This is a genomic window from Mesorhizobium sp. M1182 (genome assembly GCF_040318335.1).
Lineage (GTDB): Bacteria > Pseudomonadota > Alphaproteobacteria > Rhizobiales > Rhizobiaceae > Mesorhizobium.
Window position 1 is genome coordinate 1 of record NZ_JAMYMD010000023.1, and the last position, 55,081, is coordinate 55,081.

The following is a 55,081-nucleotide window of genomic DNA, read 5'->3' on the forward strand; positions in this document are numbered from 1 at the left end:
TGGCGCTGACCTCGGCAAATTGCCTGCCTTTCGGCGCCAAAAGGGGAAGTAAGGGCGCGCGGCAGCATTCCCTCCCCCTTGTGGGCAGGGTTAGGGTGGGGGTCCATCTTCGTAAGAATCCAAATGCGATTGCCCTGCGCTTGGGGGATGTCTGGTGATTGGCAAGGAGGGCAGGACAGAGCGGGCCGCTGTCCCGCCAACTCCACGTCCGGAACCTTCATAGCCAGAAACAAAAAAACCGCCTCGGTGGGCGGGTCGTTGGAGCCAATTAGCACCATACCGAAATTAGTAGCATAGCTGCCGGCACAAAGCAAGAACAAAATACGCCGTGACCGACAAATTCGCGAAGGATCGCAGCTGACTTGGTTTGAGCCCGGTCGTCACCCCCGGCCGTTCACCAGATCTCCGACAATATCGTACTTGCCGGAGATACGCATCTTGTAGACCTCATAATTCTCCATCACGCGCTGAACGTAACTTCTTGTTTCCGTATAAGGAATCCGCTCGATCCAGTCGACGACTGCATCGACGTCCTCGCCGCGCGGGTCGCCGTATTTCGCCACCCACTGGGCGGCGCGGGCGGGGCCGGCATTGTAGCCGGCGAAGGTCAGCACGTAGGAACCATCGAAACGGCCGAGCTGCTCGCCGAGAAAGGCAGCGCCCAGTGTTGCATTGTAGCCGGCATCGGTGGTCAGCCGGGCCTGCGAGAAAGTCATGCCGGCCTTCTTCGCCAATTGCTTGGCCGTGCCTGGCATCAGCTGCAGCAGTCCTCGCGCGCCGGCGCTGGAGACGGCGCCGATGTTGAACTCGCTTTCCTGGCGGGCAATCGCATAGGCCAGCGCCTTGCCCGAGCCGGAAATGTTGGCGGTGTCGGGAATGACGCCGAGCGGATGCGACAGCGCGCCGACGTCGATGCCACCTGCGCCGGCGATCTTGCCGACCTTCAGCGCCATGAAATGGTTGCCTTGTCTTTCCGCCAACACCGCAAGCAGCGCCAGTTCGCCGGGGCTGTTCAGCTGCCCGGCAAGGTCGCGGTAGAGGGTTTCGGCATAGCGGTCGTAGCCTGCCTGCTGCAGCCGCTCGATGGCGCTGACCGCCTCGCGGGTGGCAAAATTCCGGCGGTCGGCGGCACTTGGCTGGGGGTAGACGATGTTGAGGGTCTGCCGGCCGACGCGCTCGCCGGCGAGCTGGCCGTAAAAGGTCGTGCCGTAGCTGGCGGCGCGGCTGAAAAAATCCTTGGCATTGCCGGGCCCGCCGACTTCGGCGGCACGGCCGAGCCAGTAATAGGCGCGCGACAGCGACATCGGCCCTTGGGCGAGCTCCGCGATTTGCGCAAAATGCTTGGCGGCGGTGCTCGGGTCGTTGAGGCCGCGCAACGCGTACCAGCCTGCATGGAATTCCGCCTCGGCGGCATTGGCGGGACTTTCGGCGGCATGCGCGGCGACTATTCTGTAGGCGGTCTTCATGTCGCCCTGGTCGACCAGCTCGCGCGACAGCACCCGGCGTTCGACCCACCAGGCGTCCGCATCGACCAGAGCGTCACGATCGCCCGCCGCCTTCATCACCAGCGCGGCCGCGTCGGAAAATTTCTGTTGCTTGCGCAGATATTCGGCTTCGGCAAAGAGATAGCCGACCGCCCGCTGCGCTGCCGGCACCGCCTTCAGCAGCTTGGCCGCGTTCTTGTCGCCCTTGCTGACCGCCGCCCAGGCGTCGGCCAATTGCTGGGCGCCGGCGAGACCGGCGACGCGTAGCGCCGAAGCGACCCGGTCGGCATAAAACATGCGCTCCATGCGGAAGCGATGGTCGGCGGCCGGGATCAGCGCGCCGAACTCGCGGATGACCGCCGCCTCGTCCCCGGCTTCAAGCTTTTCGGTGCGCCAGAATGGCGACAGCACCGAGCGCGCCGCCTTGGTATTGCCTAGCGCTACATAGGAGCGCGCAAGGATCACCACGCCCTCGAAGGTCAGCGGCTGGCTGCCGTCGAACGCCCGCACCACGACCCGTGGCGCGGGGTTCTCGCGATAGAGCGCGCGCTCGCTGTTCTTGCGCAAGGCGATCGTGCCCGGCCAGTTCGGCAGCATCTTCGCGGCATCGGCGATGTCGCCGCTCGGCACCTGGTCGCCGCCATAGAGCGCAATCGCCCAGGCAAGGATGTGCCGATCGAGCGATTTGGCCGGCAGCGCTTCGCGCACCTGGCGCGCGCGCTGAATATCGTTTGCCGCCAGCGCATCGAGACCGCTCTTCAGCACCGCGACGCTGGCGGATGGCGAAGGGGACTGCTGCGATGCATCGTTCTGCGGCTCCGTGATCGGGATCGCCGACGTGACCTGCCCATCGACGCTGCCGCCGATCGCCGCGCCGGGGACCAGCACAACGATCGCGCCGAGAAGCGCGAAAAGACGAGGCCGCCTGGTCGGCATGGATTTGGTCATTTCCTATTCTTCGAGCTACCACTGGCACAGATGAACTGCAGCCTATTCGTCTGTGATGAAGGGCCCGTAAAGAAAACCTTATCGAGGTCGTTCGAATTGCAATTGCTCGCGCAATGCTTGCCGCCCAACAATGTCGAGACTATGGTGCGCCGCTTCGCTTTCGGCTAGAAGGCGCGCACGACAAACACCTACAGCGCCGCGGGTCTTCTCAGACGCGCAAAGGACGCTGTAGCAATTTAAATTTGGCGCATAACCCTTTCCGAAATCGACTGCGATTTTCGGGGTCATGCGCTAGTCCCAAGGAGTTGGACGACATGCTAAGAGGCTCGCTGACCGCGCTCGTCACACCGTTCGAAAAGAGCGGCCGTTTCGACGAGAAAGCCTTTCGCGCGTTCATCGCCTGGCAGATCGCGGAAGGCACGACGGGCGTGGTCCCGGTCGGCACCACCGGCGAGTCGCCGACGCTGTCGCATGACGAGCACCGCCAAGTCGTCAAGGTTTGCATCGAGGTCGCCAAGGGCCGGGTTCCGGTCGTCGCCGGCGCCGGCTCCAACAACACCGAAGAGGCGGTCGGCCTAGTCCAGGATGCCGAGAAGGCGGGCGCCGACGCTGCCCTTGTCGTCACGCCCTATTACAACAGACCGACACAGCGCGGCCTCTATGCGCATTTCGCCGCCGTCGCCAAGGCAACCAGCCTGCCGATCATCATCTACAACATTCCGCCGCGCTCGGTGGTCGACATGAGCCCCGAGACGATGGGCCAGTTGGTGCATGACTTCAAGAACATCGTCGGCGTCAAGGATGCCACCGGAAAGGTCGAGCGGGTTTCGGAGCAGCGCGCCACCTGTGGCAAGGATTTCATCCAGCTCTCCGGCGAAGACGCCTCGGCGCTCGGCTTCAACGCGCATGGCGGCGTCGGCTGTATTTCGGTGACGGCAAATGTCGCACCCAGGCTTTGCGCTGAATTCCAGGAGGCAACGCTTTCCGGCGACAGCGCCAAGGCGCTCGACCTGCAGGACCGTCTGTTGCCGCTGCACAAGGCGATTTTCATGGAGCCCGGCGTTTCCGGCGCGAAATATGCGCTGTCGAAGCTGGGCAAGGTCGAGAACGTGCTGCGCTCGCCGCTAATGACGGTCGAGCCGTCGACCGCCGAGAAGATCGACGCGGCGATGAAGCACGCCGGCTTGATAAACTAGGGATGAGGCGCCACCTCTCCGCATCATGAATCAAGTCAGAAAAGCCGATCCCAACAACAAGACCGTTGCGGAAAACCGCAAGGCGCGGTTTTCCTATGAGGTGCTCGACACGATCGAGGCCGGCCTGGTGCTGACCGGTACGGAAGTGAAATCGCTGCGCCAGGGCCAGGCCAATATCCAGGACAGCTACGCCTCGGTCGAGGGCGGCGAGATCTGGTTGATCAACTCCTATTTGCCGGAGTATCTGCAGGCCAACCGCTTCAACCATGAGCCGCGCCGCCGCCGCAAACTGCTGCTCAACAAGCGTGAGATGGCCAAGCTGGCGCAAAGCGTCGACCGCGAAGGCATGACGCTGGTGCCGCTGAAGATCTACTTCAACGACCAAGGCCGTGCCAAGCTGCTGCTCGCCGTTGGCCGCGGCAAGAAGCTGCACGACAAGCGCGAGACCGAAAAGCAGCGCGACTGGTCGCGCGAGAAGGGCCGGCTGCTGAAGGAGCGAGGGTGAGGCGCGGTCCGCGAGGCGGACGAAAAGCCAGCGATTTGGCTTTTCGAGCGACGAACGCCGGGAGCCATAGCGGCGGGCAGGGCGGACAAAAAGGGGTAGGTCTCGTTTGAAAAACCGGATCGTCTTATGGGGCGCGGCCGGTCTGCTCGTGGCGGGCCTCGTTTTGGCCGGCGGCTATACCTACTTCCAGACGTTTTCTCCGGACCGCCGCAAATATCCGGTCAGGGGCATCGACGTCTCCCATCATCAGCGGCAGATCGACTGGCGGCGTGTTGCCGCCGACGATGTCGCCTTCACCGTGATCAAGGCGACGGAAGGCGGCGATCATGTCGACGATGCCTTCGCCGCCAATTTGCGCGCGGCCCGCGCCGCCGGTCTTGCCGTCGGTGCCTATCATTTCTTCACCTTCTGCAGACCGGGTGCGGATCAGGCACGCAACTTCATCTCGGTGGTGCCGCACGATCAGCCTTTGCTGCCGCCGGTGGTAGACATAGAGTTCGGCGGCAATTGCCCGCAGCGGCCAACTCCCGAACAACTGAGCGCCGAACTCTCCGCCTTCCTCGGCCCGGTCGAGGCGGCGTTCGGCAAGACGGCGATCCTCTACGTGACCGACGAGGCGGCGCAAGCCTATGCCGGGCAGCTAGCCAGCCGCCCGCGCTGGCTGCGTTCGCTGGCGCTGCGGCCGGGCCATGACAACTGGATCTACTGGCAGTATCACAACCGGGGCCGCGTCGACGGCATCAGCGGCGACGTCGACCTGAATGTTCTCCAGGGCGGACCTGCGACGCTGGCCGCATTGTTTGCCGCAGCGCCTGAAGCGACAGCGTCGGATTGATGCTATTCCTGTCCACCAAAACACCCTCGATGGCACGAAGACAGAGCGACGAAGCGCGTTCCCCATCTGGCTATTCATATCGCAGGCGGCGCCGTGCTAAGTACATTTGATGCCGGAGCGCCCTTCATCAACCAATGACAGCAACGCCCCGCCTGCTGCGACGGACGGCGGCGACCCCCGCCTGGCATTTGTCTATGCGGAGGCGGTGCGTGGCCTCCAGCACCAGCAGGGCGTGGTTGAAAGTCTCAATACGCGCGCCGGCAATCTGATCTTTGCAACCGCGTTCGCGAGTTCTCTCCTCGGAGGCAGGGCGCTCCTGGATGGCGTGGGGCCTTGGGACTGGCTGGCGCTGATATTGCTTTTTCTTATCGGGCTGCTGGTCGCGATTATGTGGCCGTATTATAACTATACGTTCCGTTTCGATCCAGAGAAGCTGCTCCAGGACTTCGTCGATCAGCACCCTCCCGCAACCCTGGACGGGATGCACCGAGCGCTTGCGCTGCGCATCAAATCCGACATGGCCAGCAATTGGCGGATCATCCAACGCCTGCGCGTCGCGCTGCAGCTTGCACTCTTTCTGTGGTTGCTGGATCTCCTGGCCTGGTTGTTCGCGATCGCCCGAATCTAGGGCTCGTGCCCTGGCGGGCGTCGTCCGACTCTATGTCTTCAGAAAAGCTTCTATCTGACTGAAGACGTTGACGAACATCGCTTCTGTCAACACGCCGGTATTGGTGTTGTAGCGCGAGCAATGATAGCTGGAAAACAGCGTGATGCCATTGGCCTGCTGCTGCCCACCATGCCGGAACGGATAGGCGGCAACGCGTTGGCCGAGCGCCCGCACGGTCGACTGGTGCGCGATCGAGCCAAGCGCCAGCACAGCGCGCAGATTTGGAAATCGCGCGATCGTCGGCACCAGGAACGTCCGGCAGGTCGCTATCTCGGCGCCAACCGGCTTGTTGTCCGGCGGCACGCAGCGCACCGCATTGGTAATCGCCGTACCGACAAGCTCCAGCCCGTCATCCGGTCGCGCTTTGAATTCGCCGCGCGCAAAGCCGTGCGCGATCAGCGTGTTGTAGAGCAGGTCGCCGGCAAAATCGCCGGTGAAGGGGCGCCCCGTCCGGTTTGCCCCGCGCAGGCCCGGCGCCAGCCCGACGATCAGCAGACGCACCGCATCCTCGCCTTCCGGCGGCAAAAAGGTCGGCACCGGCGCGTTGAACCAGGACGGCTCGCGCCGCCGCCACTCGGCGATGAAGTCGTGCAACCGCGGGCAGAGCGGGCAATCGCGATCGGGTTCGGGAGAGACGACCAGGGGCGCGGTCAAGGCAACGACCGTCAATAGTCTTCCTCGTCGACTTCGGCCGGTTCGGGCCGGCGCACCGGCCGCTCCGACGGATCGCGGCCGACTTCATTCTTAAGCGTCATCAAGTCGATGAAATGGTCGGCCTGGCGGCGCAGATCGTCGGAGATCATCGGCGGCTGCGAAGCCATGGTCGAGACGATCGACACCTTGCGCCCGCGCCGCTGCAGCGCCTCGACCAGCGTGCGGAAATCGCCGTCGCCCGAAAAGATGACATAATGGTCGACGACATCGGCAAGCTCGAGCGCATCGACGGTCAGCTCGATATCCATATTGCCCTTAATCTTGCGCCGGCCGGTCGAGTCGGTGAATTCCTTGGCCGGTTTGGTCACCACCTTGAAGCCGTTATAGTCGAGCCAGTCGATCAGCGGCCGTATCGAGGAGTATTCCTGATCCTCGACCAGCGCGGTGTAGTAATAAGCGCGCAGCAGATAGCCGCGTTTCTGGAAGCTCGCCAGAAGTTTGCGGTAATCGATGTCAAAGCCCAGCGCGCGCGAGGTGGCGTAGAGATTGGCACCGTCGATAAAGAGAGCGATTTTTTCACGAGGATCGAACATGGAAAATGTCCTTTTTCGAAATAAGCGGTCGTCTAAATGCGTGGCGACTATCGGCCGGTCTGATAATAGACCTGTTGGCCTTCATCGTTCGAGATAACGCCAGTTTTACGGCAATCCAAGGCACCATGCCGCACCGCAAGCAATTGTGATCGGCGCTGTGTCGCCGCAGGCGGCCCGCGTCAGAGCTGCGCACCGCCATAAAAGCTTGTATTTTGGCGGCGTTCGGGTTATGGACCGCGCCTGTTTTCCATCAAATCCAGGCATGAAAGGGGCAACTCATGGCCCGCGTAACCGTTGAAGATTGCATCGACAAGGTCGACAACCGCTTCGAGCTGGTGCTCTTGGCCGGCCACCGCGCCCGTCAGATCAGCCAGGGCGCGCAGATCACCGTACCGCGCGACAACGACAAGAACCCGGTCGTTGCGCTCCGCGAAATCGCCGAAGAGACGCTGTCGCCGGACGATCTCAAGGAAGATCTCATCCATTCGCTGCAGAAGCATGTCGAGGTCGATGAGCCGGAAGCCGACGGCGAGGCGATTGCCGACCAGACTGGCAGCGCCGTTGCAGCCACCGATGCCGACGACGCCGAGGATAACGTCACCTTCGATCGCATGACCGAAGAAGACCTGTTGGCCGGCATCGAAGGCCTGGTGCCGCCGGAAAAAAGCGACGATTATTGATATTAGCGACAACTGCCGACACTTTCGCGTCGGCAGTTTCGTGGCTATCTATGACATGCGCCGTACGCCAGTGCGGCGCATGATTCATTTCAGCATTGCGAGATCCCGCCCATGATGCGTCAGTATGAGCTTGTCGAGCGCGTGCAGCGCTACAAGCCTGACGTCAACGAGGCGCTGCTCAACAAGGCCTATGTTTACGCCATGCAGAAGCATGGCCACCAGAAACGCGCCTCCGGCGACCCGTATTTCTCGCATCCGCTCGAAGTCGCCGCCATCCTCACCGAAATGCACATGGACGAGGCGACGATCGCCGTTGCCTTGCTGCACGACACGATCGAGGACACCACGGCGACCAGGGCCGAGATCGACGAATTGTTCGGCCCGGAAATGGGCAAGCTGGTCGAGGGCCTGACCAAGCTGAAGAAGCTCGACCTCGTCTCGAAGAAGGCCGAGCAGGCGGAGAACCTGCGCAAGCTGTTGCTGGCGATCTCGGAAGACGTGCGGGTGCTTCTGGTCAAGCTCGCCGACCGCCTGCACAATATGCGCACGCTCGACCATGTGCCGGAAGCCAAGCGCCTGCGCATCGCCGAAGAGACGATGGACATCTATGCGCCGCTGGCCGGCCGCATGGGCATGCAAGGCATGCGCGAGGAGCTGGAAGAGATTGCCTTCCGCTTCATCAATCCGGAAGCCTACCGCGCCGTCACCGCACGGCTGGCCGAAATCTTCGAGCGCAACAAGGGCGTGCTGTCGGAGATCGAGAAGGCGCTCTCCGCGCTGTTCGACAAATATTCGATCAAGGCCGAGGTCAAGAGCCGGCAGAAGAAGCCGTGGTCGGTGTTCCGCAAGATGGAAGCCAAGGCGTTGTCCTTCGAGCAGCTGTCCGACATCTTCGGCTTTCGCGTCGTCGTCGATACCGTCGAGGACTGCTACCGGGCGCTCGGCGCCATCCACACCACCTGGTCGATGGTGCCCGGCCGTTTCAAGGACTACATCTCCACGCCGAAGCAGAACGACTACCGCTCGATCCACACTACCATCGTCGGCCCGTCGCGCCAGCGCGTCGAATTGCAGATCCGCACCTATCAAATGAACAAGATCGCCGAATACGGCGTCGCTGCTCATTCGATCTATAAGGATACCGGTGGCAAGATGAATGGTGCCGCCCATGCGATCTCGAAGGAAACCAATGCCTATGCCTGGCTGCGGCGCACCATCGAGCAGCTTGCCGAAGGCGACAATCCCGAGGACTTCCTCGAAAACACCAAGCTGGAACTGTTTCAGGACCAGGTATTCTGCTTCACGCCGAAGGGCATGCTGATCGCGCTGCCGCGCGGCGCCACGCCGATCGACTTTGCCTATGCCGTCCACACCGATGTCGGCGACACTTGCGTCGGTGCCAAGGTCAATGGCCGCATCATGCCGCTGATGACGGAGCTGAAGAACGGCGACGAGGTCGAGATCATCCGCTCGAAGGCGCAGGTCCCGCCGGCGGCGTGGGAATCGGTGGTCGTTACCGGCAAGGCACGCTCGGCCATCCGCCGCGCCACCAAGAACGCCATTCGCAAGCAATATTCAGGTCTCGGTATCCGCATTCTGGAGCGCGCCTTCGAACGGTCCGGCAAGACCTTCACCAAGGAAAGCCTGAAGCCGGTGCTGCACCGGCTGGCGCGCAAGGACATCGAGGATGTGTTGGCCGCGGTCGGCCGAGGCGAAGTTGCCTCCACCGATGTCATGAAGGCGGTGTTTCCCGACTACAAGGACGAGCGTGTCACGCTGGTAGCGCCCAAGCAGCGCGAGGAGGGCTGGTCGAAGATCCGCAACGCCGCCGGCATGCTGTTCCAGATTCCGGGCCGCGCCGCACGCAAGGACAAGAACCAGCCGCGCGACGACGCGGTGCCGATCCGCGGTGTGCGCGGCGATCTGCCGGTGCGCTTCGCGCCGGAAGGGGCGGTGCCAGGCGATCGCATCGTCGGTATCGTGCAGCCGGGAACCGGTATCACCATCTATCCGATCCAGTCGCCGGCGCTGCAGGCCTTTGACGACCAGCCCGAGCGCTGGATCGACGTGCGCTGGGACATTGACGAGCGCACCAAGGAGCGGTTCCCGGCGCGCGTCTCGGTCACCGCCATCAACGCGCCGGGTTCGCTGGCCGATATTGCACAGGTCGTCGCATCCAACGACGCCAACATCCACACTTTGTCGATGGTGCGCACCGCGCCCGATTTCACCGAAATGCTGATCGATCTCGAAGTGTGGGACCTCAAGCACTTGAACCGGCTGCTGTCGCAGCTAAAGGACAATTCGAGCGTCAGTGACGCAAGGCGCGTGAATGGGTGAATAGTGAATAGTGAATAGTGAATAGTGAATAGTGAATAGTGAAAGAGGGTGCTCACTACCCTACTACCCTACCACCATTCACCATTCACCATGGACATGGAGTGAACGATGAACACCGATGAAGTGCTGGGTATTTTTCGCGAGGCCGGCGCCGTGCTCGAAGGGCATTTCATCCTGACGTCGGGCCTGCGCAGCCCGGTCTTTCTGCAGAAAGCGCGTGTTTTCATGCATGCCGACAAGACCGAGCGCTTGTGCAAGGCGCTCGCCGAAAAGATCCGCACTGACGTGCCCGGCAGGATCGACTACGTCGTCGGCCCGGCGATCGGCGGGCTGATCCCGGCCTATGAGACCTCGCGCCATCTTGGTGCGCCGGCGATCTGGGTCGAGCGGGAAGGGGGTGAATTCAGGCTGCGCCGCTTCGAGATCGCCAAGGGATCGCGCGTCGTCATTGTCGAGGACATCGTCACCACCGGCCTGTCGATCCGCGAGACCATCGACTGTCTGCGCGCACTTGGCGCCGATGTCGTTGCCGCTGCGTGCATCATCGACCGCTCGGCCGGCAAGACCGATGTCGGCGTGCCGCTGATCGCGCTCGCCGAATATGAAGTTCCGGCCTATCCGGCCGACAGGCTGCCGCCCGAGCTCGCCGCCATACCGGCGATCAAGCCGGGCAGCCGCAATATCTAATGCATGTCGCCCAAAAGTGTGCGGCGGTTTTGGGACAACGACATGCATAAAAACAAGTCAAGAGGCGCTGCCGTGATTGCCGGCATGGATCATTTCGTGCTGACGGTTCGTTCGGTGGACGATACCTGCGCCTTCTATCAGCGCGTGCTTGGCTTCAAGCGCCTCGACGAGCCGGACCGACCAACGGCGCTGCTGTTTGGAATGCAGAAGATCAATGTGCATCAGGTCGGGCGTACCTTCGAGCCGAAGGCCAAGGCGCCGACGCCGGGCTCCGGAGATTTCTGCTTGATTGCTGCCCGGCCGCTCGCCGAGATATGTGCCAACCTCGCCGCCAATGGTGTGGTGATAGAGATCGGCCCGGTCGAGCGTGTCGGCGCTCGGGGCGCGATGATGTCGGTCTATTTCCGCGATCCGGACGGCAACCTCGTCGAGGTCAGCGAATATCGATCCTAAGTGACGCTCCTTAAATTCGCCGCGATCATGCCCTGTTCAGAACGGCGATACCCAAGGCTGGCGCGACCGGCCACCGAGCGGATGCCCTCGGCCTCGTTGTTCTTCGGCCAGCGCATCGCTATATCAAAGTCGTAGTTGCTTTTCGGCGACCGCAGAGCGCAGCATAGGCTGTCGCGCCTGGCTGGAAAGGCCGGCGTGAAGCCATCGACGGAACTAGGAACAGGAACAGAGTGCTTTTTCGACGGCGCAAGCCTGATGGTTTTTTCGAGCGGGTGCGTACTTATTTGTGGCCGCGCCGCTCGTTCTCGCGCTCGCTGCGGTATTTCTCCAAACGCATCCTGCGGCTTAGGGCCACGCCGCATGCCGTGGCCGCCGGTGTTGCGGCGGGCGTATTCGCGTCGTTTTTCCCGCTTGGCTTTCACTTCATCATTGCTGCCATCCTGTGCTGGCTGATCGCCGGCAATCTGGTCGCGGCAGCACTCGGCACGGTCTTCGGCAACCCCCTGACCTTTCCACTGCTATGGGCCGCCTCCTGGGAGGTCGGCAAGCTGATCCTGCATGAACACCTGCCGGCGCATGGCCCGCCCGCGCATCTCGGCGACATGCTGCATAATCTTTCCTTTGCGCAATTGTGGGGACCGGTGCTGAAGCCGATGACGATCGGCGCAATACCGCTCGGCCTGGTTTTCGGCCTGCTGTTTTACGGCATCACCCGCTGGGGCATGGTCACTTTCCACGAGCAGCGCCGCAAGCGGCTGGCCGAAAGAGCGGCAAAGGCTGGAAAAACCGGGCCAGAAGTTCCTGCCGAATGATTATCGGTATTGGCAGCGACCTCATCGACATCAGACGCATCGAGAAGTCGCTGGAACGCCATGGCCAACGCTTCATCCAGCGCATCTACACCGAGATCGAACAGGCGCGGTCCGAAAACCGCGCGGCGCGTGCGGCCTCCTACGCCAAGCGTTTCGCTGCCAAGGAAGCTTGCGCCAAGGCATTGGGCACCGGTATGGCGCAGGGTGTGTTCTGGCGCGACATGGGGGTCGTCAACCTGGCCAGCGGCAAGCCGACCATGGCGCTGACCAATGGGGCGGCAGCGCGGCTGGACGAAATTCTGCCTGAAGGGCACCGCGCGGTGATCCACCTCACCATCACCGATGATTTTCCGCTCGCTCAAGCCTTTGTGATCATTGAAGCGTTGCCGGTCGAAGAAGCGCCACATTGATTGCATCTGACCACCGGCATGACGTTGCCCAGCGCGCGCCGAGACTCTATACCATCCAACGCACAATCGAGGACGACATGAGCGTGGCTGAAAAAACCCAGAAGAAATCCGGCGGACTTGGCGAAACCGTCAGCGTCATCGTCCAGGCCCTGCTGCTTGCGCTGGTCATCCGCACGCTCCTGTTCCAGCCGTTCTCGATCCCGTCCGGGTCGATGCGGCCGACTTTGCTCGAAGGCGACTATCTCTTCGTCACCAAGTGGTCCTACGGCTTCTCCCGCTATTCACTGCCGTTCGGGCCGAACATCTTTTCGGGCCGCATCTGGGGCTCAGAGCCGAAGCGCGGCGACGTGGTGGTGTTCAAGTTTCCGCCGGATCCTTCTGTCGATTATATCAAGCGCGTCGTCGGCCTGCCGGGCGACAAGATCCAGGTCAAGGATGGCCAGCTCTTCATCAATGACGTGGGCGTGCCACGCGTCAAGGTCGGGCAGATCGACAACCGAGACATCACCGAGGAGAACGGGCCGGTCGATGTCTATCGCGAGACGCTGCCGAACGGCGTCAGCTACGACACGCTCGACCTGACGCAGGCCTCGATCGGCGACAATACCAAAGAGTTCAAGGTGCCGCCCGGTCACTATTTCATGATGGGCGACAATCGCGACAACTCGTCGGACAGCCGCTTCACCGTCGGCTTCGTGCCGGACGAGAATTTGGTCGGCCGCGCCAACCTCATTTTCTTCTCGATCGGCGGCAGCGCCAGCCCGCTCGAAATCTGGAAATGGCCGTCGCTGATGCGCGCCTCGCGCCTGTTCCATTTCGTCAATTAGGGCCATGGCGGCGACGAAACGGCTGACCGCCGATGCGCTCGCCGAGGCGCTCAGGGAGCGCACCGGCCACAGTTTTGGCGACCATCAGCGCCTGCAGCGGGCGCTGACCCATGCCAGCGCTCGCGGCAGTCACGCCGGCATCGACTACGAACGTTTCGAATTCCTGGGCGACCGCGTTCTCGGCCTTGTCGTTGCCGATATGCTGCTGGCGGCATTTCCCGACGCCGCCGAGGGTGAGCTGTCGCTGAGATTGAACGCTCTGGTCAACGCTGAAGCCTTGGCGGAAATTGCCGAGGAGATCGGCCTGCCGGAACTTGTTCGCGCCGGTTCGGACGTACGCGGCCTCGACGGGCGCAAGCGCGTCAATCTGCGCGCCGATGCATTGGAATCGCTGATCGCCGTGCTCTATCTCGACGGAGGGTTGGAAGCGGCCCGTGCCTTCATCCACAAATACTGGCAGCCGCGCTCGCAAGCCATTGACGCCGCCCGTCGCGATGCGAAAACCGAACTCCAGGAATGGGCGCATCAGGCGGCAGGCGCAGTGCCGGTTTACATAATCGACAGCCGCGAGGGACCGGACCACGATCCGCTGTTCACCGTCAGTGTCAAGGTCGGCGCCTATCCGTCGGCGACCGGCAGCGGGCGCTCCAAGCGCGAGGCGGAGCAGGCTGCAGCCGCGGCACTTCTGCAGCGGGAAGGCGTCTGGCTCGATCAAGGGAGTGCCGCATGACCGCCACCGAAGCTCCGGCAACAGAAGCTCCCGCTACCCGCTCCGGCTTCGTCGCGCTGATCGGCGCGCCCAATGCGGGGAAATCGACGCTGGTCAACCAATTGGTCGGCGCCAAGGTGTCGATCGTGACGCACAAGGTGCAGACCACGCGCGCTATCGTGCGCGGCATTGCCACCCACAACAACGCGCAGATCGTCTTCGTCGACACGCCGGGCATATTCAAGCCGAAGCGCCGGCTGGACACGGCGATGGTGACGACCGCGTGGGGCGGTGCCAAGGACGCCGATATCGTGCTGCTCTTGATCGATGCCGAGCGCGGCATCCGGGGCGATGCCGACGCCATCCTCGAGCGGCTGAAGGATGTCCGGCAGCCGATGGTGTTGATCCTCAACAAGGTCGATCGGGTCAAGCACGAGACGTTGCTGGCATTGTCGGCGGCAGCCAACGAAAGGGTGCCGTTCAAGCGCACCTTCATGGTTTCGGCGCTGACCGGGTCCGGCTGCAAGGACCTGCTCGACTATCTAGCCGAGACCTTGCCGGCCGGCCCCTGGTACTATCCGGAGGACCAGATCTCCGACCTGCCGATGCGCCAGCTCGCGGCCGAGATCACCCGCGAAAAGCTCTATCTCAGGCTGCATCAGGAACTGCCTTATTCCTCCCACATCGAGACCGAGAAATGGGAAGAGAAGAAGGACGGCTCGGTGCGCATCGACCAGACAATCTATGTCGAGCGTGACAGCCAGAAGAAGATCGTGCTCGGCCATAAGGGCGAGACGATCCGCGCCATCGGCCAGGCCGCGCGCATGGAAATCGCAGGCATACTCGAGCAGAAGGTGCACCTCTTCCTGTTCGTCAAGGTGCGCGAGAACTGGGGCGACGATCCCGAGCGCTACCGTGAAATGGGGCTCGAATTTCCGCACTGAGCCTGTTTGGGCGATCCGCAGAGCGGCCTGTTGGCCGCCTCAGGATTTTGAGAGGTCGCCGGGGTGCCCGATCGGTCGACTTGCATCTTGAACAGCCGCCGAATCATTCCGGAAGCCATGCGTCGACCACGTCGGTCGAGCCGTTTCTTATTGGCACCGGCGCGGCCCGAAATCCTGAGCGGGTTCTGAGAAATTTCCGATATTTCATGCAGAACCGGCCAGTTAGACCGGTTGGAGCACCTGCCGACACTGCGATCGTGCATGGTTCCCGTTCGTCGTCTCTCCGTCACACACTCTGCCTATAGGCTGTGCGAAAGACCCGCTTCCGAGCAAACCGGAACCGGCGGGCAAGCAGCCAGATCAGGACATGACAGGGACTTGGAATCGCATCGACCGCATCCGTCAGACCGAGTTTGCAAACGCCGTCGCTGTTGAGATCGAGCGCGTGCTGGCGCGGCAAGGCAAGGTGACGAAAAGCGATGCGGTCGTTGCAGCGGGCAGGGTCGCCGGCGCCGTTGCCGCCGCCGTCGCTTTGCTTGCGCCGACCGACATCAGTGCGATCGACACCATGCAGGAAAGATTACCCGGCATGGCGTCGCGTTTCGTGCGGATATTGGCAGCCGAAGCTGCGGAACGCCGTGCCCGGACGCATCTGTCGACGGCGCACGAAGGTCAAGGGGCAGACATCCAACGCCTGGCCGGAACGGGCGACCTCGACGCGATGCGGGTCGAGGACTGGGCCGGTCGGGTCGCCGGGTCGACGTTCCTGCAGCAAAATCTCGGCATATCGCGCTCGACCCTGCATCGCTGGCAGCGGAGCGGCACGGTCGTTGCGTTGCGCACCGGTGGCCGCAAACATGTATTTCCCCTGGCCCAGTTCATCGACGGCAGGCCGGCGCCGGGTGTCAAGGAAGTGTTATCCGCGATGCCCGATCCACGGCATGCCTGGTCGTGGCTGATCGGCCCCGCGCCCGGCCTCGCCGGACGTATTCCCATTGAAATGCTCAAACGGGATCTGGTGGCGGAAGTCGTTCTTGCCGCACAGAACGCAGCGATGGCGAAGTCGGCTTGATCTCGCTGCCAACGTTAGAAGTCTATTCCAAAAAAAGAACACGTAGAAGGAATGTATGTCGGGTGCCGATCGGTTTGCCGGCTAATGGCATAAGTATATTTTTGTACAATTGTGACAGTGTTTCGTTTGTGCCACGGGAAAATGTGAAGCAAATATGAAGTGATATTTGTGCAACATGGATTTATTCTGTTATGCAAACGTTGATTATTTTTGCAATCGTCATTGAGACTGGAATGCGGATGAGTATGTTCGCCGCCTGAAGAGGGGGTGCGGTGCGCGCCTTTTTCGACGTGGGTGAGGCGTTCAGCCGTTCAACCCATGATTCCAAAGCCATTTTTAACTTTGACTGGAGAGGTCAGAAAATGAATATCAAGAGCCTTCTTCTCGGCTCAGCGGCGGCATTCGTCGCGGTCTCCGGTGCGCGCGCCGCCGACGCTGTTGTGGTCGCCGAGCCGGAACCCGCCGAATACGTCAAGATTTGCGACGTCTACGGCGCCGGCTACTTCTACATTCCCGGCACCGAGACCTGCCTGCGCATCGGCGGCTATGTCCGCTATGACGCCAGCTTCGGCGACGCCGGCCGCGTTTTCGATGGCGCGACGACACACGACCTTATGGACGGTGACGAGCAGCAGACCTGGAACAAGAATGCCCGCTTCAATCTGAAGACGTGGACCGGCCAGGAAACCGAGCTCGGCACGTTGAAGACCTATACCGAGACCCGTTTCAACTTCGGCAATACCAAACGCACCGTGAGCGGTGTTGATTTCAGCGTGCAGGACAACAAGGCGGTTACCCTGAACTTCGCCTGGATCCAGCTTGGAGGTTTCCGCGTCGGTAAGGATGAAACTGTCTATGATTCGTTCATCGGTTACGCCGGCAACGTCGTCCAGGACACTATCATTCCTTACGGCACCAAGGACACCAACCTGATCAGTTACTATTTCGACGGCGGTAATGGCTTTACGGCAGTCGCCTCGGTCGAAACGGGCTCCGGCGCTGACCAGTCGATCGACAGCTACGTTCCGTTTGTCGTCGGCGGCGTGAAATACAAGGGCGACTGGGGTGCGATCACCGCGGTCGGCGCCTATAACAGCACGTCGGAAGAATGGGCCGGCAAAGCTCGCCTCGACGTCAAGCCGATTACTGACCTGACCCTGTTCGTGATGGCGGGCTACGGCAGCGACGACAACGTCGCGAAGAACTTCTACAAGCCGTGGACTGGCAACTTTGCCGTCTGGGGCGGCGGCAGCTATGCCGTCAACAAGAAGACCTCTTTGAACGCCCAGGTCTCCTATACCGACGACCAAGACTTCGCCGTTGCGGCCAACGTCGCCTACACCATCGTTCCTGGTTACACGATCACCGCCGAAGTCGATTATTACGACAATTTCGATGCCGACGATGCCGACGCAATCGGCGGCATCTTCCGCTTCCAGCGCTCGTTCTGATCAAACGACGATCTCGTAAAAAACGGCCCGTAGCGATACGCTACGGGCCGTTTTGGGTTGGCGGCGGATTCGTCGCTCATCTTGATTTCGCCATCCAACCGGTGACAAGCTCTCGTCATGGAATGGCGCGACGAGGGAATCATTCTCGGCACCCGCAAGCATGGCGAAACCAGCGCCATTCTTGAGGTGATGACACGCGCGCATGGCCGCCATCTCGGTCTCGTGCGCGGCGGCCGTTCGCGCAAACAGCAGCCTGTCTTGCAGCCCGGCAATCGCGTCGACCTGTTGTGGCGGGCGCGGCTCGACGAGCATCTCGGCACCTTCCAGATCGAGGCTATCGAGATGAACGCCGCCCGGCTGATGGACAGCGCCGTTGCCGTCTACGGCCTGCAGACGATGGCCGCGCATTTGCGTCTTCTGCCTGAGCGTGACGCCCATGGCGGCCTTTACGAGACGCTTGCGGTGATGATCGCTCATCTCGACGATGCCGATGCCGCCGGCGAGCTGGTGGCCCGCTTCGAGCTGCTGGTACTCGACGAACTCGGTTTCGGCCTCGATCTCAGCCAGTGTGCGGCGACCGGCACCAGGCAGGACCTTGCCTATGTCTCGCCGAAATCCGGCCGCGCCGTGTCGCTGGCGGCGGGCGCGCCGTGGCGCGACAAGATGCTGGCGCTGCCTGCCTTCCTGCAGCGCGGCTCCGGGCTGCGCGCCGATCCGGCGGCGATCGAGGACGCCTTCCGGCTGACCGGCTTCTTTTTGACCCGCCGTGTCTACGAACCGCGCGGCATCGAGCCTCCCGGCGCCCGCGCCGGGTTTCTCGCCGCCTTGCGCAGGCATCATTCACCCGGCCGTGAATCCGGCAAGGCAAGCGCCGGGGAAGCCGCCACCGGGGAAACCACCAGATGAGCGAAGTTGAACCTGATCCCGAAAACGTTTCGCCGCTCGGCCTTGGCACCATTTCGCAGGTGGGCGAGGCCTATGCGACGGCCGAGTTCAAAGTGAATTTGACGCGGCCGATCACGCCAAGGACGGGCGAGGTGGTGTGCGAGGGCAAAGTGGTGCACAAGGGCCGCACGCTGACGGTTTCGGAAGCGGCGCTGAAGGACGCCAACGGCAAAGCTGCTGGCTTTCGGCACCGAAACATGCTCGATCTTTCCGGCCAATCCGGCGGCACGTTGAATGGACCGGCCGTTTGGCCGCCGCATTTGAATATCACTGAACATTGAATGTCAGTGACAACTGGCTTGGTTTGGGGGAACCGCCATGTTTGAAAGCCTGATTGGCCTCGTCGCCATCATCGCGCTGTTCGTCATCATTTCACGCCAGCAGAGCCGCATCGGCCTGATCGAGCGCGAGCTTGGCGCCTTGCGCAGCCTTGTGCTTTCGGGCACGCCCGCGCTGCCGCCGCAAGCCAAGGAACCGGCTGCAAACGACAGCAAACCGGCGGATGCCGCAATCCCGCTTGCGGTCACAGCCGACATGGCCGTATCGCCACGGCCCGCAGCGGTCGTGTCAGCTACAGAGGCCGATGCCGATACAACGGCGCCGTCCGCGCCGGAGTCGGCGCAACCGGCGGCAGCGGCGAAGGCAGCTCGCCAGTCCGACGTCGAAACGGCGCTCGGTACCCGCTGGGCGGTCTGGGTCGGCGGCATCGCGCTGGCGCTGGGTGGCTTGTTTCTGATCCGCTACACCATCGAGGCCGGCATTTTCGGGCCACGCGTGCGGCTTGTCATGGCGGCGGCACTCGGGCTGGTGCTGGTCGCCGGCGGCGAGTTCATCCGGCGCACCGGCTTCAGGGTGCCGGTGCAAGGTGCCGCCGGTGCCTATATCCCGGCGATCCTGACGGCGGCCGGCGCTTTCATCCTGTTCGGTACCGTCTACGCCGCGTACAGCGTTTACGGCTTCATCGGCCCGACGCTCGCTTTCACGCTGCTCGGCGCCATCGGGGTGGCGACGATCGCGGCAAGCCTGGTCCACGGTCAGGCGCTGGCCGGCGTCGGCCTACTCGGTGCCATGGTGACGCCGCTGCTGGTCGCCTCGCAGGCGCCCAATCCGTGGGCGCTGTTCGGCTATCTGGCGATCGTGCTCGCCGCCACCTGCGTCATTGCCCGCATCCGCGACTGGAGGCTTTTGATGGCCGCAGCCTTCGTCGCCACGGGCGTCTGGACCATCTTCTATATGACCGACGCGCCGGGGGCGAACCTTGCCGTCATCCTCTTTATCGACGGAGTGACACTGGCCGTGCTCGCCTTCGTCTGGCTTGGCCGCCGCGACGATGCGGGCGCCGGCAGCGGCTTCGACTGGCCGTCGATCGCGCCGGGCTTCTTCGTCGGCCTTTCGGCGCTGGCCCTGTTTGTCGATCCGGCCTTCGTCGCCATCCGCGGTGCATTGCCGGGGGCCGCCCTTGTCGCAGCCCTGGTGGCGGTGGCGCTCTACCGGCCGCGGGCGCTTGCACTGCTGCACGCCGCCGGGCTGGCGACGGTACTGGTCTATCTCGGCATCATTCCGCCGACCACGATCGCTTCAGATTTTTCGGGTGGCGCTCTCGGCGTCGACGGCATGCCGGTCGTGGCGTCCGATGCCTTGATGTTCAGGGTCGGCATCGCTCTCGGCCTGGTCTTCATCGGCGCCGGCTTTTGGGCGGCGCGCCGTTTTGCGGCCTCTGGCTGGCTGCGCGCCGCCGCATGGGCGGCCTGGAGCGCTGTCGCGCCACTGGTCATCCTGCTGGCGCTCTGGTCTACCTTCGGCAATCTCGACCGAGACCTTGCTTATGCGGCGGTCGCAGCCGTTTTGGTCGGAGTCTTCGTCGCCGGCGGCGAGTGGATAGCGCGCGGCGAAGCGCCGCCGCTAACCGGCGGCGCTGCTGTCTCCTTTGCGCTCGGCGGGGCGGCGATTGCCGGCCTGCTGATGCTGCACATGGCCTTTGGTTCCGGCTGGACAACCATCCTGCTCGGAGCAGCCGCCGCCGTGCCGGCGCTGGCGACGCGCTGGCGTAGCTATCCGGTGCTTGGCTGGATTTCCGTTGGTGCGGTGATTGCAGTGCTTGGTCGCGCTGCCTTCGACCCGACCATCGTCGGTGCCGAGTTCCTGTCGAAGACGCCGGTGTTCAACTGGCTGCTGCTTGGATATGGCGTGCCGGCGCTCGCTTTCGGTTTTGCCGCCTGGCAGCTTGCCCGAACCACCAACGGCCGACCGCGCCTCGCAATGGAGGCCGGCGCCGCGCTGTTTGCCCTGCTCACCGTCGCCATGCTGGTGCGCCATGCCATGCATGGCGGCGTCATCGATACGGCTGCTGCGACGCTTGCCGAACAGGCGATCTACACGCTGATCGCCATCGGTGCCGGTGCCATCCTGGTCGCCATCGACATGCGCTCGCCAAGTTCGGTGCTGCGCTACGGCTCGATTGCAGCGGGCGTGGTCTCGGTCGCGTTCATCGTCCTCCAGCATTTTCTGGCGCTGAACCCGCTGCTGACGGATGAATCGACCGGCAGCATTCCGGTGTTCAATCTTCTGTTCCTCGCCTACCTCTTGCCGGCGGTTGCGGCCGGCGCACTGGCGCTCTATGCCCGCGACAAACGACCGAAATGGTATGCAGCGATGCTGGCGATGGTGGCGGCGGTGCTCGGCTTCGCCTATGCCACGCTGTCGGTCAGGCGCCTGTTCAAGGGCGAGTTCATCGGGCTGTGGAGCGGTCTCGGCCAGCTCGAGACCTATACTTATTCGGCACTGTGGCTGGTCATCGGCGTGGTGCTGCTCACCGCAGGTGTATGGCTGAAGTCGCAGGTGCTGCGCATAGCGTCGGCGGCGCTGATCTCGATCGCCGTGCTCAAAGTCTTCATCTTCGACATGTCGGAACTGGAAGGCGTGTTGCGGGCGCTGTCCTTCATCGGCCTCGGCGCGGTGCTCATCGGCATCGGCCTGTTCTATCAGCGGCTGCTGACAAGGGCGGCGAAAGCAAAGCTCGAGACGAGCAATAGCTGACGATTTCAATTTGGCCGGGAATAAACCTGCCACTGGCAGCGTTATTCATTTGCTTGGGTGACCGGGGCGGCGGACCGCTTCGCGCTGGCCGCTTGCGCCGCGCTGCAAAGGCGCGTTCAATCATCACGGACAGGGGCCCTCCAGAACCAGCGGTCATGGACGAAAAGAAGGCAGCAATCCTTGGTGAAATACCGCGTCTGCGCCGCTATGCACGCTCGCTGTTGCGCGACCGCGATTCCGCTGACGATCTCGTCCAGGATTGTCTCGAGCGGGCACTTGTGCGGCTCGACAATTGGCAGACAGGAGAAAGCCCCAGGAGGTGGCTGTTTACGATCATGCATCATTTGTTCATCGACCAGATGCGCAAGGTGAACCGGCGCGGCGAGGCAGCGATGCTGCCGCTCGAGGCGAGCGAGGCGCAGGCAGCACCCGCCGAGCAGGTCGAGAGCATCGCCTCGCGCGAGATCGTCGACGCGCTGCAGGCGATCAGCCCTGACCGGCGCGCGGCACTTATGATGGTCGCCATCGAAGGGTTTTCCTACGCCGAAGCCGCCAACATCCTTGGGGTTCCCGCCGGCACCTTGATGTCGCGCATCGCGCGCGGGCGCGAGGAACTGCGCGCGCTGCTTGATGATACCGCGCGCCGCCGGTCGATAAGGATCGTCGAGAAATGAGCCGACGCGATTTCTCCGAACGCGACATCCACATGGCTCTCGATGGCGAGTTGCCGGGCGATGAGCGGACGGCCTATGAGGCATGGCTCGAGGCCAATGCCGAGATGAAGGCCAGGAGCGCACGCTACGCCGCCGACCGGGCAGCGTTGCGCGCAGCCTTTAACGGCGTGCTGGACGAGCCCGTCCCGGTGCGGCTGACCAAGGTGGTGCTTGGCGAGGCGCCGGTGGTCAGAGTGTCGCCATCGCGCTCGCGTTGGTGGCTTGCGGCCGCCGCTGCCGCCATCCTGGTGATTGGCGGCGCTGGCGGCTACCTTGCCGGCATCGGCCGCCTCGGCCTGGAAAACACGGCCGAAGACCAGCTTGCCGAAGAGGCGATCGCCGCCCATGTCATCTATGCCGCCGAAAAGCGGCATGCGGTGGAAGTGCCGGCAAGCGACAAGGATCATTTGCAGAGCTGGTTGTCGAACCAGGTGGGTTTGAAGCTCGTCGCACCGGATCTGGCGGCGCAAGGTTTCCAACTGGTCGGTGGCCGGCTGCTGCCTGCCGGCCAGGGCAAGGCCGCGATGCTGCTTTACGAGGACGACAAGGGCGAGCGCATTTCGCTCTTCGTCATCGCCGAATCGGCAGCCAAGGCCAAGGGCACTTATGGGGAAGAAGATGGTCCTGAGGCCGTCTACTGGCTGGACAAGGGTTATGGCTGCGCCGTCGTCGGATCGCTGCCGCGCGAGCAGCTGGCCGCAGTGGCCAAGAGCGCCTATGGCCAGCTTCTGGCGGGCTTGAAAAGCTGAGCAGGATCTCGTTTTTCCGGAGCCGCGCCGATGCCGAAACACGAAGGTCGTTTCAAAGCCTTTGCGCGACCTGCCTGCCTTGAAAACTGTCACAATTCGGCCCTAATCGAGGTGCGATAGCGCTTGCTGAATGCTGGCACTTCGGCTGGTGTGACCGATGTTTAGACTAGGGCAGTTTCCACAACCCAATCGAGGTTTTCTGAGCCCGCATGCCTGCCGAGATTCGCAAGGCCCGCGCGTCCGACGTCGATGACCTCGCCGCCATCGAAAAAGCTGTTTTCTCGAGCGACCGCATTTCTCGCCGCTCTTTTCGCCAACTGATCGAACGCGACACCGCCGAACTGCTGGTTGGCGAGAACGATGGCCACGTCGCCGGCTATGCGGTCGTGCTGTTTCGCAAGGGCAGCGGCGTCGCGCGGCTTTATTCGATCGCCGTCGGTCCATTTTTCGGCGGCCGTGGCGTTGGCCGCCTGCTGCTGGAACAGGCTGAAGCCGCCGCTTTCGAGCATGGCCGCATGATGCTTCGTTTGGAAGTCCGCGAGGACAACCCGCGCGCCATCCAGATCTACGAGCAGAGCGGCTACCGCAAGATCGGTCGTGAACCGGACTACTATGAGGATGGCGCCACTGCGCTGCGCTATGAAAAGACCTTGCGCGGCGACATTCCGGTCGCCACCGAAGTGCCGTTTTATCAGCAGACTTGCGAATTCACCTGCGGACCATGCTGCCTGATGATGGCGATGGCTAACTTCGACCCCGGATTCGTGCCGGATCCGGTTATGGAAATCAGGCTGTGGCGTGAGGCGACGACCGTTTTCATGATGTCGGGGCCGGGCGGCTGCGAGCCGTTCGGGCTGGCCGTCGCTGGCTATGAGAGCGGGCTTGCTGCTGAGATCTATGTCTCCTTCTACGGCGCGCTGTTCCTGCAGTCGGTGCGCAGCGAGGACAAGCGCCGGGTGATGGAGCTGGCGCAGGTCGACTTTCGCCGCCGCGCGGAACTTTACGGCATCCCGGTGAATTACCGTTCATTCGGGCTTGACGACATTCGCACCGCGATCGCAGAGGGAAAACTGGTACTGGTCCTGATCAGCGGCTTCCTGATGTTCGGCAAGAAGGTTCCGCACTGGGTATTGGCCATCGGTGATGACGGCGATCATATCCTGATCCACGACCCTTGGGTCGAGGACGAGCGGCAGGAGACGATCCTCGATGCTGCCAACATTCCCGTGCCTTACGGCATCTTCATGAACATGGCGCAATTCGGCCGCGACGGATTGCGCGCCGCCATCACTCTCGGAAAGCGCGACAGCCAATGACCTGGGTCATCCTTACCGGCCGGCAGAACGATCTCGACCAAGTGGCGACGCCGCACAAGATCATCACCAATCGCGACTACCTTGCCCATCCGGCACTCTTTCGCGGTCAGCGGCCGAAGGTAATCAACCTGTCGAACAATTACGGCTACCAGAGCCGCGGCTACTACGCCTCGCTGCTCGCGGGTTCGCGTGGCCATAAGGTCATCCCGACGGTCGAAACGATGATCGACCTGTCAGAACGCAAGCTCTATGAGCACGCGTTGCCGGAACTCGAACTCGCACTCAACAAGTGCCGCAAGGACCTGGGCGGCGCTTTTCCGCAGAAGGTTTGCATCTTCTTCGGCATCGGACCATCCAGGATCTGGGACCGCTTCGCAAAACTTCTGTTCGACTGGTTCCGTGCCCCGGCGCTTGAGGTTCACATCAGGGACAGCGCCGAATGGGCCTCGATCCGCAAGATTGGCTTCCATCCCCTGGCCAGGATGACCGAGGACGAGGAAACGCACTTTCTCCAGTGCCTGGAGACCTACACCAACCGCGAGTGGCGCGACACCAAGGGCCGCACGCCGGCGCGCTACACTTTCGCAACGCTGGTCGATCCGCATGAGGAACTGCCGCCGTCGGAGATTTCGTCGCTGCGCCACTGGGCCAAGATCGCTGAAAAGATGGGCGTCGAAATCGAGCCGATCACCAAGCGGGATCTGGCCAAGCTCGCCAACTACGACGCGCTGTTCATCCGCGAGACCACTTCGATCTCCAACCACACCTACCGCTTTGCCCGCCGCGCCCAGCAGGAAGGCATGCCGGTCATCGACGATCCGCTGTCGATGATCCGCTGCACCAACAAGGTCTATCTCAACGAGCTGATGACCTACAACAAGGTACCGGTGCCGCCGACGGTGATGATTGCTGGCACTTCGGACCTGGAAGTTGCGGCACAGACGCTGGGCTTCCCGCTGGTGCTGAAGATCCCGGACTCCTCGTTTTCGCGCGGTGTCAAGAAATGCGGCACCTTTGAAGAGTTGAAGACGCTCGCAACCGAATGGCTGGAGGATTCCGACCTCCTGATCGCGCAAAAATTCATTCCGACGGAATATGACTGGCGCGTCGGTGTCCTCGGCGGCCAACCCTTGTTCGCCGTCCATTATCTGATGGCCAAGAAACATTGGCAGATCGTCAATCATAAGGCCAACGGCAAGCCCGACCAGGGCGGCATCAAGACGTTCACCCTGAAGGAAGCACCGGCCCATGTCGTCGAGACGGCGGTGAGCGCGGCGCGCTGCATTGGCGATGGCCTCTACGGCGTCGACCTCAAGGAAACCAGGGACGGCGTCTTCGTCATCGAGGTCAACGACAACCCCAACCTCGACCACGGCTGGGAAGACTCCGGCGAAAAAGACGAGGTCTGGGTGCGGCTGACGCAGTGGTTCCTGGAGCGGCTGGACCGGCCGGGGCGATAATATCCGAACTGAGGGGAAAAAGATGCTGTTCTTCGTAACCGAGGATTTTCGTGGCTGCGACCGCAAGGAGATCTACCGCCGTTTCCGCGACCAGGGCCGCCTGAAGCCGGACGCGCTTCTCGTGCACCACAGCTGGATCGCAGCGGATATGAGCCGCTGCTTCCTGCTGGTGGAGGCCGATGACGTCACGCTCCTGCAGCGGTGGGTCATCGAATGGGCGGATCTGGTCGAATTCGAGATCGTTCCCGTGGCGACGAACAAGGATATGGTGGAGGCATTGAGCGGACATCTCTGACCCGTTGGGAACCTCCTGGTTCGCCACACCTGAATGCCGCCTTCTCCTATCAAGGAATTCGCGGATCGAGCGTCATCTCAAGGAGCCGGTTGCCCGCGCTTCCGCGAGACTGTCGCACTTAGCCGGACTGCCGGATCGTCGCGCTCGACTTCAGCAGCCGATTAATGTCCGACGCCTTTGACGGCACCCCGATCAAATAGCCTTGGGCCTCAACACAACCCTCCTTTTGCAGGAATTCAAGCTGCGCTTCGGTCTCGACACCTTCGGCGGTGACGGTGATGCTCAGCTGTGCGCCAAGCCCGATGATGGTGCGCACGATCGCCGCGGTATCGCGACTGTCGATGTCACGGGTGAAAGAGCGATCGATCTTGATCTTGTCGACGGGAAAGCGCCTGAGGTAGCCCAGCGACGAATAGCCGGTGCCGAAATCATCCAGCGCGATGCGGACGCCCAGATCGCGTAGCTGCCTGAGTGTCTTGAGCACCAGATCGCTCTCGTCCATCAGCACCGTTTCGGTGATTTCCAGTTCAAGCCGGTTGGCCGGCACGCCCGAGAACGCCAGGGCCGAGATAACGCTGCGGGCAAAGGTACCGCTTTTGATCTGTACGGCGGAGACATTGACGGCGATGCGCCAAGCCGCCCAGCCTGCCGCGGTCGTGCAGGCTTTTCGCAGCGCCCATTCTCCAAGCGGCACGATCAGCCCGGTCTCCTCGGCGGCCGGAATGAAGTCGTCCGGCCGTACCAGGCCGCGCACCGGCGAACGCCAGCGCATCAAGGCTTCGGCACCGACGATTTCGCCGGAGGCGATGTTCATGATCGGCTGGAAATCCAGCTCGAATTCCCGTCGCGACAGCGCTGCCCTGAGATCGATTTCGAGCGCCCGGCGTGCCCGCACCATCGCGTCCATGGCTGGTTCGAAGAAGCGGTACAGGTTGCGCCCTTCGCTCTTTGCCCGATAGAGCGCCATATCGGCATTTTTCAGCAAAGTGTCGGCGTCCTTGCCGTCATTCGGAAACAGCGCAATGCCGAGACTGATGCCGACACGCATGTCGTGTCTTTTGTCGCGAAATGGCTTTCCGATGATCTCGACGATGCGTTTGGCCAGCTTTTCCGCGTCGCCCGGGCTTTTGAGATTGAACTGGATGATGACGAATTCGTCGCCGCCGAAGCGGGCGACAACGTCCGTTTCATTGCGCAGGCACCGTTGCAGCCGTTCGGCCACGCATTTCAGCAGCCAGTCGCCGGCGGGGTGGCCCCAGCTGTCGTTGACCGCCTTGAAATGATCGAGGTCGAGCGAGAATATCGCCAGCGATCCGTCTCTCGTCTCACTCAGGGCTTGGTCGAGCCGTTCGCGAAGCATCGAGCGATTGGGCAGGTTGGTCAGTGTGTCGTGGTGCGCAAGATGGGTCATGCGCTCTTCCACGCGCCTGCGCTCGGTGACGTCGTCGAACGTCGCGACCCAGCCGCCGCCGCTCATCGGCCGGCGCGCAACCAGCAGCGTTCTGCCATCAGCGAGATGGCGATGCGTTACGTGTGTTTTCCCCGCCCGCAGGCAGGCTTCGATTTGCGAGATTTCGCTGTCGGGGTCGAGCTTTGTATAAATGCCCAGTTCCAGCAGCCGCTTGAACGCATCATGGTGACTCATGCCAAGCGGGAAGTCGGCCGGTCTGACATGATAAAGTTCCAGGAAACGTTCGTTGCGCACGATCAGCTTGCCATCCGCATCGTACATCAAAAGGCCTTGCGACATGTTGGCAAGTGCCGCGTCGAAACGGCGGTGCTGCTCCTTCAACTCCTGCTCGGCGCGCCGTTGCTCGGTGATGTCCTCGTAGATCGATACCCAACCGCCTGACGCCAGCGGCCGGTGCGAAATGTTGACGATACGCCCATCTGCAAGCGTTTCCTCATAGGTGGAAGGCTTTGCCTGGTCGATATAGGGCTTGCGGATGGCATAGAGTTGCTCAGCGCTTTGCGAGGCGATGCCGATATCCACGCTGTGCTGGAGGATGTCGAAAAACCGGATGCCGGGCCGCACCACTTCGGCGTCGAGGCGAAAGATGCTGATGTAGTTCCTGTTGCAGATGATCATCCGTTCATCGGCATCGAACATGCACAGGCCATGCGACATGTTCTCGACCGCTGCCGAAAAACGCTCGTTCTGTTCGCGCAGCTCGTCTTCAATAGGTTGCGGCTGACCAACGCCTTTGGCCCTCCGTCGGCGGACGGACGAACCAGCCTTGATACCGGCAACGGGCATGAGGCAAGCCTATGGACCATGGTTAACCATGGCACTGTTGTCCCTGCCGGTTAATTTACCGTTTTCAGCCGGCTGGAACGGCAGTCTGGCGTCGCGACTTTTCGATCGCCGCAAAGCGTTTGAGAAAGGCATTCTGCGCCCAAGTCACCGAGCGCGGCGTGACGTCGAAGCGCTCGGCGTTGAAGCCGCGCGGCCTGCCGAAGAACTCCGTCGCCTCTGCCGTCGAAAAACCCGCAAGCAGCGTTGCTTCGAAATAAGCGGCGATCTGATCCGCTCGCTTGATCTCCTTGCGCAGTCCCGCGTCGAGTTCGGCCGGCAGTGAAAAGCGCAGATGGATGGCGCGCTGCAGCCTGATCTCGCAATCCCTGTAGCTGCCGCCCATCACGGATTTGAACGGCGAGATCATGTCGCCGATGACATATTCCGGCGCGTCGTGCAGCAGCGCCGCCAACCGCGCGTCGGCGTCGGCATCCGGCATCAGCTCGCCGACAAGCGTTTCGACCAGCAGCGAATGCTGGGCGACAGAAAAGGCGTGCTCGCCTCTGGTCTGGCCGTTCCAGCGTGCGACGCGGGCAAGGCCATGGGCAATATCGGAGATCTCGATGTCGAGCGGCGAGGGATCGAGCAGATCGAGCCGTCGGCCGGACAGCATGCGCTGCCAGGCGCGCGGCGGCGCCCCGGCGCGATCGGCAGCCATCAGGCATCCTCCGCGCCGATGGCTTCCTGCGGAAAGCTGAATTTCGCCCAGGACGGGATAGCGAGCGACACGGCGACATCCTCCGCCAGGATCGGCAGGCCGGCGTCGAGCGCTGCCTTGACCCGGTCGATGCGGGCAATGGCAAGGCCTGTCCTGGCCGCGGTCGAGCCAAGCGTGCCGACCGGTCGCCCCTCCACGGTCAACTCTGCGCGCGAAGTGGGCAGGGTGCGTTCGGCCGAGACAATCAACACCCGACGCCTGGCAGTGCCTCGATGCTGCATGCGCGAGACGACCTCCTGGCCGACGTAGCAGCCTTTCTTGAAGCCGACACCGCCGATCTCGTCGAGCAGCACGTCATGCGGAAAAGCGTCGCCGAGTTGGTAGTCCGCACCGCTTTCGGCAATGCCATGGGCGATGCGAAAGGCTTGCCATGCGGCAAGGTCGCCGCCATCTGCGGTGTCATCGTAGAAGCGCTTGACGGCAGTATCGACAAACCGCGCATCAGCAAACGGTGCTGATTCAAATTGCGAAGTGGTTGAATCGCTTCCCCATGCGACGGCCACAACCGGCTGATCCAGCTTGGCAATTTCGACTTTGGCGCGCAATTTGTAGAGCGTCAGCCGGCGCATGAAATCATCGGCGGTCTCGGTACGGCATTCAAGTCGGAAAGCATTTTCGCCGGCGCGCGAGATCAGGAAGTCGAAAAGGATCTTGCCTTGCGGCGTTAGCAGCGCGCCGGGCTTTGCTTCGCTGCTGCCGAGCACGTCGAGGTCGGTGGTCAGGATGTTCTGTAAAAAGTGCTCGGCATCCGGCCCGGACACGGAAACGAGTGCGCGATCTCTGAGCGGGGCAAAGGGCATGGTGGGAAAACGAGCCTGATCTTGCAAAACTATCGGCCATTACGTAAGCCGCTGGCACTTCCCCCGCAAGAGACCGGATCCGTATGGCCCCCATCTACGATCTCATCCTGACAGGCGGCACCGTGGTCAATCACGACGGCCAGGGTTTTCGCGACGTCGGCATCAATGGTGGGCGCATCGCTGCCATCGGCGACCTCCGCCAGGCGTCGGCCGGTGAGACGATCGACTGCCGTGGGCTGCACATCCTGCCGGGCGTCGTCGACAGCCAGGTGCATTTCCGCGAGCCGGGCCTGGAGCACAAGGAAGATCTGGAGACGGGCTCGCGGGCAGCGGTGCTCGGCGGCGTCACCGCCGTCTTCGAGATGCCGAACACCAATCCGCTGACCACCAGTGAGGCAACCCTTGCCGACAAGGTGCGGCGTGCCACCGGCCGCATGCATTGCGACTTTGCCTTCTGGGTTGGCGGGACCCGCGACAATGCAAAAGACGCTGGCGATCTCGAGCGGCTGCCTGGTGCGGCCGGCATAAAAGTTTTCATGGGCTCGTCCACCGGCGACCTGCTGGTCGAGGACGACGAAGGCGTTGCCTCGATCCTGAGGAACACACGCCGCCGCGCCGCCTTTCACTCCGAGGACGAGTTCCGGCTGCGCGAGCGGCTTGGCGAGCGCATCGCGGGCGATCCGTCCTCACATCCGGTGTGGCGCGACGAGATCGCTGCGTTGCGCTGCACGGAGCGCCTTGTGCGCATCGCGCGCCAGGTCCGCGCCCGGATCCATGTGCTGCACATCTCGACCGCCGAGGAGGTAGGCTTCCTCGAGCAGCACAAGGATGTCGCGACCTGCGAGGCGACGCCGCATCATCTGACGCTGAGCGCCGATGATTATGCGCAGTTGGGCACCCTGATCCAGATGAACCCGCCGGTGCGCGCCACGCGCCATCGCGACGGGGTCTGGTACGGCGTTGCGCAAGGCATCGTTGATGTGCTCGGCTCCGACCATGCGCCGCACACGCTGGCCGAGAAGGCAAAGCCTTATCCGGCGTCGCCGTCCGGCATGACCGGGGTGCAGACGTTGGTGCCGATCATGTTGGATCATGTCAACGCCGGCCGGCTGACATTGCAGCGCTTTGTCGACCTGACCAGCCACGGCCCGCAGCGTATTTTCGGCATCGCCAGGAAAGGCCGTATTGCCGCCGGCTACGATGCCGATCTGACCATCGTCGATCTGAAGCGCCGCGACACCATCGCCAACGCCCAGCAAGGCTCCAAGGCCGGCTGGACGCCTTATGACGGCAGGCAGGTGACCGGCTGGCCCGTCGGCACCATCGTGCGCGGCCGGCGCGTGATGTGGGAAGGCGAGATCGTCACGCCAAGCCAGGGCAGGGCGGTGGAATTTTCCGAGGCGCTGGCGCGCTAGTCGCCGGCGACGAAGAACGTCCATTGTCCGGTCGGCGTGATGCCGACGCGGTAGAAAATGTAGGCACCAAACTGCTTCATGTCGTCATAGTCGCTGGCGGTGACGATCTTGAACAGCTCGACCCGCTGCCTGGCATCGAGCTTGTCCAGCGGCAGGGCGAAGAAATAGGGCCAGACATAGAGATCCTGCGGCGTGCCGGCATCGACATGGACAAAACCGGCACTGAGCACTTCTTCCAGGATGGCGAGAATCTCCTGGCCTTCCGTATCGCCCGAAAGGCCCTTCAGGAAGGCGATCGGGTCGCCCTCGATGTCACCCAGCGACAACTGGGTCATCATGTCGCCCTTGCCAATCAGCGGTCGAAGTTTTTCGATGTCGCCGCTTTTGCAGGCCTCGACTATCAGATCGTGCATGCGCCTGACCGGTTCCGGCAACTTGGCCAGGTCGTAGACGACTTCGGGCACGGGCGCGTCCGGATCGACATGCGGATTGGCCATGCCGCCATCGTTGGCCGGCCCTTTCGGTTCGGTTTGTTCCGGCTCGTCGGATGGCGTCGGCTGGCTGGCCGGTGGTGGCGTCGTGCCGAGCGGGCCGGGCATCGGCACGGTACTTCCGGGCGGCGACATGTCAGCGTCGGGCGGCGGCGTGACCGGTGAGGGAAGGTCTTCGCGCTTGATCTCGCTGAGGGCTTGAGAGGGACTGCTCGCAAGAAACAGTGCAGAAGGAATCATCGCGCAGGAAGCGGTGAACCAAATGCTGAGGACCAGGCCGCGCGGCTTGCCTGATATCGAAAAATTCACCGCCTGCTACTCCCTGGTTCCAGCCCATCCATGTGCCCGGACACGATGTCCGGCGGCGCGCCGTCGTCAAAGAACGGGGGTCAGTGACGCAGTCTTTCGGGCTCGAAGGCCCCGGCAATCACCTTTTCACGCATGCGATCGAGCAGGGCAAGCGCCGAGGTCTCGCCATTGGTGCGCAGCATTTCGCCGAATGCCGTTTCGAGGGCCGCCTCGGCGATGATTTCCGGCTCGATCCCGGCCGACAATCCTTCTGCCCAGGCTTCGCTGTGGCTTTCCACGGCGGTCAGGCGCTTTTCTTCCCTGACCAGCGCGTCGATGTCGTTGACGCCATGTTCCATTGCGATGTCCACCCTTTCAAGCGGTGATCCGTTGGACAGGGATCAAGCTTGAGTTGTCCCTTTTACACGCAGGCGCAGTAAGTATTTGTAAATGCGACATTTTTTTGGTCGTCGTCTACAAATTCCGTCGCGTCCAGCAAACCTGCGTCCGATCCGTTTCAAACTTAGCCGATTAGGCAGGCCAAGGGGACGGAAACCTTCAGTTTGAGTTAATTTCACATCTGCGCGCTAACGTTTCGTTAACATAGTTGCAAAAGTGCAACATCAGGTTTGCACCAAGACCTCACTCGAGGCAAGCGGAGAAGCGTCGAACGCGTCCGCCGCAACGGCGCCGACCCTTGATGCGGCTTTTCCGCAAAGCGGCTGCCGCCGTCAGTTTCCGTAGCGCGAGGCGATGTCGCGAGACAGCGTCTCGCCTTCCTTCATGTAGCGGCTGATGGCTTCCGTCGCCGAGGCCGTGCATTGCGTATAAGTACCGCCGAACGACCGGTAGCCGCGGTTGAAGCTGGCGATGAAGCGGGCGCGCCGCTCCGGGTTCGGATTTTCCGATGCGATCAGTTTTTCCATCTCGGCTCGCCACCGATCGCCCTTCTCGCCACACAGATTACGCAGGAAATGCAGCGAGCCGAGCACTTCCGCCAGCCGCATCAGCCGGGGCTCGAACGGTGCTTCGGCGGCAATCGCCGGGCGCGCACCGACAACCACACTGACGGCGAGGCATGCGGCGAGAAACGAAGACGTGCGGCTCATGGGTCCTTGTGCTGAAACAATTTGTCGCCTGCAAGGCGATTCTCTGGCTCAGATCTCGCCGTCTTTGTCGGGACCGAGTAGATCGTCGGCAATTTCAAACACTGCATCGGCGAGCGGCATCGCTGTCATTTCGGCCAGCGTATAGAAACCCGCGGTCTCGGCATCGTCGCTGGCCACCGCCTCGCCGCCAGCATACTCGGCCCCAAACACCGTCAGCCAGTAGTCGACAGGATGCCCGTCGCCGCTGCCGTCGATGTGGATTTCCCGCAGCGGCCGGTAGCTGCGCGCCTGCAATCCGGTCTCTTCCAGCAATTCGCGCCGTGCTGCCTGTTCCAGCGTCTCGCCGGCTTCGACCTTGCCGCCGGGAAAGGCATGGAGACCTTGCGAGGGCGGCCTGGCCCGCTTGACCAGCAGCACCGTGTTCTCGCGCACGACGCAGACCGAGACTGCCGGAATGATCTTGCGTGCTTCCATGGGCTTCGGATCGCTCGATTGGCATAGCCCGTTGTGGACCGGCCGCCGGCGAACAGCTTTAGCGGTTGCGAAAGGCGGATTCCATGGCCACTTTCACATGCCACCAATTCGAGAGCTGAATTCATGTGCGGACGCTTTGCTTTGACGGCCACTCCGGACCAGACCGCCGCCTTTCTCAGCCTAGCGGAACTTGAGGAGTTTCCGGCCCGCTACAACATCGCGCCGACGCAGCCGGTGCTGATGGCGTTCGCCGGATTGCCACAGGCGCCGGGCTCGAACCTGCCCGACCGCCGCTCGATGCTGGTGCGCTGGGGCCTGATCCCGGCCTGGGTCAAGGATACGCGTAACTTCCCGCTGCTGTTCAACGCGCGTTCTGAGGGGGCTTCGGAAAAGGCGTCGTTTCGCGCTGCCATGCGCCATAGGCGCGCCCTGGTACCGGCTTCGGGATTCTACGAATGGCACCAAACCGGTGGCAGAAGAGGGCAGCCCTATTGGGTGCGGCCAAGGGGTGGCGGGCTTGTCGCCTTCGCCGGGCTGATTGAGACCTATGCCGAGCCGGGCGGCTCGGAAATGGACACCGGCGCCATTCTGACCGCCCACGCCAATGCCCACACTGCCCATATCCACGACCGCATGCCGGTGGTGATCCATCCCGAAGATTTCGCGCGCTGGCTGGATTGCCGCACGCTCGAGCCGCGCGACGTGGCCGATCTGCTGAGACCCGCCCAGCTCGATTTCTTCGAAGCGATCCCGATTTCCGACCTCGTCAACAAGGTCGCCAATACCGGGCCGGAGATTCAGGAGAAGGGCGTCGTCGAGCTTGAGCCCGACAAGGTCAAGCGCCGGAAGTCCGGCGCGAACGACAGTCAGATGAGTTTATTTTAGCAAAAGCTACTATTACTGGTTCGCCGTGAGCGCCTCAATCTTTCCCGACGGCATTCTCAGGCAGCGCGCGGCGAAACGATTTTTTGCGCCGGCTTCTTCTTCTTCGCGGTGTGCAGAAGAGCTGCGACGATTGCTGCCGGGCCGATCGCCCGGTAATGGCTGGCGAGCGCCGGTTGCTTGGCGCGGTTGGATTCTTGCTTAGGCATTGTTCTCTTCCCTGGTAACGTCTTCGTGTCTGCGTTTGCTGGCCGAATCCGACCAAATCGTGACGCTTGCTGATCTAGCCGGCGAATGTTTCATCACAGTGCCGACCTGTTTAATAAAATGTTTCAGTGGCTCAATTCCTGTGAGCCAACGATATTTTTGGCGAAGGTAGCGACTTGACGGCAACACCGGGCAAGGCGATAAAGCCGGCCATGAGAACGTCTTTCGCCATTTGTGGCATTTGCATTATTGGCTAGCCTCGCGCTGGTCCTGGACGTTTTCGCCTCATCTCCTCCCAGATTGGACAAACGCCCCGGCCAGCAGGCTGGAGCCGATTCGCGCCTCGGCGTAACCGACTCCATCCAGGCACGATCCCAAAAGGTCATGCCAAAGTAACACACCGGGAACGCACGTATGTCTGACGCATCGAAGAGCCTGCGCCTCTACAACACGCTAACGCGGAGCAAGGAGGATTTCTTCCCGATCGATCCGCGCAACGTGCGCATGTATGTCTGCGGCCCGACGGTCTATGACTTCGCCCATATCGGCAATGCGCGGCCGGTGATCGTCTTCGACGTGCTGTTCCGCTTGCTGCGCCATCTCTACGGGCAAGCGCACGTCACTTACGTCCGCAACATTACGGACGTCGACGACAAGATCAACGCTCGCGCGCTGCGCGATTTCGGCGGCGAAATTGCATCGGGCAAGCTGTCGCTGAACGAAGCGATCAGGCGGGTCACCGAAAAGACCGCCGGTCAGTTCCACAAGGACGTTGCGGCGCTCGGTTGCCTGGAACCGACGGTCGAGCCGCGCGCCACCGAGTTCGTCGAGCCCAGGCCCGACGGCAAGGTCGACATGATCTTCTTGATTCAACGCTTGATCGAACGCGGCCATGCCTATGTCGCGGCTGGAGAAGTCTTGTTCGACACCGCTTCCATGCCGGATTATGGGCAGTTGTCGAAGCGCAATCTCGATGAGCAGCAGGCCGGCGCCCGCGTCGCCGTCGATGAGCACAAGAAGAACCCGCAGGATTTCGTGCTGTGGAAATTGTCTTCGCCCGAGGAGCCGGGCTGGGACAGCCCGTGGGGCAGGGGTCGGCCGGGCTGGCACATCGAGTGCTCGGCGATGTCGGCCGCCTATCTCGGCGAGGTGTTCGATATCCATGGCGGTGGTCTCGACCTGATCTTTCCGCACCACGAGAACGAGATCGCGCAATCGCGTTGCGCCCACGGCACCGAAACGATGGCCAAGGTTTGGATGCACAACGGTTTCCTGCAGGTCGAGGGCCAGAAGATGTCCAAGAGCCTGGGCAATTTCTATTCGATCACCGAATTGCTGGAGACGGATACCTTTGGCGGCCGCAAATGGCCGGGCGAGGTGCTCAGGCTGGCGATGCTGATGACGCACTATCGCGAGCCGATCGACTTTTCCGTGCGCAAGCTGGAAGAGGCGGAGAATACGCTGCGCAAATGGAAGCGGGCGGCCGATCTGGCGCCGCCGACGGCAAAGCCGGTGCCGGCGGATGTGATCGAAGCGCTGTCGGATGACCTTGCCACCTACGCCGCATTCCAGTTGCTGACGCAGTTGGCTGGTGATGCTGTTGATTTCAACGCAGGTAGCGGCAACGCAGTCGCCGAAGACAACGATGCTGCCGCTTCACTGAAGGCATCGCTTCTGTTCCTCGGCTTCGACATCGCAACAGCCAAGGTGGATGAAGACGCCATTGCCAAGGCGATCGCCAAACGCCTCGCGCTGATCGCCGCAAAGAACTGGGCCGAGGCCGACCGCATCCGCGACGAGTTGCTGACGCAAGGCATCCAGTTGAAGGACGGCAAGGACCCCGTCACCGGCGAACGCATCACCACCTGGGAGGTAAAAAGATGATCGATCATCTCGGCATCACCGTTTCGGATTTCGACGCGTCGAAGGCTTTTTACGACAAGGCGATGGCGCCGCTCGGCGCCGCGCTGCTCTACATGGTGCCGCAGGAATATACCGGCGGCGCCAAGGTCGGCGGCTACGGCCGCGACCGGCCGGTGTTTTGGCTGCATGCCGGCAAGGACAAGCCGAAGGATCATCAGCATGTCGCGTTCACGGCTCGCAGCCGCGCCGAGGTCGATGCCTTTCACGCCGCGGCGATTGCCGCCGGCGGCAAGGACAATGGCCGGCCGGGCCTGCGCCCGCACTACCATCCGAACTATTATGGCGCTTTTGTTTTCGATCCCGACGGCAACAATGTCGAGGCGGTTTGCCATGCCCCGGAGTAGTGCGCGATGAGCCTCGACAACAGACCAGTCTATACAGGCGGCTGCCAGTGCGGCGCGGTGCGCTTCCGCGTCGAAGGAGCTCTCGGCGATGCTTCCGTATGCCATTGCCGCATGTGCCAGAAGGCGAGCGGCAATTTCTACCTGCCGCTGGTCTCGGTGCGCGGCGCAAGGCTGGACTGGACGCGCGGTGAGCCCAAACGCTTCCGCTCGTCCAACGCGGCTTTGCGCGGTTTCTGTGCCGAATGCGGCACGCCGCTGACCTTTGAAGCGCCCGACGGGGTGGCCCTCGCCATCGCCACATTCGACCACCCCGAGGAGATTGCGCCGACCATCCAATGGGGTGTCGAAGCCAAGCTCCCGTACGTGGATCACGTCCACGAATTGCCAGGTGAGGAAACGATGGCCGACGTCTCGTCGGCCTCCTATCTCGCCGATCTCGTCTCCTACCAACATCCCGACCACGACACCGAACAATGGCCGCCGGAGGAAAAATCATGACCGAAACCGTTCGTACCGGCGGCTGCCAGTGCGGCGCCGTGCGCTTTCGCATCCACGGGGCGCTCGGCCGCCCGTCCATTTGTCATTGCCGCATGTGCCAGAAACAGTTCGGGTCGTTTTTCGGCGCGCTGGTGACAGTGCCGAGCGACGGCGTCGAATGGGTGCGCGAGGAGCCGAGTTACTTTCAGTCGTCGGTCAACATCGATCGCGGCTTCTGCGCCCGCTGCGGCACACCGCTGACCTACCGCCAGCCCGGCGCGCTGGAGATCGCCATCGGCGCCTTCGACGACCGTTCCGATCTGGCGCCGCAGATCCAGGTTAACTACGCCGCCAGGCTGCCTTGGGTCGAGACGATCTTCGACGCGCCGATCCATGACGACCCGGATTTCTACGCGCGACAGGAATCCATCATCTCCTTCCAGCATCCCGATCACGAGACGGCCAACTGGCCGCAGCAGGGCCTGAAATTATGAGCAGCGAATTCCGTACCCTCTATCCCGAGATCGAGGCTTTCGAGTCCGGCATGCTCGACGTTGGCGATGGCCATCAGGTCTATTGGGAGCGCTCCGGCACCAGAGGGGCCAAGCCGGCTGTCTTCCTGCATGGCGGGCCGGGCGGCACCATTTCGCCAAAGCACCGGCGGCTGTTCGATCCGAAGCTGTACGATGTCATCCTGTTCGACCAGCGCGGCTGCGGAAAATCGACGCCTAATGCCTCGCTTGAAGCCAACACCACCTGGCACCTGGTCGCCGACATCGAGCGCCTGCGAAAAATGTGCGGCTTCGACAAATGGCTGGTGTTCGGCGGTTCGTGGGGTTCGACGCTGGCGCTGGCCTATGCCGAGACCCACTCCGAGCGGGTCAGCGAACTGGTCGTGCGCGGCATCTACACGCTGACCCGCGCCGAACTCGAATGGTACTACCAGTTCGGCGTGTCGGAGATGTTCCCCGACAAGTGGGAGCGGTTTCTGGCGCCGATCCCGGAGGCCGAGCGCGGCGACATGATGGCCGCCTACCGCAAACGGCTGGTCGGCAGCGATCCTGTGGCGCAGGTCGAGGCCGCCCGCGCCTGGAGCCTGTGGGAGGGCGAGACGATCACGCTGCTGCCGGAACCGGAAACCAGCGGTCCCTTCGGCCAGGATGATTATGCCCTGGCTTTCGCCCGCATCGAGAACCACTATTTCGTCCATGCCGGCTGGCTGGAAGAGGGACAGCTGCTGCGCGATGCATGGAAGCTTAAGGATATCCCGGGTACCATCGTTCACGGCCGCTACGACATGCCGTGCCCGGCGTGCTACGCCTGGGCGCTGCACAAGGCGTGGCCGAAAGCGGATTTCCATCTGATCGAAGGCGCCGGCCACGCTTATTCGGAGCCGGGTATCCTCGACAGGCTGATCCGCGCAACGGACATGTTTGCCGGGAAATGACCATGGCTCGCGAGCGCCTTTATCTGTTCGACACCACGCTGCGCGATGGTCAGCAGACGCCGGGTATCGACTTCTCCGTCGAGGACAAGATCGCGATCGCCAAGCTGCTCGACGAGTTCGGCATCGACTACGTCGAGGGTGGCTACCCCGGCGCCAATCCAACCGACACCGCCTTCTTTGCCGAGCGTCGCACGGCCGATGCCAAGTTCGTTGCCTTTGGCATGACCAAACGGGCAGGAGTGTCGATCTCGAACGATCCTGGGCTTGCCGCGCTGGTCCAGTCGAAGTCGGACGCCATCTGCTTCGTCGCCAAGAGTTGGGACTACCATGTCCGCGTCGCGCTCGGCTGCACCAATGAGGAGAACCTCGAGGCGATCAAGGCCTCGGTCGAGGCGGCGCTCACTGCCGGCAAGGAGGCGATGGTCGACTGCGAGCATTTCTTCGACGGCTTCAAGGCCAACCCCGATTATGCGCTGGCCTGCGCCAGGAGGGCCTACGATGCCGGCGCGCGCTGGGTGGTGCTGTGCGACACCAATGGCGGCACGCAGCCCTCCGAGGTGCGCGCCATCGTCGAAAAGGTGATCGCCGCTGGCATACCGGGCGACCATCTCGGCATCCACGCCCATGATGACACCGGCCAGGCGGTGGCGAATTCGCTTGCTGCCGTGGAGGCCGGCGTCCGCCAGATCCAGGGCACGCTGAATGGCATCGGCGAGCGCTGCGGCAACGCCAACCTGATCTCGATCGTGCCGACATTGGCGTTAAAGCCGGCCTTTTCGGGCCGCTTTGCTACAGGCATTTCGGCAGAGGCGTTGACCGGTATATCGCGCCTGTCCCGCGCCTTCGACGAGTTGCTGAACCGTGCGCCCGAAGCGCAGGCGCCCTATGTCGGCGCCTCCGCTTTTGCTACCAAGGCCGGTATCCATGCCTCGGCGCTGGCAAAGGAGCCGGCGACCTACGAGCATGTGCCGCCAGAGACCGTCGGCAACCGCCGCCGCGTCATGGTTTCGGACCAGGGCGGCAAGGCCAATTTCCTTGCTGAGCTGAAACGGCGTGGCATCGACATGCCCCGGGACGACCATCGCCTCGACGCGCTGATCGCCGTGGTCAAGGAGCGCGAGGCCGAGGGCTATGCCTACGAAGGTGCCGACGCCAGCTTTGAGCTTTTGGCGCGCAAGATGCTGCACGGCCTGCCGGAATTCTTCCGCGTCACTTCTTTCCGCTGCATGGTCGAGCGCCGGTTCGACGCCAACGGCCAGCTGAAGACGGTCTCGGAGGCGATCGTGAAAGTGCTGGTCGAGGGCGAGGAGAAGATGTCGGTGGCCGAAGGCCACGGCCCGGTCAACGCGCTCGACATTGCGCTGCGCAAGGATCTCGGCAAATTCCAGAGCGAGATCGCCGATCTCGAACTGGCCGACTTCAAGGTGCGTATCCTCAACGGCGGCACCGAGGCGATCACCCGCGTGCTGATTGAATCGCATGACGGCACCGGTGCGCGCTGGTGGACGGTCGGCGTCTCCGAAAACATCATCGACGCTTCCTTCCAGGCGTTGATGGATTCGATCGTCTACAAGCTGATGAAGAACCGCGACATGGCGGGACTGGCAGCGGCGGAGTAGTGTTGAACCATCAGCAAGACTCCATTGATCCATCAGCAATTTGCGATGGTTTTGGGCAAGCCGCTGGCGCATAGCCTTGGGCCATGGCTACCCAAGCACTTCAAATCGATGCCGATACCAAAGCTCGTCGCGGCTTCCTGCTGGCGCTCGGCGCCTACCTGCTTTGGGGGCTGCTGCCCTTCTACATGAAGGCTGTCGCGCATCTGCCGCTGGCCGAAGTTATCGCCCACCGCATCGTCTGGTCGGTGCCGATCGCGGCCGCTGTCCTGGTCTGGGCCGGTCGCACTGCCGATTTCAAAGCGGCAGTTCGTTCGCCGCGCATCATTTCGATGGCGGTGCTGACGGCGGCGCTGATCTCGGTCAACTGGGGCATCTATGTCTGGGCGATCGCGGTCGACCGCACCATCGAGACCGCGCTCGGCTACTACATCAACCCGCTGGTCAGCGTCGTTGTCGGCGCGCTGCTCCTCGGCGAGCGGCTCGACCGCCTGCAGATCGCGGCGGTGGTGCTGGCGGCAATCGCGGTCGCGGTGCTGACCATCGACGCCGGCAAACTGCCCTGGGTGTCGCTGGTGCTGGCCTTTTCCTTTGCCGCCTATGGCTTCTTCCGCAAGACGCTGCCAATCGGCCCGAGCCAGGGCTTCCTGCTTGAAGTGCTGCTGCTGTCGGTGCCGGCACTCGGCTACATCATCTTCCTGATCGCCACAGGACAGGATCATTTCGTCTCCAGCTCGCTGAACGACACCGCCTTGCTGATCGGCTGCGGTCCGGTCACCGCCGTGCCTCTGCTGTTGTTTGCGTTCGGCGCCAGGCTGCTGCGCCTCTCCACCATCGGCATCATGCAATATATCGCGCCGACGATCGTCTTTTTGATCGCGGTGCTGATTTTCGGCGAACCCTTCGGCAGTGTTCAGGCCATAGCCTTCGGGCTGATCTGGGCGGCACTGGCGATGTACTCCTGGTCGATGTTTTCTTCGGCGCGCAAGACCGTTTCCGCATCAGCTCGCGCCGCGTAACGAAGAAAGGCGGCTGGCCGGTCTTAATGCCGGCAGCCGCGTCTTTCACGAGCGCTCAGCGCTTCGGCCCGAAGCCGGGATATGGCTGCAGCGGCACGACGGCGGCAATATCCATCATGCCGGCCTTGACCAGCGGCAAAGTTGCAAGATGGTGGCGCACGTCGGCATCGCTGCCGGCTTCGAACATCATGCCGCTGCCGGGAATGTCACCCCGATTCCACACCTGACGCACGGCGCCTTCGGCATAGAGCGTGCGGCGCTGCTCGGCCTCGCCAGGCAGCAGCGGCGCGAAATCGGCGTCGGTGAACTTTTCGGTGTTGCGCGCTAGAAGGGCAAAGAACTGCATCGGAATCTCCTGATGTTGGCCGTTGGAATGGCGGAAATATTCGCTTCTGCTGGCCAGACAGTCCAAGACTGATTAGGCTAAATTTGAGACCTCACGGGACTTGAGCATCGAAGCAACAATGTTCGACCTGCGCCAGCTTCGCTATTTCATCACGGTGGCCGAAACCGGCAACGTCGGGCGTGCCGCCGAATTGCTGCACATCTCGCAGTCGCCGCTCAGCCGTCAGATCATTCAGCTGGAGGAGCAGCTGGGCGTCGCACTGTTCGAGAGGGCGAGGCAGCGTGTTCATCTCAATGCCGAGGGCCGCGCTTTTCTTGCCGAGGCGCGTGCGCTGCTGGCTCATGCAAGACGGCTGGAGGAGCTCGGCCGCAATCTCGCCAGCGGTACGGTCGGCCGTCTCGCCATCGGTTATGTGGAAGGTGCGGTCCATGCCGGGCTTGTCGCTCGGATGCTGCGCCAGTTTCGCCGCGACCGGCCCGAATTTCATCTTCAACTGAAGGGTCAGCGTTCCGCCGCCCAGATCGAAGCGCTGCGCGAACGATCGCTCGATCTGGGCCTCGTCTACACGCCTCCTCCTGCCGACGATCCCGACATCGCCGCCATGCTCATTATGCGCGAGCCGCTGGTTCTGGCGATGCCGGAAGGCGATCCATTGGCAGAAATCGCGGAGATACTGCCGCAGCAACTGGACGGACGCACCTGGATCACGGTGGTGCGCCAGCCTGACGACACCAACCGCAGCCAATTTCTCGCCGCCTGCGCGAAGGCGGGCTTCCTGCCCGACATTGCCTATGAGACGACCGATCCGTTGACGTCGTTGGGCCTGGTCAGCGCCGGGCTTGGGCTGGCGACGGTGCAGGCCAGCCTGCGGAGTGCCGCGCCGCCTCAGACCGTGTTTCGCGATCTGCCGTGGTTTGAACGCACCGTCTCGATCCATCTCGCCTGGCGGCGTCAGGACAAGCGTGCGGTCATCGGAGACTTGAGGAAGGCAGTAGGCAAGGAGTGAATAGTGAATAGTGAATGGACAGGCGCCGGTTTGGAAAGTCTTCTACTTCACCATTCACCATTCACCATTCACCATTCACCATTCACCATTCACCATTCACTCTACATCTTATCAATCACCGACTGCACACCCTCCGTCGGTGCATCGACGGAGGATCCCGCCACCATGATAGCGGCGACGATTGCTTCCGGATCCTCGACCACCAGCGGCTTGACCCGTTGCGCCGTGTGGATGAAGCCCTCCGTTGCCATGTGGTCGAGCAACGCCAGCATCGGATCCCAGAACCCTCCGACGTTGCCGAAGACGATCGGCTTGCGGTGATGGCCGAGCTGCGCCCAAGTCATGATCTCGACGATCTCCTCGACCGTGCCGATGCCGCCGGGCAACGCCACAAAGGCGTCGGATTTCTCAAACATCCTGTGCTTGCGCTCGTGCATGTTGTCGGTGATGACGAGCTCGTCGAGCCGGTTGAGCGCGGTTTCGGTCGCCTCCCGGTTGATCAGAAAGCGTGGAATTATGCCGGTTACCTTGCCACCGGCCTTCAATGCCCCTTCAGCGACGGCACCCATGATCCCTTTAGTGCCGCCGCCATAAATCAGACGCAGGCCGGACTTGGCGATCGAGCGGCCAAGCAGGTGTCCGGCCTTGATATAGGTCTCATCTCGGCCCGAGGACGAGCCGCAATAGACGCAGACAGATCGAATCGTGTTCATGTTATGATTGGTGATAGGGACTATAGGCATGGTCAAGCCCCGGGGCGGGCTTTTTCTTGTCGGCTTTGGCAAAACAGGCTAGACCGAAATTAGGTGGCTAAGGGGCAGGGAAACATGGCAATTAATCCATTGAAGGCGTTTTTGTTCGCGGCTGGCGGCTCTGTCGCAGCGGCGGGAACCGCCTATGTATCGGGCGCACTCGACCCGTATCTCAATTCTACCCGGCCTGCGGAGGTCGCGGCGCTGACGCCGCGGGCTTCTAAACCGGCCGCTCCAGCGACCGAGGACCGGCTGCCGCCTGCGTCTGCCGCGTCCACCGATGCGGCAGCGCCCGCCACGCCGGCCACAGCAGGTGCAATCGTGCCGACCTTCGACATCGTGCGCGTCGAAAGCAACGGCTCGATCGTCGTCGCCGGCAATGCGGCGCCCAACGCCAAGGTCGAGATTCTCAACGGTTCGGCTGTGCTCGGCTCGACGGTCGCCGGTCCCGACGGCGCCTTTGCCATTATTCTCGACGATCCGCTGAAGCCCGGCGACTACACGATCACACTGCGCTCGACGGCTGGCAATGTCGTGACCGCCTCGGCGCAGACCGCCGTCGTTTCGATCCCCCAGAATTCCACCGGCCAGGTGCTGGCAATGGTCGAGGAGCCGGGCAAGCCGTCCGAACTGCTCACTGTTCCGGCCCCTCAGGCGAAATCTGACGCCTCGCCGCCTGTCGGCGAACAGGCGGCCGTTCAGCCACCCGCCACGGGCACCGAATTGCCGGCTGCCGCAGCGCCGGCGCCAGCCGCCCCGGCGGCTGACGTTCCAGCAGCATCTGCTCCTGCCGCGCCGGCCGCTGTTGAAGCCGCGCCGGCTCCGGCAGCGCCCGCCACACCGGCAGCGCCCGCTACTTCCGCGGCGGAGCGGAAGATCGTCGTCGAAGCTGTCGAAATCGACGGCAACAAGATTTTCGTTGCCGGCGTCGCCGATCCCGGCCGCAAGGTGCGTGCGTATGCCAACGATATCCTGCTCGGTGACGCGAAGACCTCGCCCGACCGCCACTTCCTGGTCGAAGCGACACGCGACATCCCGGTCGGCACCTACACCATCCACGTCGATGCGCTCGATGCCGACGGCGTGACGGTGGTTGCCCGTGCGGCTGTGCCGTTCGAGCGCGAGCCTGGTGAGGCGGTTGCGGCCGTGGCGCCGGCCGAGCAGAAGCCTGCCGGGATAAAACCAGCCGAGCCGAATGCTCCGGCGACCGAAGCCGCACCGGCAACGGCCGCCGAAACGCCCGCAACTGCCCCCGCTCCTACAACCGAGGCCCCGGCCGAAATGGCTGTCGCAACGCCTCCGGGCGAAACGCCCGAGACCGTGGCGCCAAAGCTCGAACATGCCGATGGTGCAGTCATCATCCGCCGCCATGACACGCTGTGGCGGATTTCGCGGCGGGTCTATGGCCAGGGCATGCGCTACTCGACCATCTATCTCGCCAACCAGGACCAGATCAGCAATCCGAACCGCATCTGGCCGGGGCAGGTGTTCAAGGTGCCGGAGAAATCGAAGGAAGGCGAGCCCGCCGATCTCAAGGCAATGGGCGACCAGATGACGACGGCGCCAGTCAAGGCCGAATAGCCTTCTGCCCATCAGGATAGCTTGCGGCAGGGCCAGTCATCGTTTATCGCCGATGGACGATGACCGAATCCCCCCTCGTAACGGACCGAAGCCGCGCGGCAGATGAACGCCCGCCGGCCAACTGCACGCCGGCCAACTGCATGCCGGATAGCCGCGCTGTCGCTGTCCGGCTCGCGGCCCTTTCGCATCCAGCGCGGATCGAAATTCTCAAACACCTTTCCGCAAGCCGTTCCTGCTGCTGTCGCGAGGTCGTCGAGCATCTCGACCTGGCGCAGTCCACCGTTTCCCAGCATTTGAAGATCCTGGTCGAGGCCGGGCTGATCCGCTTCGAGCCTGACCGCCAGCGCTCCCGCTATGAGCTCGACCGCGCCGCGCTCGCCGATGTTTCGGCATCGCTGGCCGCGCTGGTCGATTCCTGCTGCTCCGGCCGCTAAAATCATAAGGTAAACAAGAATGGCCGAGAAAACCGTTTCCGCAGATTCCGGCTCGACCTTCAGAACGTTGCGCAATCTCTGGCCCTATATGTGGCCGGCCGACCGCGCCGACCTGAGGGCCCGAGTGGTATGGGCCACCGTACTGCTGGTGGTCGCCAAGCTGACCCTGGTGGCCGGACCCTATTTCTTCAAATGGGCGACCGACGCACTGGCCGGCGATAGCAAATCGCCGCCGCCGCTGCCGGCCCTGCTGCTGGCGCCGGTCATGCTGGTCGTCGCCTACAATGCGGTGCGGCTGGTGCAGCTCGGCTTCAACCAGTTACGCGATGCCCTGTTTGCACGGGTCGGCCAGCATGCGGTCCGCCGGCTCGCCTTCCGCACCTTCGTGCACATGCACGAACTGTCGCTGCGCTTCCACCTCGAACGGCGCACCGGCGGACTGTCGCGCGTCATTGAGCGCGGCACCAAGGGCATCGAGACGATAGTCCGCTTCACCATGCTGGCGACGGCGCCGACAATCGTCGAATTCGCGCTCACCGCCGGCATCTTCGCCGTCACCTATGGCTGGCTATACGTCTTGGTGATCGCGGTCACGGTCTGGCTCTATGTCTGGTTCACCGTCAGGGCGAGCGATTGGCGTATTTCGATCCGCCGTGAGATGAACGAAAGCGACAATGAAGCCAGCACGAAGGCGATCGACTCGCTGCTCAACTACGAAACAGTCAAATATTTCAATAACGAAACCATGGAGGCCGAGCGGTTCGACCGGTCCACGGCGCGCTACGAGTTGGCGGCGACCAGGACCTGGACCTCGCTTGGCTGGCTGAACTTCGGCCAAGGTGTGATCTTCGGTATCGGCATGACCGTCGTCATGGTGATGTCGGCGCTCGAGGTGAAGGCGGGCACACAGAGCGTCGGCGATTTCGTCTTCGTCAACGCCATGCTCATGCAGCTTTCGGTGCCGCTGAATTTCATCGGCATGATCTACCGCGAAATTCGCCAGGGCCTGACCGACATCGAAAACATGTTCGATCTACTCGACGTCAAGCGTGAGATCGTCGATCGGCCGGGCGCCAATCCGCTGGTCGTCGATGCCGGCAGGGTCGAGTTCCGCGACGTACATTTTTCCTACGACCCCAACCGCAAGATCCTGAAGGGCATCAGCTTCGAGGTGCCAGCTGGCAAGACGGTGGCCATCGTCGGCCCCTCCGGAGCCGGCAAGTCGACCATTTCGCGGCTCTTGTTTCGCTTCTACGACATCCAGCGCGGCCAGATTCTGATCGACGGCCAGGACATTCGCGACGTGACGCAGGAGAGCTTGCGCGCTGCCATCGGCATGGTGCCGCAGGACACGGTGCTGTTTAACGACACCATCGCCTACAATATCCGCTACGGCCGCGTCGGCGCCAGCGAGGAGGATGTGCGCAAGGCGGCAGAACTGGCCCAGATCGGACCGTTCATCGAGCGGCTGCCCGACGGCTATCGCTCAATGGTCGGCGAGCGCGGATTAAAACTGTCCGGCGGCGAGAAGCAGCGGGTGGCGATTGCCCGCACCATTTTGAAGGCACCGCCGATCCTGATGCTCGACGAGGCGACCTCGGCGCTGGACAGCCACACCGAGCAGGAGATCCAGGCGGCACTCGACCTAGTCAGCCAGGGCCGCACCACCCTCGTCATCGCCCATCGGCTGTCCACAGTGATTTCGGCCGACGAGATCATCGTCCTGCAGGATGGCCAGATCGCCGAGCGCGGCACCCATGTCGCCTTGATAGCCAAGCGCGGCCTTTATGCATCGATGTGGGACCGCCAGCGCGAGGCAAGCGAGGCCGAGGAGCGGCTGCGTATCGCCCGCGAAAGCGACGAGTTCGGCGTCGTCGTCCGCCGCCGCACCTCGGAGGTGAGCTGAAAATTCGTGCTTGACCTCAACTTAAGTTGAGATCGTAGGCCGTTTTGGATCGCAGCAAGATGCGTCGTCCAAAAACGGAGACAATCGATATGAATGGGATAAATCAGGCAGTTAGTGGCGGCAGTGTATTCCGGGTGGACAAGTTTGTCGTTCCGGCCAACGCCCGCGAGGAGATTCTTGCCAAGGTCCGGATGACGCATGATTTGCTGCGCCAGCAGCAAGGGTTCGTCCAGGATTTCCTGCTTGAGCAATTCTCGGGGCCGGGCGAGTTCAACCTCGTGACCATTGTCGAATGGGAAGGGCAGGCCGCGGTCGACAAGGTCGTGCCGATCATCAAGGCCGCGCATGAGCGCAGCGGCTTCAAGCCTCAGGAGACCATCGCGCGACTTGGCGTCAAGGCCGATATTGCCAACTATCAGCGGATTCCCGGGATGTAAGCTCTCTACGGCCAGCCGGCGCCCGGCGCAGTAGCGTCGACGCTGAGCACTTGGCCGGTACGGGCATCGCTGATCATATGTTCGAAGCCGCGCCATTCGGCGGCGACGATGAACAGCTTTTTTCCCTCGCTGCCGCCGAGCATGCAGGCAAAGCAGCCGCGGTCGACATCGACACTTTCGAGCATCGCGCCGCCCTCGCGCACCCGCACGCAATGCCGGTTCGGAACGTCGGCATACCAGGCCGCACCTTCGGCATCGAGGCAGATGCCGTCGGGAAAACCGTTGCCGAGATTGGCCCAGATCCTGCGGTTGGAAAGGCCACCATCGGCAGCGATGTCGAAGGCGGTCAGCCGGTTGGCGTGGGACTCGGCAACGATAAGCGTCTTGTTGTCAGGCGTCACCGCCATGCCATTGGCGAAGGCGAGGTTCTCAGCCACCTGCTGAACCGAGCCGTCAGGCGCGACCAACACGATGGCGCCGGGGCCGAAATGCTGGCCGGGACCCGGAGCGGGCCCACCACCATTGACATAGATGTTGCCGCGTCCATCGACGACGATCTCGTTCCACGGGCTCTTTGATAGTTGTCTCAGATCGGCATGGGTGACCAATGTCCCGTCTGCCTCCTGCCTGAGGATCAGCCCTTCGCGGCCGGACACGACAAGCAGGCGCCCGTCCGGCAGCCAGTCAATGGAATAGGGCAGGGTGGCCGGCACGGTGAGCGCGATCTCGCTGTTGCCTAGGGCGTCAACGGCGATGATCTGGCCTGTGCCCCAGTTGCAGAACCACAGCCGGCCGTCGTGCCAGCGCGGTGACTCGCCGAAGGCCAAGCCGTTCATCACCACTTGCACTTGCCTAGCTGCTGATCTTTGCATGGGCCGAGAACCTCCGGGTTTGCGCAAATCGTCATGGCCGAAAGGCCGATGAGAGGCGCTGTCTTGCCAAGGACGGGCGAGAGTGCTGCGTTCCGACAATCGCAATGAACATTTCCGGTTGATCACTTCGGCAGTCCGGATGCTGCTAACGGCATCCTGAAAACGGCGGCGACCGCCACCCCCCGAGCGCTCTCATTGTCGCGTTGCGACCGCGGGGTGTTTCCGCTATTGAGGCCGGACTTGGAACCAAGGTTGCCCTCATCCCATGAGCCTCGTTGACACGATCAAGAATGCGTTCGTTCCGATCCATCGCGAGGGTTATCCCTTTATCGCTGCGTTCGGCGCGGCGACGCTCTTTCTTGGCTACTTCTCCTCGACCCTGTTCTGGATCGGTCTCATCCTGACGGCCTGGTGCGCCTATTTCTTCCGCGATCCCGAGCGTGTCACGCCGATCGATGACCGGCTGGTTGTCAGCCCGGCCGACGGCATCGTCTCGGCGGTTGGCCCGGCCGTGCCGCCGCGCGAGCTTGGCCTCGGCGGCGGTGAAATGACCCGCATCTCGGTATTCATGAACGTCTTTTCCTGCCACGTTAACCGCTCGCCGGTGCGTGGCCGCATTTCCAGGATCGAGCATCGACCAGGAAAATTCCTCAACGCCGAGCTCGACAAGGCAAGCACCGAGAACGAGCGCAACGGGCTGGTCATCGAAAGCCCCAATGGAACGGTCGCCGCGGTGCAGATTGCCGGCCTGGTGGCGCGGCGCATCGTCTGCTGGGCCGAGCCCGGCGGCGCCATCGGCACCGGCCAGCGCTTCGGGCTGATCCGCTTTGGCTCGCGCGTCGATGTCTTCCTGCCCTCGACCGCGACGCCGCGTGTCGCCGTCGGCCAGACCGCGGTTGGCGGTGAGACGGTGCTGGCGGAATTCGGCGGCGTTGCTGCAACGCCGCTCGTGCGGGTCTCCTGACCGGTGGCGCCGCCGTTCAAGAAATTCGAGGCGCATGGCGGCGGTGGCCCGCGCATTCGCGAAATCCCGATGCGCATGGTGCTGCCCAATCTGGTCACGGTGCTTGCCATCTGCGCCGGTCTGTCCGGTATTCGCTTCGGCTTCGAGGGCCGCTTCGAGCCAGCGGTGGTGATGGTGCTGCTCGCCGCCTTCCTCGATGGTATCGACGGCCGTCTGGCGCGAATGCTGAAGGCGACTTCCAAATTCGGCGCCCAGATGGATTCGCTGGCCGATATCGTCAATTTCGGCGTGGCACCGGCGCTGGTGCTCTATGCCTTTCTGCTCGACAGGGCAGGTTCGCCGGGCTGGATCGCCGCGCTGCTGTTCACCATCGCCTGTGGGATGAGGCTTGCCCGTTTCAACGTGCTCGACGAAGAGCTCGACCGTCCGCAGTGGCAGACCGAATATTTCGTCGGCGTGCCGGCGCCGGCGGGTGCGGTGTTGGTGATGCTGCCGCTCTATCTGTTCTTCCTCAGGCTTGGGCTTGAACCCAGCCGCCTGGCAGCCTTCATTGCCACCGGCTTTACAATATTGGTGGCGTTCCTGCTGGTCAGCAGACTGCCCGTCTATTCCGGCAAGAGCGTCAGGATACCGGGCGACAGGGTGCTGCCGATCATCCTCGCAGTCGTCCTCTACGTCCTGCTTTTGATGACCTATCCCTGGTATACGCTGACGGCCTCGGTTGCCGGCTATCTGGTCTTCTTGCCGTTCAGCGTGCGGGCCTATTCGAGACGCGCCAAGCGCGAAGGTGAGAAGGTGCCGTCCTCGGATATTGGCTGACGGATTTGGTGCCAGTTCGCGTTGCGCCTGGGAGTGCATGATTCCAAAAAGGCTCGCAGAGCACGCGGCGCTGTGGAACGCACCTCAAAAACCCCGTTTTCGGAACTTGCTGGGCGGCTAGACCGTTTGTGTTGGTAGGTCCGCCTGAGCGGCTGCTCGTGATACGTCGTCAACCTAGCGCAAGCTGCCGCATCGGGCGCAGAACCATCGGAAAACGAGGAGAAATGGCTGTCATCCTCATCGGCGCGTTACTGACTGTCGCCGGCCTCGTGTATATGGCGATTGCGGCCATCATGCGCGGGCGGCTTAGTGAGCCGGCCGCTGTCTCCACCGCGCCGGACAGTCCGACGCCCAATCTCGCAACACCAGGTCCGACTCTGGAGCCGCGACGACGCGGGCTCCGTTTTCTCGGCCTGTCGCAGAACTGGCCGGGCCTGCTGATGATGGCCGTCGGCGTCATTCTGCTGTTGTCGGTGGTAGTCCTGTAATGCATTCGCGCAAAAGTGTGCAGCGGTTTTGCGATAACGACATGCATAAAAACAAGAATCTAAAGCGCGTCGCACAAGGCCGGTCGAACGCGACGCGCTTTAGAGTTTTCGACAGCAAACCTCAGGCGGCTGCGCTCAGTCCCAGCCTCTCGAGCGCCAGCTTTCTAGTCGAGACATAGTCGGTCTTGCCGGAGCCCAGTACCGGGATCTCCTCGACCTTGACGATGTCGTTCGGCACCATCAGTTCGGCCGCCCCGGCTTTTTTGCCGAATTCCCGCAATTCGTCGGGATCGGCATTGTCGGCCGTGGTGACCAGAACGAGGCGCTCGCCGCGCCGCTTGTCCGGCACTGCCACCACGGCGTGATGCTCTTCCGGCCACAGCGACTGCACCAGCATCTCGACCGCGCCAAGCGATACCATCTCGCCGGCTATCTTGGCGAAGCGCTTGGCGCGGCCGCGAATGGTGATGAAGCCTTCGCGATCGACCGAAACGATATCGCCGGTGTCGTGCCAGCCTTCGAGCGGCTGCAACTCGCCCGGCCGGTCGCCGGTCATGTAGCCCATCATCAGGTTCGGCCCGTCGAGCCACAGCCGGCCGGCGTCGCTGATGCCTTCGACCGGTTCGAGTTTCATGCGCATGGCCGGCAGCAGCCGCCCGACCGTTCCGTCGCGGCCGTGGATGGCGGTGTTGACGGCAACCACTGGTGCGGCCTCGGTCAAGCCAAAACCTTCGATGATCTCGGCCTGGAAGCGCTCGCGGTAAACCCGGCGCGTCTCCGGCTTCACCGCCTCGGCACCGGCCACGACGAAGCGCAGGCTGGAAAAATCGCCGTCCTTGGCGGTGCGGGCATAGTTGGCGAGGAACGTGTCGGTGCCGAACATCACCGTCGGCCGGACCTTGCGCGCCACCTCCGGAATAAGTTTGTAGTGCAGCGGTGACGGGTAGAGGAACAGCTTTAGTCCGGTGACCAGCGGCAGGATGGTGCCGCCGGTCAGCCCGAACGAGTGGAACACCGGCAGCACGTTGAGCAGGATATCGGCCGGCGAGATGGTGATGCGGGCTTCCGCCTGCATCGCATTGGCAAGAAGGTTCCGGTGCGACAGCACCACGGCCTTGGGCGTGCCTTCCGAGCCGGAGGTGAACAGGATCACCGCCGGCTTGGCCGCATCCTGGCGCTGCAACGGCCGGCGCCACAGCAAGCCGGCTGTGGCCTTGTCCAGCACGGTCACGCTTGCGCGGACATCCTCCAGCCACAGCAGTTTCGCCCCGCCCTTTTCCACCGCCTCGACGATGTCGGCGAGGTTGGCCTTTTCGACAAAGGCGCGTGAGGAGACCACGGTGCGGATCATTGCCGTGCGGACGGCGGCGGTGACGCTGGCCGGGCCGGCGGTATAGTTGATCATTGCTGCCACCCGCGCTGCCGACAGAAGTCCGACGAACGACAGCACGACGCCATTGGCGTTGGGCAGGAGCAGCCCAACCGCTTCGCCCGGCGCTGTTATTGCCTCGAACCGTCGGCCCAAAACCCTGGCGCCGATGAACACTTTCCGGTAGCTCAGGGCACCGCCGATGACGTCCTCGATTATTGGGTGCGAAGCGCCAACGCGGTCGGCCGCATCGCGCATGGCGAGGAACAGCCCTCGGTCGAGATCACTGCCGAAAAGCCTGGCCTCGGCGAAGCGATCAAACAGCGCATTGGTGTTGGAGGCCTGATCTGGGTTCCGCGCCACCAGCTCGGCGATGGTCATCGGCTCCAGCGCGCTGATCGACAGCTGCGGAAACCAATGGCGCGGCGCCTTGTCCGCCGGCGTCAGCGAGGCCGGCAGGCTGCGTGCGCCGGCAACGAAGATCGGCACGATACGGGCGTCGGCCTGCATGGCGATACGGGTGATGGCGCGAAACAACCGAAACGACTTGACGTCTGGCTCGACCGCATCCGGCAGGTAAACGGCGAGCCGGCCTTTGCCCTTCAGCACTCGCACCAATCTGCGGCTGACGAAGACATGCTCGGCGTTGAAGGCGATGGTGCGGCCGAGCTCGCGCCACGGCTCCAGCCACGGCGATCTGGCCGAAGCCTGGTCGAGGATGTGCAGCGTGTCTTCCGGCAGCAGCGACAGCATCAGCGCCGGCTCGATGCGTGACTGATGCCAGATGACATAGATGACCGGGGCCACCGACCTGCGCGCAATCTTGATGCGCTCGTCGCTGATCCGGTAGGCGAGCTTGAACGGCACGTAGAGCAGCGCCTGGCTCAAACGCAGGCCGAGGCGGAACTTCTCCACCACGCCGATCAGCAGCCAGGCCGCGACAAGACCCGCAAGCAGCGCCAGTGTCAGGATCATCGCCGCATCTCCCAACGATCTCACGTCGCGGCTCTTCACCGGCCGCTTCGGGTGAGAACCTAGCCGAAGTTGGATCAACGTCAATGCGGCTCCATTTTTCCTTCTCTCCTATGGTTTGATTCGCCTATGTTTGATTCGGCTCGGCTGCTTATCGCAGCTACGCCGCTTTCATCCTTCCGCTGATGAAGCGGAATTCCTGCGTCTTGCCGCCAAAGCCATAGGCGGCCGCAGGCACTTCATGCACGAGGGCGTAGCTTTCCTCATGCACCTTACCCAGCAGCCGGCCGAATGCCGCGAAAATTGCCTGTAGATACGCCTCCAGTTCGAGCTTGGTGTTGGTACCGTCGACAACCTTGATGTCGAGCCAGGCCGTGTTGGTGCCATGCTCGGCCAGCGACTTGCCGCCGGCGAACCAGTGCTCGGGGTCGTGATAGGAAATGGCAACAGCTGTGATCGTGGCGTCCTTGCGCAGATGCGTGGCCGTCAGTTCGGTCACTTCCTTGGCAATGGCGGCGGACAAAGCGGCATCGGGCTTGCCGGTAACGCTGACATTGATGATCGGCATGTTTCTTCTCCTCGGTTTCAAGCGGCCTCTTCGCCGTCGAGAAAATCATGCCATCGTCCTTTGATCAAAAAAATCGAATTGTTTTTGATAAACACTTTGATAATATCGAATTATGCAGTTGTTCGATCCCGACCTCCTCAAGACTTTCCTCGCTTTCGTCGATGGCGGTTCCCTTGCGCGGGCCGCGTCGATCGTCGGTCGCTCGCCGTCCGCAGTGACCGCGCAGATGCAGCGGCTGGAGGATGTTGTCGGCGAACCGCTACTGGTGCCGCAGGGGCGAGGGCGCGGCCTGACGCCGACAGGCGAGGATCTGATCGTTCACGCGCGTCGCATCCTTGCCGCGCACCGCGAGGCGTGGCTGGCCCTCAAAGGCGCGCACGCCGACGGGCGCGTCGCCATCGGCACCACGCAGGATTTCGCCGACAGCGGCTTGCCGCAGCTTCTCAGGGCTTTTGCTGTCAGCCATCCGCGCGTCAGGATCGAACTGCGCGTCGGCCGTTCCGCCGAACTGGCGCAGGCTTTGCAGGCCGGCACCCTTGATCTGGCCATTGCCATGCGGCAGGTGCCGACACGGGACGAAGTCGGTGTGCTCAAGGAACCAATGATCTGGCTTTGCTCACAGAACGGGCTGGCCACCCGCCACGACGAACTGCCCCTGGCGCTGCTCGATCCCCATTGCGGGTTTCGCGAAGCGGCGACCAGTGCACTCGATGCGGCCGGCCGTCGCTACCGCATTGCTGCCGGCAGTGCCAGCCTTGCCGGCCTGCGTACGGCGGTGCACGCCGGCATCGCCTTGACGTTGAGGACGGCGCGCTTCGCTCATTCCGGCATCGTCGAGGCGCCGAGCGATCTTGATCTGCCGCCGGTGCCGGTCGCCGAATTCGCCGTCCGCTTGCGTGAGGATGCCGACCGGCCGGCGCAGGATCTGGCAGCGTTGTTCAGCGGCAACCTGGCCTTGGCCAATTGAGCCAGCAAAGAAAAAGCCGACCTTGCGGTCGGCTTCTGAGTAGGACGGGCCGAGGGGTTTGGGGGGACTTGGGGTGGCCCGTCGCAGCCATAATGCCTGAGCCCTATGATGGTTCCATGACTTTTCAAATTAATTTTCAGGACCGGATTTCTCGTGATCGGACCACCAACTCGCGCTCGGACGCGGCGAGGATTGGTCATGCATCCGCTGCGCGCTGCCTGGCCATCAGCCAGTCGCGGCCGGCGTGAGCGAACACCGCGCAAAGCACGATGGCGCCACCGACCATGCTGGCTGCCGGCGGGATCTCCGCCAG

At 62.7% G+C, this 55,081-nt stretch carries 58 protein-coding genes (1 of these 58 cut by a window edge); 41 read left to right on the top strand and 17 right to left on the bottom strand.

Annotated elements, in window-relative coordinates:
- Positions 1 to 380: 380 nt before the first annotated feature.
- Positions 381 to 2,420: a lytic transglycosylase domain-containing protein gene (locus tag NKH33_RS22895; protein WP_352921667.1), complete on the bottom strand. Its 2,040-nt coding sequence runs from the start codon at positions 2,418 to 2,420 to the stop codon at positions 381 to 383.
- A 326-nt stretch (positions 2,421 to 2,746) separates the two neighbouring features.
- On the opposite strand from NKH33_RS22895, the gene dapA reads away from it, so the two are divergent.
- The 4 genes from dapA to NKH33_RS22915 all read left to right on the top strand — a co-directional run bounded on the left by dapA (position 2,747) and on the right by NKH33_RS22915 (position 5,596).
- A complete protein-coding gene (dapA, locus tag NKH33_RS22900; RefSeq protein WP_352921627.1) occupies positions 2,747 to 3,628 on the top strand; it encodes a 4-hydroxy-tetrahydrodipicolinate synthase in 882 nt (293 codons plus the stop codon).
- A gap of 25 nt (positions 3,629 to 3,653) precedes the next feature.
- Positions 3,654 to 4,133: an SsrA-binding protein SmpB gene (gene smpB / locus NKH33_RS22905; RefSeq protein WP_023768487.1), complete on the top strand. Its 480-nt coding sequence runs from the start codon at positions 3,654 to 3,656 to the stop codon at positions 4,131 to 4,133.
- 106 nt (positions 4,134 to 4,239) lie between these two features.
- Positions 4,240 to 4,968 (top strand): GH25 family lysozyme, encoded by a 729-nt coding sequence (locus tag NKH33_RS22910; protein ID WP_352501813.1) that lies wholly within the window; start codon positions 4,240 to 4,242, stop codon positions 4,966 to 4,968.
- Positions 4,969 to 5,077: 109 nt separating this feature from the next.
- Positions 5,078 to 5,596, top strand: coding sequence for a hypothetical protein (locus tag NKH33_RS22915; protein ID WP_352921629.1), 519 nt, complete (start codon positions 5,078 to 5,080; stop codon positions 5,594 to 5,596).
- A 30-nt stretch (positions 5,597 to 5,626) separates the two neighbouring features.
- On the opposite strand, the gene NKH33_RS22920 is transcribed toward NKH33_RS22915, so the two are convergent.
- Positions 5,627 to 6,304 carry a uracil-DNA glycosylase gene (locus tag NKH33_RS22920; RefSeq protein WP_245274739.1) on the bottom strand — a complete coding sequence of 226 codons (678 nt, stop codon included), beginning with the start codon at positions 6,302 to 6,304 and terminating at the stop codon, positions 5,627 to 5,629.
- Complete coding sequence (locus NKH33_RS22925; protein WP_023677774.1) at positions 6,301 to 6,882, bottom strand: LabA-like NYN domain-containing protein; 582 nt, start codon at positions 6,880 to 6,882, stop codon at positions 6,301 to 6,303. Before NKH33_RS22925 ends, NKH33_RS22920 begins: the two co-directional genes overlap by 4 nt.
- A gap of 278 nt (positions 6,883 to 7,160) precedes the next feature.
- Between NKH33_RS22925 and rpoZ the strand changes: the two genes are divergently transcribed.
- From rpoZ to NKH33_RS23020, 19 genes are all read left to right on the top strand, one after another.
- Complete coding sequence (rpoZ, locus tag NKH33_RS22930; protein ID WP_023677773.1) at positions 7,161 to 7,562, top strand: DNA-directed RNA polymerase subunit omega; 402 nt, start codon at positions 7,161 to 7,163, stop codon at positions 7,560 to 7,562.
- A gap of 111 nt (positions 7,563 to 7,673) precedes the next feature.
- Complete coding sequence (locus NKH33_RS22935) at positions 7,674 to 9,902, top strand: RelA/SpoT family protein (RefSeq protein WP_352501814.1); 2,229 nt, start codon at positions 7,674 to 7,676, stop codon at positions 9,900 to 9,902.
- A 108-nt stretch (positions 9,903 to 10,010) separates the two neighbouring features.
- Positions 10,011 to 10,589: an orotate phosphoribosyltransferase gene (pyrE, locus tag NKH33_RS22940; RefSeq protein ID WP_352471045.1), complete on the top strand. Its 579-nt coding sequence runs from the start codon at positions 10,011 to 10,013 to the stop codon at positions 10,587 to 10,589.
- 42 nt (positions 10,590 to 10,631) lie between these two features.
- Positions 10,632 to 11,042 (top strand): VOC family protein, encoded by a 411-nt coding sequence (locus tag NKH33_RS22945; RefSeq protein WP_352921631.1) that lies wholly within the window; start codon positions 10,632 to 10,634, stop codon positions 11,040 to 11,042.
- A gap of 230 nt (positions 11,043 to 11,272) precedes the next feature.
- On the top strand, positions 11,273 to 11,854 hold the full coding sequence (locus NKH33_RS22950; RefSeq protein ID WP_023677769.1) for a DUF2062 domain-containing protein: 582 nt from the start codon (positions 11,273 to 11,275) through the stop codon (positions 11,852 to 11,854).
- Entirely contained in the window at positions 11,851 to 12,264 is a 414-nt protein-coding gene (gene acpS / locus NKH33_RS22955; RefSeq protein ID WP_352467214.1) for a holo-ACP synthase, read from the top strand. The genes NKH33_RS22950 and acpS overlap by 4 nt, the downstream gene beginning before the upstream one ends.
- 77 nt (positions 12,265 to 12,341) lie before the next feature.
- Entirely contained in the window at positions 12,342 to 13,091 is a 750-nt protein-coding gene (gene lepB / locus NKH33_RS22960) for a signal peptidase I (protein WP_352471047.1), read from the top strand.
- Positions 13,092 to 13,095: 4 nt separating this feature from the next.
- On the top strand, positions 13,096 to 13,821 hold the full coding sequence (rnc, locus tag NKH33_RS22965) for a ribonuclease III (protein ID WP_352921633.1): 726 nt from the start codon (positions 13,096 to 13,098) through the stop codon (positions 13,819 to 13,821).
- Positions 13,818 to 14,744: a GTPase Era gene (gene era / locus NKH33_RS22970; protein ID WP_023677765.1), complete on the top strand. Its 927-nt coding sequence runs from the start codon at positions 13,818 to 13,820 to the stop codon at positions 14,742 to 14,744. Before rnc ends, era begins: the two co-directional genes overlap by 4 nt.
- Positions 14,745 to 15,111: 367 nt before the next feature.
- On the top strand, positions 15,112 to 15,816 hold the full coding sequence (locus NKH33_RS22975) for an antitoxin Xre/MbcA/ParS-like domain-containing protein (RefSeq protein WP_352921635.1): 705 nt from the start codon (positions 15,112 to 15,114) through the stop codon (positions 15,814 to 15,816).
- Positions 15,817 to 16,178: 362 nt separating this feature from the next.
- Positions 16,179 to 17,267, top strand: a complete 1,089-nt coding sequence (locus tag NKH33_RS22980) for a porin (protein WP_352471050.1) — start codon at positions 16,179 to 16,181, stop codon at positions 17,265 to 17,267.
- Between the two features lie 117 nt (positions 17,268 to 17,384).
- Entirely contained in the window at positions 17,385 to 18,173 is a 789-nt protein-coding gene (gene recO / locus NKH33_RS22985) for a DNA repair protein RecO (protein ID WP_352871512.1), read from the top strand.
- Positions 18,170 to 18,493, top strand: coding sequence for a PaaI family thioesterase (locus NKH33_RS22990; protein WP_352921637.1), 324 nt, complete (start codon positions 18,170 to 18,172; stop codon positions 18,491 to 18,493). The genes recO and NKH33_RS22990 overlap by 4 nt, the downstream gene beginning before the upstream one ends.
- A 37-nt stretch (positions 18,494 to 18,530) precedes the next feature.
- A complete protein-coding gene (locus NKH33_RS22995) occupies positions 18,531 to 21,248 on the top strand; it encodes a DUF2339 domain-containing protein (RefSeq protein ID WP_352921639.1) in 2,718 nt (905 codons plus the stop codon).
- 155 nt (positions 21,249 to 21,403) lie between these two features.
- Positions 21,404 to 21,922 carry a sigma-70 family RNA polymerase sigma factor gene (locus tag NKH33_RS23000; protein WP_352921641.1) on the top strand — a complete coding sequence of 173 codons (519 nt, stop codon included), beginning with the start codon at positions 21,404 to 21,406 and terminating at the stop codon, positions 21,920 to 21,922.
- On the top strand, positions 21,919 to 22,710 hold the full coding sequence (locus NKH33_RS23005) for an anti-sigma factor family protein (protein ID WP_352471054.1): 792 nt from the start codon (positions 21,919 to 21,921) through the stop codon (positions 22,708 to 22,710). The genes NKH33_RS23000 and NKH33_RS23005 overlap by 4 nt, the downstream gene beginning before the upstream one ends.
- 209 nt (positions 22,711 to 22,919) lie before the next feature.
- The gene (locus NKH33_RS23010) at positions 22,920 to 24,026 is read left to right on the top strand and encodes a peptidase C39 family protein (RefSeq protein ID WP_352471055.1); all 1,107 of its coding nucleotides are present in this window, start codon (positions 22,920 to 22,922) and stop codon (positions 24,024 to 24,026) included.
- The gene (locus tag NKH33_RS23015) at positions 24,023 to 25,486 is read left to right on the top strand and encodes a RimK family ATP-grasp domain-containing protein (protein ID WP_352471056.1); all 1,464 of its coding nucleotides are present in this window, start codon (positions 24,023 to 24,025) and stop codon (positions 25,484 to 25,486) included. The genes NKH33_RS23010 and NKH33_RS23015 overlap by 4 nt, the downstream gene beginning before the upstream one ends.
- 22 nt (positions 25,487 to 25,508) lie before the next feature.
- Positions 25,509 to 25,781 (top strand): DUF3303 domain-containing protein, encoded by a 273-nt coding sequence (locus NKH33_RS23020; RefSeq protein ID WP_023719871.1) that lies wholly within the window; start codon positions 25,509 to 25,511, stop codon positions 25,779 to 25,781.
- A 118-nt stretch (positions 25,782 to 25,899) separates the two neighbouring features.
- Here the strand turns inward: NKH33_RS23020 and NKH33_RS23025 are convergent, their stop codons facing one another.
- The 3 genes from NKH33_RS23025 to ygfZ form a co-directional block, all read right to left on the bottom strand.
- On the bottom strand, positions 25,900 to 28,038 hold the full coding sequence (locus tag NKH33_RS23025) for a putative bifunctional diguanylate cyclase/phosphodiesterase (RefSeq protein WP_352921643.1): 2,139 nt from the start codon (positions 28,036 to 28,038) through the stop codon (positions 25,900 to 25,902).
- Positions 28,039 to 28,102: 64 nt separating this feature from the next.
- A complete protein-coding gene (locus NKH33_RS23030; protein ID WP_023719870.1) occupies positions 28,103 to 28,735 on the bottom strand; it encodes a YfbR-like 5'-deoxynucleotidase in 633 nt (210 codons plus the stop codon).
- On the bottom strand, positions 28,735 to 29,595 hold the full coding sequence (gene ygfZ / locus NKH33_RS23035; protein ID WP_352771033.1) for a CAF17-like 4Fe-4S cluster assembly/insertion protein YgfZ: 861 nt from the start codon (positions 29,593 to 29,595) through the stop codon (positions 28,735 to 28,737). Before ygfZ ends, NKH33_RS23030 begins: the two co-directional genes overlap by 1 nt.
- 83 nt (positions 29,596 to 29,678) lie before the next feature.
- Here ygfZ and NKH33_RS23040 point away from each other — a divergent pair, with 83 nt between their 5' ends.
- Entirely contained in the window at positions 29,679 to 31,010 is a 1,332-nt protein-coding gene (locus tag NKH33_RS23040; protein WP_352540781.1) for a dihydroorotase, read from the top strand.
- Here the strand turns inward: NKH33_RS23040 and NKH33_RS23045 are convergent.
- The 4 genes from NKH33_RS23045 to NKH33_RS23060 form a co-directional block, all read right to left on the bottom strand.
- Positions 31,007 to 31,810 (bottom strand): hypothetical protein, encoded by an 804-nt coding sequence (locus tag NKH33_RS23045; RefSeq protein ID WP_352771616.1) that lies wholly within the window; start codon positions 31,808 to 31,810, stop codon positions 31,007 to 31,009. The genes NKH33_RS23040 and NKH33_RS23045 overlap by 4 nt on opposite strands.
- An 80-nt stretch (positions 31,811 to 31,890) precedes the next feature.
- A complete protein-coding gene (locus tag NKH33_RS23050) occupies positions 31,891 to 32,148 on the bottom strand; it encodes a hypothetical protein (RefSeq protein ID WP_023677749.1) in 258 nt (85 codons plus the stop codon).
- Positions 32,149 to 32,520: 372 nt separating this feature from the next.
- The gene (locus tag NKH33_RS23055; protein WP_352921645.1) at positions 32,521 to 32,898 is read right to left on the bottom strand and encodes a TIGR02301 family protein; all 378 of its coding nucleotides are present in this window, start codon (positions 32,896 to 32,898) and stop codon (positions 32,521 to 32,523) included.
- Between the two features lie 48 nt (positions 32,899 to 32,946).
- The gene (locus NKH33_RS23060; protein WP_352871499.1) at positions 32,947 to 33,372 is read right to left on the bottom strand and encodes an NUDIX hydrolase; all 426 of its coding nucleotides are present in this window, start codon (positions 33,370 to 33,372) and stop codon (positions 32,947 to 32,949) included.
- Between the two features lie 123 nt (positions 33,373 to 33,495).
- Between NKH33_RS23060 and NKH33_RS23065 the strand changes: the two genes are divergently transcribed.
- Positions 33,496 to 34,257 (top strand): SOS response-associated peptidase, encoded by a 762-nt coding sequence (locus NKH33_RS23065; protein WP_352921647.1) that lies wholly within the window; start codon positions 33,496 to 33,498, stop codon positions 34,255 to 34,257.
- A 56-nt stretch (positions 34,258 to 34,313) separates the two neighbouring features.
- Here NKH33_RS23065 and NKH33_RS23070 read toward each other — a convergent pair whose 3' ends face one another.
- The gene (locus tag NKH33_RS23070) at positions 34,314 to 34,463 is read right to left on the bottom strand and encodes a hypothetical protein (protein ID WP_023677745.1); all 150 of its coding nucleotides are present in this window, start codon (positions 34,461 to 34,463) and stop codon (positions 34,314 to 34,316) included.
- A gap of 412 nt (positions 34,464 to 34,875) precedes the next feature.
- On the opposite strand from NKH33_RS23070, the gene cysS reads away from it, so the two are divergent.
- From cysS to rarD, 7 genes are all read left to right on the top strand, one after another.
- Positions 34,876 to 36,345 (top strand): cysteine--tRNA ligase, encoded by a 1,470-nt coding sequence (cysS, locus tag NKH33_RS23075; protein ID WP_352921649.1) that lies wholly within the window; start codon positions 34,876 to 34,878, stop codon positions 36,343 to 36,345.
- Complete coding sequence (locus NKH33_RS23080) at positions 36,342 to 36,728, top strand: VOC family protein (protein WP_352471065.1); 387 nt, start codon at positions 36,342 to 36,344, stop codon at positions 36,726 to 36,728. Before cysS ends, NKH33_RS23080 begins: the two co-directional genes overlap by 4 nt.
- Before the next feature lie 6 nt (positions 36,729 to 36,734).
- Positions 36,735 to 37,226, top strand: coding sequence for a GFA family protein (locus tag NKH33_RS23085; protein WP_023677742.1), 492 nt, complete (start codon positions 36,735 to 36,737; stop codon positions 37,224 to 37,226).
- On the top strand, positions 37,223 to 37,699 hold the full coding sequence (locus NKH33_RS23090; RefSeq protein WP_352448982.1) for a GFA family protein: 477 nt from the start codon (positions 37,223 to 37,225) through the stop codon (positions 37,697 to 37,699). The genes NKH33_RS23085 and NKH33_RS23090 overlap by 4 nt, the downstream gene beginning before the upstream one ends.
- Entirely contained in the window at positions 37,696 to 38,652 is a 957-nt protein-coding gene (pip, locus tag NKH33_RS23095) for a prolyl aminopeptidase (RefSeq protein ID WP_352743304.1), read from the top strand. The genes NKH33_RS23090 and pip overlap by 4 nt, the downstream gene beginning before the upstream one ends.
- Positions 38,649 to 40,271 carry a citramalate synthase gene (cimA, locus tag NKH33_RS23100; protein WP_352743306.1) on the top strand — a complete coding sequence of 541 codons (1,623 nt, stop codon included), beginning with the start codon at positions 38,649 to 38,651 and terminating at the stop codon, positions 40,269 to 40,271. The genes pip and cimA overlap by 4 nt, the downstream gene beginning before the upstream one ends.
- An 83-nt stretch (positions 40,272 to 40,354) precedes the next feature.
- On the top strand, positions 40,355 to 41,287 hold the full coding sequence (gene rarD / locus NKH33_RS23105; protein ID WP_352471070.1) for an EamA family transporter RarD: 933 nt from the start codon (positions 40,355 to 40,357) through the stop codon (positions 41,285 to 41,287).
- A 55-nt stretch (positions 41,288 to 41,342) separates the two neighbouring features.
- On the opposite strand, the gene NKH33_RS23110 is transcribed toward rarD, so the two are convergent.
- Positions 41,343 to 41,633, bottom strand: a complete 291-nt coding sequence (locus NKH33_RS23110; RefSeq protein ID WP_352448978.1) for a muconolactone Delta-isomerase family protein — start codon at positions 41,631 to 41,633, stop codon at positions 41,343 to 41,345.
- A 100-nt stretch (positions 41,634 to 41,733) separates the two neighbouring features.
- On the opposite strand from NKH33_RS23110, the gene NKH33_RS23115 reads away from it, so the two are divergent.
- A complete protein-coding gene (locus NKH33_RS23115) occupies positions 41,734 to 42,639 on the top strand; it encodes a LysR substrate-binding domain-containing protein (RefSeq protein ID WP_352743309.1) in 906 nt (301 codons plus the stop codon).
- A gap of 101 nt (positions 42,640 to 42,740) precedes the next feature.
- Here the strand turns inward: NKH33_RS23115 and NKH33_RS23120 are convergent, their stop codons facing one another.
- Positions 42,741 to 43,352, bottom strand: a complete 612-nt coding sequence (locus tag NKH33_RS23120) for an LOG family protein (protein ID WP_352501912.1) — start codon at positions 43,350 to 43,352, stop codon at positions 42,741 to 42,743.
- A 114-nt stretch (positions 43,353 to 43,466) separates the two neighbouring features.
- On the opposite strand from NKH33_RS23120, the gene NKH33_RS23125 reads away from it, so the two are divergent.
- The 4 genes from NKH33_RS23125 to NKH33_RS23140 all read left to right on the top strand — a co-directional run bounded on the left by NKH33_RS23125 (position 43,467) and on the right by NKH33_RS23140 (position 47,749).
- Positions 43,467 to 44,972 carry a LysM peptidoglycan-binding domain-containing protein gene (locus NKH33_RS23125; protein WP_352921651.1) on the top strand — a complete coding sequence of 502 codons (1,506 nt, stop codon included), beginning with the start codon at positions 43,467 to 43,469 and terminating at the stop codon, positions 44,970 to 44,972.
- A 59-nt stretch (positions 44,973 to 45,031) separates the two neighbouring features.
- Complete coding sequence (locus tag NKH33_RS23130; protein ID WP_352471075.1) at positions 45,032 to 45,406, top strand: ArsR/SmtB family transcription factor; 375 nt, start codon at positions 45,032 to 45,034, stop codon at positions 45,404 to 45,406.
- Positions 45,407 to 45,425: 19 nt separating this feature from the next.
- Complete coding sequence (locus NKH33_RS23135; protein WP_352471076.1) at positions 45,426 to 47,312, top strand: ABCB family ABC transporter ATP-binding protein/permease; 1,887 nt, start codon at positions 45,426 to 45,428, stop codon at positions 47,310 to 47,312.
- A gap of 89 nt (positions 47,313 to 47,401) precedes the next feature.
- Positions 47,402 to 47,749 (top strand): antibiotic biosynthesis monooxygenase, encoded by a 348-nt coding sequence (locus tag NKH33_RS23140; protein ID WP_352871626.1) that lies wholly within the window; start codon positions 47,402 to 47,404, stop codon positions 47,747 to 47,749.
- 5 nt (positions 47,750 to 47,754) lie between these two features.
- Here the strand turns inward: NKH33_RS23140 and NKH33_RS23145 are convergent, their stop codons facing one another.
- Positions 47,755 to 48,621 (bottom strand): SMP-30/gluconolactonase/LRE family protein, encoded by an 867-nt coding sequence (locus NKH33_RS23145; RefSeq protein WP_352921653.1) that lies wholly within the window; start codon positions 48,619 to 48,621, stop codon positions 47,755 to 47,757.
- Positions 48,622 to 48,886: 265 nt separating this feature from the next.
- Here NKH33_RS23145 and NKH33_RS23150 point away from each other — a divergent pair, with 265 nt between their 5' ends.
- The 3 genes from NKH33_RS23150 to NKH33_RS23160 all read left to right on the top strand — a co-directional run bounded on the left by NKH33_RS23150 (position 48,887) and on the right by NKH33_RS23160 (position 50,892).
- Entirely contained in the window at positions 48,887 to 49,585 is a 699-nt protein-coding gene (locus NKH33_RS23150) for a phosphatidylserine decarboxylase (RefSeq protein ID WP_352921655.1), read from the top strand.
- A 3-nt stretch (positions 49,586 to 49,588) separates the two neighbouring features.
- A complete protein-coding gene (locus tag NKH33_RS23155) occupies positions 49,589 to 50,404 on the top strand; it encodes a CDP-alcohol phosphatidyltransferase family protein (protein ID WP_023677728.1) in 816 nt (271 codons plus the stop codon).
- A 224-nt stretch (positions 50,405 to 50,628) separates the two neighbouring features.
- The gene (locus tag NKH33_RS23160) at positions 50,629 to 50,892 is read left to right on the top strand and encodes a hypothetical protein (protein WP_352471079.1); all 264 of its coding nucleotides are present in this window, start codon (positions 50,629 to 50,631) and stop codon (positions 50,890 to 50,892) included.
- A gap of 121 nt (positions 50,893 to 51,013) precedes the next feature.
- Here NKH33_RS23160 and NKH33_RS23165 read toward each other — a convergent pair whose 3' ends face one another.
- Positions 51,014 to 53,236, bottom strand: a complete 2,223-nt coding sequence (locus NKH33_RS23165) for an AMP-binding protein (RefSeq protein WP_352921657.1) — start codon at positions 53,234 to 53,236, stop codon at positions 51,014 to 51,016.
- A gap of 157 nt (positions 53,237 to 53,393) precedes the next feature.
- Positions 53,394 to 53,801, bottom strand: a complete 408-nt coding sequence (locus NKH33_RS23170; RefSeq protein ID WP_023677725.1) for a tautomerase family protein — start codon at positions 53,799 to 53,801, stop codon at positions 53,394 to 53,396.
- Positions 53,802 to 53,913: 112 nt separating this feature from the next.
- Here NKH33_RS23170 and NKH33_RS23175 point away from each other — a divergent pair, with 112 nt between their 5' ends.
- Entirely contained in the window at positions 53,914 to 54,768 is an 855-nt protein-coding gene (locus NKH33_RS23175) for a LysR substrate-binding domain-containing protein (protein WP_352835450.1), read from the top strand.
- 196 nt (positions 54,769 to 54,964) lie between these two features.
- On the opposite strand, the gene NKH33_RS23180 is transcribed toward NKH33_RS23175, so the two are convergent.
- On the bottom strand, positions 54,965 to 55,081 hold the 3' end of the coding sequence (locus NKH33_RS23180) for a DMT family transporter (protein WP_502906755.1). Its footprint extends 792 nt past the window's final position; only the last 117 of its 909 coding nucleotides appear in the window; the start codon falls outside the window, past its right edge; its stop codon occupies positions 54,965 to 54,967.

Excerpts from the sequence above, each read along its gene's own strand:
- NKH33_RS23130 (WP_352471075.1), top strand. The coding sequence starts at position 45,032 with ATGACCGAATCCCCCCTCGTAACGGACCGAAGCCGCGCGGCAGATGAA.
- cimA (WP_352743306.1), top strand. The coding sequence starts at position 38,649 with ATGACCATGGCTCGCGAGCGCCTTTATCTGTTCGACACCACGCTGCGC.
- NKH33_RS22895 (WP_352921667.1), bottom strand. The coding sequence starts at position 2,420 with ATGCCGACCAGGCGGCCTCGTCTTTTCGCGCTTCTCGGCGCGATCGTT.
- dapA (WP_352921627.1), top strand. The coding sequence starts at position 2,747 with ATGCTAAGAGGCTCGCTGACCGCGCTCGTCACACCGTTCGAAAAGAGC.
- rpoZ (WP_023677773.1), top strand. The coding sequence starts at position 7,161 with ATGGCCCGCGTAACCGTTGAAGATTGCATCGACAAGGTCGACAACCGC.
- NKH33_RS23110 (WP_352448978.1), bottom strand. The coding sequence starts at position 41,633 with ATGCAGTTCTTTGCCCTTCTAGCGCGCAACACCGAAAAGTTCACCGAC.
- NKH33_RS23140 (WP_352871626.1), top strand. The coding sequence starts at position 47,402 with ATGAATGGGATAAATCAGGCAGTTAGTGGCGGCAGTGTATTCCGGGTG.
- NKH33_RS22925 (WP_023677774.1), bottom strand. The coding sequence starts at position 6,882 with ATGTTCGATCCTCGTGAAAAAATCGCTCTCTTTATCGACGGTGCCAAT.
- NKH33_RS23040 (WP_352540781.1), top strand. The coding sequence starts at position 29,679 with ATGGCCCCCATCTACGATCTCATCCTGACAGGCGGCACCGTGGTCAAT.
- NKH33_RS23005 (WP_352471054.1), top strand. The coding sequence starts at position 21,919 with ATGAGCCGACGCGATTTCTCCGAACGCGACATCCACATGGCTCTCGAT.
- rarD (WP_352471070.1), top strand. The coding sequence starts at position 40,355 with ATGGCTACCCAAGCACTTCAAATCGATGCCGATACCAAAGCTCGTCGC.
- NKH33_RS23015 (WP_352471056.1), top strand. The coding sequence starts at position 24,023 with ATGACCTGGGTCATCCTTACCGGCCGGCAGAACGATCTCGACCAAGTG.
- NKH33_RS22975 (WP_352921635.1), top strand. The coding sequence starts at position 15,112 with ATGACAGGGACTTGGAATCGCATCGACCGCATCCGTCAGACCGAGTTT.
- NKH33_RS23175 (WP_352835450.1), top strand. The coding sequence starts at position 53,914 with ATGCAGTTGTTCGATCCCGACCTCCTCAAGACTTTCCTCGCTTTCGTC.
- NKH33_RS23065 (WP_352921647.1), top strand. The coding sequence starts at position 33,496 with ATGTGCGGACGCTTTGCTTTGACGGCCACTCCGGACCAGACCGCCGCC.
- recO (WP_352871512.1), top strand. The coding sequence starts at position 17,385 with ATGGAATGGCGCGACGAGGGAATCATTCTCGGCACCCGCAAGCATGGC.
- acpS (WP_352467214.1), top strand. The coding sequence starts at position 11,851 with ATGATTATCGGTATTGGCAGCGACCTCATCGACATCAGACGCATCGAG.
- NKH33_RS23165 (WP_352921657.1), bottom strand. The coding sequence starts at position 53,236 with ATGATCCTGACACTGGCGCTGCTTGCGGGTCTTGTCGCGGCCTGGCTG.
- era (WP_023677765.1), top strand. The coding sequence starts at position 13,818 with ATGACCGCCACCGAAGCTCCGGCAACAGAAGCTCCCGCTACCCGCTCC.
- NKH33_RS23125 (WP_352921651.1), top strand. The coding sequence starts at position 43,467 with ATGGCAATTAATCCATTGAAGGCGTTTTTGTTCGCGGCTGGCGGCTCT.
- NKH33_RS23000 (WP_352921641.1), top strand. The coding sequence starts at position 21,404 with ATGGACGAAAAGAAGGCAGCAATCCTTGGTGAAATACCGCGTCTGCGC.
- NKH33_RS23060 (WP_352871499.1), bottom strand. The coding sequence starts at position 33,372 with ATGGAAGCACGCAAGATCATTCCGGCAGTCTCGGTCTGCGTCGTGCGC.
- ygfZ (WP_352771033.1), bottom strand. The coding sequence starts at position 29,595 with ATGCCCTTTGCCCCGCTCAGAGATCGCGCACTCGTTTCCGTGTCCGGG.
- NKH33_RS22935 (WP_352501814.1), top strand. The coding sequence starts at position 7,674 with ATGATGCGTCAGTATGAGCTTGTCGAGCGCGTGCAGCGCTACAAGCCT.
- NKH33_RS22990 (WP_352921637.1), top strand. The coding sequence starts at position 18,170 with ATGAGCGAAGTTGAACCTGATCCCGAAAACGTTTCGCCGCTCGGCCTT.
- NKH33_RS23080 (WP_352471065.1), top strand. The coding sequence starts at position 36,342 with ATGATCGATCATCTCGGCATCACCGTTTCGGATTTCGACGCGTCGAAG.
- NKH33_RS22945 (WP_352921631.1), top strand. The coding sequence starts at position 10,632 with ATGCATAAAAACAAGTCAAGAGGCGCTGCCGTGATTGCCGGCATGGAT.
- cysS (WP_352921649.1), top strand. The coding sequence starts at position 34,876 with ATGTCTGACGCATCGAAGAGCCTGCGCCTCTACAACACGCTAACGCGG.
- NKH33_RS23010 (WP_352471055.1), top strand. The coding sequence starts at position 22,920 with ATGCCTGCCGAGATTCGCAAGGCCCGCGCGTCCGACGTCGATGACCTC.
- NKH33_RS23070 (WP_023677745.1), bottom strand. The coding sequence starts at position 34,463 with ATGCCTAAGCAAGAATCCAACCGCGCCAAGCAACCGGCGCTCGCCAGC.
- NKH33_RS23025 (WP_352921643.1), bottom strand. The coding sequence starts at position 28,038 with ATGCCCGTTGCCGGTATCAAGGCTGGTTCGTCCGTCCGCCGACGGAGG.
- pip (WP_352743304.1), top strand. The coding sequence starts at position 37,696 with ATGAGCAGCGAATTCCGTACCCTCTATCCCGAGATCGAGGCTTTCGAG.
- NKH33_RS23170 (WP_023677725.1), bottom strand. The coding sequence starts at position 53,801 with ATGCCGATCATCAATGTCAGCGTTACCGGCAAGCCCGATGCCGCTTTG.
- NKH33_RS23085 (WP_023677742.1), top strand. The coding sequence starts at position 36,735 with ATGAGCCTCGACAACAGACCAGTCTATACAGGCGGCTGCCAGTGCGGC.
- rnc (WP_352921633.1), top strand. The coding sequence starts at position 13,096 with ATGGCGGCGACGAAACGGCTGACCGCCGATGCGCTCGCCGAGGCGCTC.
- NKH33_RS23020 (WP_023719871.1), top strand. The coding sequence starts at position 25,509 with ATGCTGTTCTTCGTAACCGAGGATTTTCGTGGCTGCGACCGCAAGGAG.
- pyrE (WP_352471045.1), top strand. The coding sequence starts at position 10,011 with ATGAACACCGATGAAGTGCTGGGTATTTTTCGCGAGGCCGGCGCCGTG.
- NKH33_RS23150 (WP_352921655.1), top strand. The coding sequence starts at position 48,887 with ATGAGCCTCGTTGACACGATCAAGAATGCGTTCGTTCCGATCCATCGC.
- NKH33_RS23030 (WP_023719870.1), bottom strand. The coding sequence starts at position 28,735 with ATGGCTGCCGATCGCGCCGGGGCGCCGCCGCGCGCCTGGCAGCGCATG.
- NKH33_RS23055 (WP_352921645.1), bottom strand. The coding sequence starts at position 32,898 with ATGAGCCGCACGTCTTCGTTTCTCGCCGCATGCCTCGCCGTCAGTGTG.
- NKH33_RS22980 (WP_352471050.1), top strand. The coding sequence starts at position 16,179 with ATGAATATCAAGAGCCTTCTTCTCGGCTCAGCGGCGGCATTCGTCGCG.
- smpB (WP_023768487.1), top strand. The coding sequence starts at position 3,654 with ATGAATCAAGTCAGAAAAGCCGATCCCAACAACAAGACCGTTGCGGAA.
- NKH33_RS23160 (WP_352471079.1), top strand. The coding sequence starts at position 50,629 with ATGGCTGTCATCCTCATCGGCGCGTTACTGACTGTCGCCGGCCTCGTG.
- NKH33_RS23145 (WP_352921653.1), bottom strand. The coding sequence starts at position 48,621 with ATGCAAAGATCAGCAGCTAGGCAAGTGCAAGTGGTGATGAACGGCTTG.
- NKH33_RS23090 (WP_352448982.1), top strand. The coding sequence starts at position 37,223 with ATGACCGAAACCGTTCGTACCGGCGGCTGCCAGTGCGGCGCCGTGCGC.
- NKH33_RS23120 (WP_352501912.1), bottom strand. The coding sequence starts at position 43,352 with ATGAACACGATTCGATCTGTCTGCGTCTATTGCGGCTCGTCCTCGGGC.
- NKH33_RS23050 (WP_023677749.1), bottom strand. The coding sequence starts at position 32,148 with ATGGAACATGGCGTCAACGACATCGACGCGCTGGTCAGGGAAGAAAAG.
- NKH33_RS22995 (WP_352921639.1), top strand. The coding sequence starts at position 18,531 with ATGTTTGAAAGCCTGATTGGCCTCGTCGCCATCATCGCGCTGTTCGTC.
- lepB (WP_352471047.1), top strand. The coding sequence starts at position 12,342 with ATGAGCGTGGCTGAAAAAACCCAGAAGAAATCCGGCGGACTTGGCGAA.
- NKH33_RS22915 (WP_352921629.1), top strand. The coding sequence starts at position 5,078 with ATGCCGGAGCGCCCTTCATCAACCAATGACAGCAACGCCCCGCCTGCT.
- NKH33_RS23135 (WP_352471076.1), top strand. The coding sequence starts at position 45,426 with ATGGCCGAGAAAACCGTTTCCGCAGATTCCGGCTCGACCTTCAGAACG.